Origin of the sequence: Escherichia sp. E4742 (assembly GCF_005843885.1) — a bacterium.
Lineage (GTDB): Bacteria > Pseudomonadota > Gammaproteobacteria > Enterobacterales > Enterobacteriaceae > Escherichia.
Genome location: NZ_CP040443.1, coordinates 2,300,261 through 2,357,931 on the forward strand (window position 1 = coordinate 2,300,261; position 57,671 = coordinate 2,357,931).

At 50.8% G+C, this 57,671-nt stretch carries 52 protein-coding genes (2 of these 52 running past the window's edge); 21 read left to right on the forward strand and 31 right to left on the reverse strand.

Annotation, left to right across the window (positions count from 1 at the left end; translation table 11 throughout):
- Together cpxA and cpxR are read right to left on the reverse strand one after the other, a co-directional pair.
- Positions 1–719: the 5' portion of an envelope stress sensor histidine kinase CpxA gene (gene cpxA / locus FEM44_RS11230; protein WP_000580414.1), read on the reverse strand. The gene continues 655 nt to the left of window position 1, outside the view; only the first 719 of its 1,374 coding nucleotides appear in the window; its start codon is at positions 717–719; its stop codon lies off the left edge, out of view.
- Positions 716–1,414, reverse strand: coding sequence for an envelope stress response regulator transcription factor CpxR (gene cpxR / locus FEM44_RS11235; protein ID WP_130206632.1), 699 nt, complete (start codon positions 1,412–1,414; stop codon positions 716–718). Before cpxR ends, cpxA begins: the two co-directional genes overlap by 4 nt.
- A 149-nt stretch (positions 1,415–1,563) precedes the next feature.
- Here cpxR and cpxP point away from each other — a divergent pair, with 149 nt between their 5' ends.
- The 5 genes from cpxP (at position 1,564) to cdh (ending at position 6,418) form a co-directional block, all read left to right on the forward strand.
- Positions 1,564–2,064, forward strand: coding sequence for a cell-envelope stress modulator CpxP (cpxP, locus tag FEM44_RS11240; RefSeq protein WP_135523475.1), 501 nt, complete (start codon positions 1,564–1,566; stop codon positions 2,062–2,064).
- A 148-nt stretch (positions 2,065–2,212) separates the two neighbouring features.
- Positions 2,213–3,115 carry a CDF family cation-efflux transporter FieF gene (fieF, locus tag FEM44_RS11245; protein ID WP_064530279.1) on the forward strand — a complete coding sequence of 301 codons (903 nt, stop codon included), beginning with the start codon at positions 2,213–2,215 and terminating at the stop codon, positions 3,113–3,115.
- A 180-nt stretch (positions 3,116–3,295) separates the two neighbouring features.
- Entirely contained in the window at positions 3,296–4,258 is a 963-nt protein-coding gene (pfkA, locus tag FEM44_RS11250) for a 6-phosphofructokinase (RefSeq protein WP_032185626.1), read from the forward strand.
- Between the two features lie 310 nt (positions 4,259–4,568).
- Positions 4,569–5,558, forward strand: coding sequence for a sulfate/thiosulfate ABC transporter substrate-binding protein Sbp (gene sbp / locus FEM44_RS11255; protein WP_130215254.1), 990 nt, complete (start codon positions 4,569–4,571; stop codon positions 5,556–5,558).
- Positions 5,559–5,662: 104 nt separating this feature from the next.
- Positions 5,663–6,418 carry a CDP-diacylglycerol diphosphatase gene (gene cdh / locus FEM44_RS11260; protein ID WP_130215256.1) on the forward strand — a complete coding sequence of 252 codons (756 nt, stop codon included), beginning with the start codon at positions 5,663–5,665 and terminating at the stop codon, positions 6,416–6,418.
- A gap of 58 nt (positions 6,419–6,476) precedes the next feature.
- On the opposite strand, the gene tpiA is transcribed toward cdh, so the two are convergent.
- A complete protein-coding gene (gene tpiA / locus FEM44_RS11265) occupies positions 6,477–7,244 on the reverse strand; it encodes a triose-phosphate isomerase (protein ID WP_130206626.1) in 768 nt (255 codons plus the stop codon).
- 107 nt (positions 7,245–7,351) lie between these two features.
- Positions 7,352–7,951 (reverse strand): YiiQ family protein, encoded by a 600-nt coding sequence (locus tag FEM44_RS11270; RefSeq protein WP_135523440.1) that lies wholly within the window; start codon positions 7,949–7,951, stop codon positions 7,352–7,354.
- 100 nt (positions 7,952–8,051) lie between these two features.
- Here FEM44_RS11270 and FEM44_RS11275 point away from each other — a divergent pair, with 100 nt between their 5' ends.
- From FEM44_RS11275 to uspD, 3 genes are all read left to right on the forward strand, one after another.
- Entirely contained in the window at positions 8,052–8,492 is a 441-nt protein-coding gene (locus FEM44_RS11275; protein ID WP_135523441.1) for a DUF805 domain-containing protein, read from the forward strand.
- Positions 8,493–8,703: 211 nt separating this feature from the next.
- Positions 8,704–9,003, forward strand: a complete 300-nt coding sequence (locus FEM44_RS11280; RefSeq protein ID WP_032204720.1) for a DUF406 domain-containing protein — start codon at positions 8,704–8,706, stop codon at positions 9,001–9,003.
- Between the two features lie 26 nt (positions 9,004–9,029).
- A complete protein-coding gene (gene uspD / locus FEM44_RS11285; RefSeq protein WP_130259284.1) occupies positions 9,030–9,458 on the forward strand; it encodes a universal stress protein UspD in 429 nt (142 codons plus the stop codon).
- Between the two features lie 4 nt (positions 9,459–9,462).
- On the opposite strand, the gene fpr is transcribed toward uspD, so the two are convergent.
- The 4 genes from fpr to glpF form a co-directional block, all read right to left on the reverse strand.
- Complete coding sequence (fpr, locus tag FEM44_RS11290) at positions 9,463–10,209, reverse strand: ferredoxin--NADP(+) reductase (RefSeq protein ID WP_130258344.1); 747 nt, start codon at positions 10,207–10,209, stop codon at positions 9,463–9,465.
- A 96-nt stretch (positions 10,210–10,305) separates the two neighbouring features.
- Positions 10,306–11,316 (reverse strand): class II fructose-bisphosphatase, encoded by a 1,011-nt coding sequence (gene glpX, locus FEM44_RS11295; protein WP_135523442.1) that lies wholly within the window; start codon positions 11,314–11,316, stop codon positions 10,306–10,308.
- A 198-nt stretch (positions 11,317–11,514) separates the two neighbouring features.
- A complete protein-coding gene (gene glpK, locus FEM44_RS11300) occupies positions 11,515–13,023 on the reverse strand; it encodes a glycerol kinase GlpK (RefSeq protein WP_135523443.1) in 1,509 nt (502 codons plus the stop codon).
- A gap of 22 nt (positions 13,024–13,045) precedes the next feature.
- Positions 13,046–13,891: a glycerol uptake facilitator protein GlpF gene (glpF, locus tag FEM44_RS11305; protein ID WP_130206614.1), complete on the reverse strand. Its 846-nt coding sequence runs from the start codon at positions 13,889–13,891 to the stop codon at positions 13,046–13,048.
- A 424-nt stretch (positions 13,892–14,315) separates the two neighbouring features.
- Between glpF and zapB the strand changes: the two genes are divergently transcribed.
- Positions 14,316–14,561: a septal ring assembly protein ZapB gene (gene zapB, locus FEM44_RS11310; protein ID WP_001296623.1), complete on the forward strand. Its 246-nt coding sequence runs from the start codon at positions 14,316–14,318 to the stop codon at positions 14,559–14,561.
- A 38-nt stretch (positions 14,562–14,599) separates the two neighbouring features.
- Here zapB and FEM44_RS11315 read toward each other — a convergent pair whose 3' ends face one another.
- The 8 genes from FEM44_RS11315 to priA all read right to left on the reverse strand — a co-directional run bounded on the left by FEM44_RS11315 (position 14,600) and on the right by priA (position 23,540).
- Positions 14,600–15,226 (reverse strand): hypothetical protein, encoded by a 627-nt coding sequence (locus tag FEM44_RS11315; RefSeq protein ID WP_138159245.1) that lies wholly within the window; start codon positions 15,224–15,226, stop codon positions 14,600–14,602.
- A 348-nt stretch (positions 15,227–15,574) separates the two neighbouring features.
- Positions 15,575–16,060, reverse strand: coding sequence for a ribonuclease E activity regulator RraA (gene rraA / locus FEM44_RS11320; RefSeq protein ID WP_000872908.1), 486 nt, complete (start codon positions 16,058–16,060; stop codon positions 15,575–15,577).
- 92 nt (positions 16,061–16,152) lie between these two features.
- A complete protein-coding gene (gene menA, locus FEM44_RS11325) occupies positions 16,153–17,079 on the reverse strand; it encodes a 1,4-dihydroxy-2-naphthoate polyprenyltransferase (RefSeq protein ID WP_135385237.1) in 927 nt (308 codons plus the stop codon).
- Positions 17,080–17,145: 66 nt separating this feature from the next.
- Positions 17,146–18,477, reverse strand: a complete 1,332-nt coding sequence (gene hslU / locus FEM44_RS11330) for an HslU--HslV peptidase ATPase subunit (RefSeq protein ID WP_001293348.1) — start codon at positions 18,475–18,477, stop codon at positions 17,146–17,148.
- A 9-nt stretch (positions 18,478–18,486) separates the two neighbouring features.
- The gene (hslV, locus tag FEM44_RS11335; RefSeq protein WP_000208242.1) at positions 18,487–19,017 is read right to left on the reverse strand and encodes an ATP-dependent protease subunit HslV; all 531 of its coding nucleotides are present in this window, start codon (positions 19,015–19,017) and stop codon (positions 18,487–18,489) included.
- A 92-nt stretch (positions 19,018–19,109) separates the two neighbouring features.
- Positions 19,110–20,069, reverse strand: coding sequence for a cell division protein FtsN (gene ftsN / locus FEM44_RS11340; protein ID WP_135523444.1), 960 nt, complete (start codon positions 20,067–20,069; stop codon positions 19,110–19,112).
- 91 nt (positions 20,070–20,160) lie between these two features.
- On the reverse strand, positions 20,161–21,186 hold the full coding sequence (gene cytR, locus FEM44_RS11345) for a DNA-binding transcriptional regulator CytR (RefSeq protein ID WP_135523445.1): 1,026 nt from the start codon (positions 21,184–21,186) through the stop codon (positions 20,161–20,163).
- Between the two features lie 155 nt (positions 21,187–21,341).
- On the reverse strand, positions 21,342–23,540 hold the full coding sequence (gene priA, locus FEM44_RS11350) for a primosomal protein N' (RefSeq protein WP_135523446.1): 2,199 nt from the start codon (positions 23,538–23,540) through the stop codon (positions 21,342–21,344).
- 203 nt (positions 23,541–23,743) lie between these two features.
- Between priA and rpmE the strand changes: the two genes are divergently transcribed.
- A complete protein-coding gene (gene rpmE / locus FEM44_RS11355) occupies positions 23,744–23,956 on the forward strand; it encodes a 50S ribosomal protein L31 (RefSeq protein WP_000710770.1) in 213 nt (70 codons plus the stop codon).
- Between the two features lie 81 nt (positions 23,957–24,037).
- On the opposite strand, the gene pgtA is transcribed toward rpmE, so the two are convergent.
- The 4 genes from pgtA to FEM44_RS11375 form a co-directional block, all read right to left on the reverse strand.
- Positions 24,038–25,300, reverse strand: coding sequence for a two-component system response regulator PgtA (gene pgtA / locus FEM44_RS11360; RefSeq protein ID WP_130215272.1), 1,263 nt, complete (start codon positions 25,298–25,300; stop codon positions 24,038–24,040).
- 2 nt (positions 25,301–25,302) lie between these two features.
- A complete protein-coding gene (gene pgtB / locus FEM44_RS11365; protein WP_138158998.1) occupies positions 25,303–27,270 on the reverse strand; it encodes a two-component system sensor histidine kinase PgtB in 1,968 nt (655 codons plus the stop codon).
- Positions 27,267–28,499, reverse strand: a complete 1,233-nt coding sequence (locus tag FEM44_RS11370) for an ABC transporter substrate-binding protein (RefSeq protein ID WP_135523447.1) — start codon at positions 28,497–28,499, stop codon at positions 27,267–27,269. Before FEM44_RS11370 ends, pgtB begins: the two co-directional genes overlap by 4 nt.
- Before the next feature lie 140 nt (positions 28,500–28,639).
- Entirely contained in the window at positions 28,640–28,981 is a 342-nt protein-coding gene (locus FEM44_RS11375; protein WP_135523448.1) for a hypothetical protein, read from the reverse strand.
- 389 nt (positions 28,982–29,370) lie between these two features.
- Here FEM44_RS11375 and pgtP point away from each other — a divergent pair, with 389 nt between their 5' ends.
- Positions 29,371–30,756, forward strand: coding sequence for a phosphoglycerate transporter PgtP (gene pgtP, locus FEM44_RS11380; protein ID WP_135523449.1), 1,386 nt, complete (start codon positions 29,371–29,373; stop codon positions 30,754–30,756).
- A 164-nt stretch (positions 30,757–30,920) separates the two neighbouring features.
- On the opposite strand, the gene FEM44_RS11385 is transcribed toward pgtP, so the two are convergent.
- Together FEM44_RS11385 and metJ are read right to left on the reverse strand one after the other, a co-directional pair.
- Positions 30,921–31,529 (reverse strand): YiiX family permuted papain-like enzyme, encoded by a 609-nt coding sequence (locus FEM44_RS11385; protein WP_135523450.1) that lies wholly within the window; start codon positions 31,527–31,529, stop codon positions 30,921–30,923.
- Between the two features lie 59 nt (positions 31,530–31,588).
- Entirely contained in the window at positions 31,589–31,906 is a 318-nt protein-coding gene (gene metJ / locus FEM44_RS11390) for a met regulon transcriptional regulator MetJ (protein WP_000852812.1), read from the reverse strand.
- 276 nt (positions 31,907–32,182) lie between these two features.
- Between metJ and metB the strand changes: the two genes are divergently transcribed.
- Entirely contained in the window at positions 32,183–33,343 is a 1,161-nt protein-coding gene (gene metB, locus FEM44_RS11395) for a cystathionine gamma-synthase (RefSeq protein WP_135403675.1), read from the forward strand.
- Positions 33,344–33,345: 2 nt separating this feature from the next.
- Positions 33,346–35,778: a bifunctional aspartate kinase/homoserine dehydrogenase II gene (gene metL / locus FEM44_RS11400; RefSeq protein ID WP_053884368.1), complete on the forward strand. Its 2,433-nt coding sequence runs from the start codon at positions 33,346–33,348 to the stop codon at positions 35,776–35,778.
- Between the two features lie 65 nt (positions 35,779–35,843).
- On the opposite strand, the gene malI is transcribed toward metL, so the two are convergent.
- Both malI and FEM44_RS11410 read right to left on the reverse strand, forming a co-directional pair.
- Positions 35,844–36,860 carry a Mal regulon transcriptional regulator MalI gene (malI, locus tag FEM44_RS11405; protein WP_135523452.1) on the reverse strand — a complete coding sequence of 339 codons (1,017 nt, stop codon included), beginning with the start codon at positions 36,858–36,860 and terminating at the stop codon, positions 35,844–35,846.
- Between the two features lie 87 nt (positions 36,861–36,947).
- The gene (locus FEM44_RS11410) at positions 36,948–38,447 is read right to left on the reverse strand and encodes a PTS transporter subunit EIIC (protein ID WP_135523453.1); all 1,500 of its coding nucleotides are present in this window, start codon (positions 38,445–38,447) and stop codon (positions 36,948–36,950) included.
- Between the two features lie 498 nt (positions 38,448–38,945).
- On the opposite strand from FEM44_RS11410, the gene metF reads away from it, so the two are divergent.
- The 3 genes from metF (at position 38,946) to yijE (ending at position 43,344) form a co-directional block, all read left to right on the forward strand.
- Complete coding sequence (metF, locus tag FEM44_RS11415) at positions 38,946–39,836, forward strand: methylenetetrahydrofolate reductase (protein WP_000007523.1); 891 nt, start codon at positions 38,946–38,948, stop codon at positions 39,834–39,836.
- Positions 39,837–40,164: 328 nt separating this feature from the next.
- Complete coding sequence (katG, locus tag FEM44_RS11420) at positions 40,165–42,345, forward strand: catalase/peroxidase HPI (RefSeq protein ID WP_135523454.1); 2,181 nt, start codon at positions 40,165–40,167, stop codon at positions 42,343–42,345.
- A gap of 93 nt (positions 42,346–42,438) precedes the next feature.
- Complete coding sequence (gene yijE, locus FEM44_RS11425; protein WP_001271242.1) at positions 42,439–43,344, forward strand: cystine transporter YijE; 906 nt, start codon at positions 42,439–42,441, stop codon at positions 43,342–43,344.
- Positions 43,345–43,370: 26 nt separating this feature from the next.
- Here yijE and FEM44_RS11430 read toward each other — a convergent pair whose 3' ends face one another.
- From FEM44_RS11430 to ptsP, 4 genes are all read right to left on the reverse strand, one after another.
- A complete protein-coding gene (locus tag FEM44_RS11430) occupies positions 43,371–43,988 on the reverse strand; it encodes a DUF1287 domain-containing protein (protein WP_135523455.1) in 618 nt (205 codons plus the stop codon).
- Positions 43,989–44,262: 274 nt separating this feature from the next.
- On the reverse strand, positions 44,263–45,366 hold the full coding sequence (gene gldA, locus FEM44_RS11435; RefSeq protein WP_135523456.1) for a bifunctional L-1,2-propanediol dehydrogenase/glycerol dehydrogenase: 1,104 nt from the start codon (positions 45,364–45,366) through the stop codon (positions 44,263–44,265).
- Between the two features lie 10 nt (positions 45,367–45,376).
- Complete coding sequence (gene fsa, locus FEM44_RS11440; protein ID WP_000424833.1) at positions 45,377–46,039, reverse strand: fructose-6-phosphate aldolase; 663 nt, start codon at positions 46,037–46,039, stop codon at positions 45,377–45,379.
- An 11-nt stretch (positions 46,040–46,050) separates the two neighbouring features.
- The gene (ptsP, locus tag FEM44_RS11445) at positions 46,051–48,552 is read right to left on the reverse strand and encodes a phosphoenolpyruvate--protein phosphotransferase (protein WP_135523457.1); all 2,502 of its coding nucleotides are present in this window, start codon (positions 48,550–48,552) and stop codon (positions 46,051–46,053) included.
- Between the two features lie 309 nt (positions 48,553–48,861).
- Here ptsP and FEM44_RS11450 point away from each other — a divergent pair, with 309 nt between their 5' ends.
- Genes FEM44_RS11450 through FEM44_RS11470 form a run of 5 tightly spaced genes read left to right on the forward strand, consistent with a single transcriptional unit; the run spans position 48,862 to position 53,811 of the window.
- Positions 48,862–49,941, forward strand: coding sequence for a PTS fructose transporter subunit EIIC (locus FEM44_RS11450; RefSeq protein ID WP_135523458.1), 1,080 nt, complete (start codon positions 48,862–48,864; stop codon positions 49,939–49,941).
- A 14-nt stretch (positions 49,942–49,955) separates the two neighbouring features.
- A complete protein-coding gene (locus FEM44_RS11455; RefSeq protein ID WP_135523459.1) occupies positions 49,956–50,276 on the forward strand; it encodes a PTS fructose-like transporter subunit IIB in 321 nt (106 codons plus the stop codon).
- A 50-nt stretch (positions 50,277–50,326) separates the two neighbouring features.
- Positions 50,327–52,624, forward strand: a complete 2,298-nt coding sequence (locus tag FEM44_RS11460) for a formate C-acetyltransferase (RefSeq protein WP_135523460.1) — start codon at positions 50,327–50,329, stop codon at positions 52,622–52,624.
- On the forward strand, positions 52,590–53,468 hold the full coding sequence (locus FEM44_RS11465) for a [formate-C-acetyltransferase]-activating enzyme (RefSeq protein WP_135523461.1): 879 nt from the start codon (positions 52,590–52,592) through the stop codon (positions 53,466–53,468). The genes FEM44_RS11460 and FEM44_RS11465 overlap by 35 nt, the downstream gene beginning before the upstream one ends.
- 1 nt (position 53,469) lies before the next feature.
- Positions 53,470–53,811: a PTS fructose-like transporter subunit IIB gene (locus tag FEM44_RS11470; protein WP_135523462.1), complete on the forward strand. Its 342-nt coding sequence runs from the start codon at positions 53,470–53,472 to the stop codon at positions 53,809–53,811.
- On the opposite strand, the gene FEM44_RS11475 is transcribed toward FEM44_RS11470, so the two are convergent.
- The 3 genes from FEM44_RS11475 to ppc all read right to left on the reverse strand — a co-directional run.
- A complete protein-coding gene (locus tag FEM44_RS11475) occupies positions 53,798–54,649 on the reverse strand; it encodes an AraC family transcriptional regulator (protein WP_135523463.1) in 852 nt (283 codons plus the stop codon). The two genes, FEM44_RS11470 and FEM44_RS11475, sit on opposite strands and share 14 nt — an antisense overlap.
- Positions 54,650–54,861: 212 nt before the next feature.
- On the reverse strand, positions 54,862–56,595 hold the full coding sequence (locus tag FEM44_RS11480) for a phosphoethanolamine transferase CptA (protein ID WP_135523464.1): 1,734 nt from the start codon (positions 56,593–56,595) through the stop codon (positions 54,862–54,864).
- A gap of 181 nt (positions 56,596–56,776) precedes the next feature.
- Positions 56,777–57,671 carry the final stretch of a phosphoenolpyruvate carboxylase gene (gene ppc / locus FEM44_RS11485; RefSeq protein ID WP_138159000.1) on the reverse strand. Its footprint extends 1,757 nt past the window's final position, so the window shows 895 of its 2,652 coding nt (coding positions 1,758–2,652); its start codon lies off the right edge, out of view; the stop codon is at positions 56,777–56,779.

The window sequence follows — 57,671 nt, forward strand, 5'->3', positions numbered from 1 at the left end:
TGCTGGGAGGTCATCATGCGCTCCAGCGCGGTTACCATCTGGTTAAAACTGGCACCGGCAGCGAGAAATTCCTGTGGCCCCGCTTCCAGTTCCGGGTGCTGGCGTAAGTTCCCCTGGGCAACTTCATCGGCAGCGTTTTTCAGCTTACGCGCCGGTTTTGCCAGACTCCAGGCCAACCACAACAGCAGCGGCGTACTGACCAACATGGTGACAATCAGCAGTAATAGCGGACGGTCAAACAGTAAGTTGATGAAATCGGATTGAGAACTGCTGGCCGGACGAATCAGATAAAGTTGATAATTATCTTCGCCATCACGCACAGAGAACGGGCCGACCAGTTCCACGCGACCATACTTTTTCTTTTGCGGGTGATCGGCGTTATCGGCCTGACCAATAAAGTTGCGAATGATCTGCATTTCGCTGCGTTCAGCGCCGATCACGCGGCCTTCAGTGGTCACCAGTAATAAACGCTGGCCTGGTGGCGCCCACTTATCAATGGCCCGGAACAGGCGACGCCACCACATTAAATCGTTGGGTGGATCGTTCGCCAGTTCCGCTTCGACATGCTGCTCAATCATCAGCCCCTGACGCTGTTCGCTATCCAGAAGCTCGGTCATCTGGCGAGAGTCGAGCTTGGGTAACATCAAAACCAGCATCAACACCAGCGCCAGCGTCAGCCAGAAGATGGCGAAGATGCGCGCGGTTAAGCTGCCTATCATGAAGCGGAAACCATCAGATAGCCGCGACCACGCAATGTTTTAAACCACGGATGACCGTCTTTACGATCCGGCAGCTTACGACGCAGGTTGGAAATATGCATATCGATAGCACGGTCGAAAGGCGTCAGGCGTTTGCCCAGTACTTCCTGGCTTAAATGCTCGCGAGAAACCACCTGACCCAGATGCTGCGCCAGTAGGTAGAGCAGGGTAAATTCAGTACCGGTTAACTCCAGTGTTTGCCCGTCGAAGCTGGCTTCCTGACGGCCTGGATTCAGCACTAAGGCGTCAACTTCCAGCGTCGGCGAACCGTTATCGCTGTTCTGCTGTTGCTCGCTCCAGTGCGAACGGCGCAGGATCGCGCGAATACGCGCAACCAGTTCACGGTCGTTAAACGGTTTCGGGAGATAGTCATCCGCACCCAGCTCAAGGCCGAGGACGCGATCAAGTTCACTGCCGCGAGCCGTCAACATAATGACTGGCGTCTGGTGTGTCTGGCGAAGTGCCTTCAATGTGTCGATACCATTTTTCTTCGGCATCATCACATCAAGCAAAAGTAAATCAATGCTGTCGTCCAGAAGAGCAAGCGCTTGTTCCCCGTCGTGGGCAACAATCACGTTGAAGCCTTCCATCTCGAGCAGCTCCTTTAACAGGGATGTCAGCTCTCGGTCATCATCAACTAACAGGATTTTATTCATTGTTTAAATACCTCCGAGGCAGAAATTACGTCATCAGACGTCGCTAATCCATGACTTTACGTTGTTTTACACCCCCTGACGCATGTTTGCAGCCTGAATCGTAAACTCTCTATCGTTGAATCGCGACAGAAAGATTTTGGGAGCAAATGATGCGCATAGTTACCGCTGCCGTCATGGCCTCAACGCTGGCAGTCAGTTCATTAAGCCACGCTGCTGAAGTCGGTTCAGGCGATAACTGGCATCCGGGCGAAGAACTTGCGCAGCGCAGTACGCAGAGCCATATGTTCGACGGCATAAGTTTAACTGAACATCAGCGTCAGCAGATGCGAGATCTTATGCAACAGGCCCGGCACGAACAGCCACCTGTTAATGTTAGCGAACTGGAGACAATGCATCGCCTTGTCACCGCAGAAAATTTTGATGAAAACGCTGTGCGCGCACAGGCAGAAAAAATGGCGAACGAGCAAATAGCTCGTCAGGTTGAGATGGCAAAAGTCCGCAACCAAATGTATCGCCTGTTAACGCCGGAGCAGCAAGCGGTTTTAAACAAGAAACATCAACAACGAATGGAACAGTTGCGCGACGTGACGCAATGGCAAAAAAGTTCATCGTTGAAGCTATTGAGTAGTAGCAACTCACGTTCCCAGTAGTAAACCCTGTTTTCCTTGCCATAGACACCATCCCTGTCTTCCCCCACATGAAGTGGGGGTTTTTTTTATCCGCAATTTGCCTGTTACTTGATGCATTGCAGATGATTTGCATCCGTTATACTACCGTCAGTTGATAGCGGGAGTATTTATGAATCAATCTTATGGGCAGCTGGTCAGTCGGGCAGCGATTGCTGCAACGGCGATGGCTTCGCTGTTATTACTGATTAAAATTTTTGCATGGTGGTATACCGGATCAGTGAGTATTCTCGCTGCGCTGGTGGATTCGCTGGTGGATATCGGCGCGTCATTGACTAACTTATTGGTCGTGCGTTACTCACTACAACCTGCCGACGATAATCACTCCTTTGGTCACGGTAAAGCTGAATCGCTCGCCGCGCTGGCGCAAAGTATGTTTATCTCCGGCTCCGCGCTGTTCCTGTTTTTGACCGGTATTCAGCATTTGGTTTCTCCGACACCGATGAAAGACCCGGGTGTTGGGGTTATCGTGACTATTGTGGCGCTAATTTGTACGATTATTCTTGTCTCGTTTCAGCGTTGGGTCGTTCGCCGGACGCAAAGCCAGGCAGTGCGGGCAGATATGCTACATTATCAGTCTGATGTTATGATGAACGGCGCGATTTTGCTGGCGCTGGGATTGTCCTGGTACGGCTGGCATCGTGCTGATGCCCTGTTTGCTTTGGGAATCGGCATCTATATTTTATATAGCGCGTTACGCATGGGGTATGAGGCGGTCCAGTCATTATTGGATCGCGCGCTGCCCGATGGCGAACGACAGGAAATTATTGATATCGTGACTTCCTGGCCGGGAGTTAGCGGCGCTCACGATCTTCGCACGCGGCAGTCAGGGCCGACCCGCTTTATTCAGATTCATTTGGAAATGGAAGACTCTCTGCCTTTGGTTCAGGCACATATGGTGGCGGATCAGGTAGAGCAGGCTATTTTACGGCGTTTTCCGGGTTCAGATGTGATTATCCATCAGGATCCTTGTTCTGTCGTACCCAGGGAGAGTAAACGGTCTACGCTTTCATAATCCGTACAAAAGAGAGCCAGACCCGCATTTTGTGTATAAAATACCGCCATTTGGCCTGACCTGAATCAATTCAGCAGGAAGTGATTGTTATACTATTTGCACATTCGTTGGATCACTTCGATGTGCAAGAAGACTTCCGGCAACAGATTTCATTTTGCATTCCAAAGTTCAGAGGTAGTCATGATTAAGAAAATCGGTGTGTTGACAAGCGGCGGTGATGCGCCAGGCATGAACGCCGCAATTCGCGGGGTTGTTCGTTCTGCGCTGACAGAAGGTCTGGAAGTAATGGGTATTTATGACGGCTATCTGGGTCTGTATGAAGACCGTATGGTACAGCTAGACCGTTACAGCGTGTCTGACATGATCAACCGTGGTGGTACATTCCTCGGTTCTGCGCGCTTCCCGGAATTCCGCGACGAGAACATCCGCGCCGTGGCTATCGAAAACCTGAAAAAACGTGGTATCGACGCGCTGGTGGTTATCGGCGGTGACGGTTCCTACATGGGTGCAATGCGTTTGACCGAAATGGGCTTCCCGTGCATCGGCCTGCCGGGCACCATCGACAACGACATCAAAGGTACTGACTACACCATTGGTTTCTTCACGGCATTGAGCACCGTTGTTGAAGCTATCGACCGTCTGCGTGACACCTCTTCTTCTCACCAGCGTATTTCCGTGGTGGAAGTGATGGGCCGCTACTGTGGCGATCTGACTCTGGCTGCGGCTATTGCTGGTGGCTGTGAATTCGTTGTGGTTCCGGAAGTTGAATTCAGCCGTGACGATCTGGTAAACGAAATCAAAGCCGGTATCGCGAAAGGTAAAAAACACGCGATTGTGGCGATCACTGAACATATGTGTGACGTCGACGAGCTGGCACACTTCATCGAAAAAGAAACTGGCCGTGAAACCCGCGCAACTGTGCTGGGCCACATCCAGCGTGGTGGTTCCCCGGTACCTTACGACCGTATTCTGGCTTCCCGTATGGGCGCTTACGCTATCGATCTGCTGCTGGCAGGCTACGGTGGTCGTTGCGTAGGTATTCAGAACGAACAACTGGTTCACCATGACATCATCGATGCTATCGAAAACATGAAGCGTCCGTTCAAAGGTGACTGGCTGGACTGCGCGAAAAAACTGTATTAATGATTTCGGGAAAAGGCAGATTTCTTTAGCCTGAAACCGATGACAGAGGCAAAAATGCCTGATGCGCTTCGCTTATCAGGCCTACATGAATTCTGCAATCTATTGAGTTTGCAAGCTTTTGTAGGCCGGATAAGCTGCATCCGGCATGAACAAAACGCACTTTGTCAGCAATATGAGGCGGATTTCTTCCGCCTTTTTAACTCCCCCATATATACCCGCAAGTTATAGCCAATCTTTTTTTATTCTTTAATGTTTGAATCCCTTTCTGGCACGCTTTGTTCATCACAACACAACATAAGAGAGCCGGGCGATGAACAAGTGGGGCGTAGGGTTAACTTTATTACTGGCAGCGACCAGCGTTATGGCAAAGGATATTCAGCTTCTTAACGTTTCGTATGATCCAACGCGCGAACTGTACGAGCAGTACAACAAAGCCTTCAGCGCCCACTGGAAACAGCAAACCGGCGATAACGTGGTGATTCGCCAGTCGCACGGCGGTTCGGGTAAACAGGCGACGTCGGTAATCAATGGCATAGAAGCTGATGTCGTCACGCTGGCACTAGCCTATGACGTGGATGCCATTGCTGAACGTGGTCGTATCGATAAAGAGTGGATCAAGCGTCTGCCGGATAACTCCGCACCTTATACTTCTACCATTGTCTTCCTGGTGCGTAAGGGCAATCCGAAACAGATTCACGACTGGAACGATTTGATTAAGCCAGGTGTTTCGGTGATCACCCCGAATCCGAAAAGTTCTGGTGGTGCACGCTGGAACTACCTGGCAGCCTGGGGATACGCCCTGCATCACAACAACAACGATCAGGCAAAAGCGCAGGAATTCGTGCAGTCGTTGTATAAAAACGTCGAAGTACTGGATTCCGGCGCGCGCGGTTCAACGAATACCTTTGTTGAGCGGGGTATTGGCGACGTGCTGATTGCCTGGGAAAACGAAGCTCTGCTGGCGGCGAATGAACTGGGGAAAGATAAATTCGAAATCGTCACGCCGAGCGAGTCTATTCTCGCAGAGCCTACGGTGTCAGTTGTCGATAAAGTGGTGGAGAAAAAAGGCACTAAAGAGGTGGCGGAAGCTTACCTGAACTATCTCTACTCGCCAGAAGGCCAGGAGATTGCGGCTAAAAACTACTATCGTCCGCGCGATCCTCAGGTAGCGAAAAAATATGAAAATGCCTTTCCGAAGCTGAAGTTATTCACCATTGATGAAGAGTTCGGTGGCTGGACGAAAGCGCAAAAAGAGCATTTCTCTAACGGCGGAACGTTTGACCAAATCAGCAAACGTTAATTTTGTTGAAGGCAATCAGACCCGGTGGCATCTCGCGACCGGGTTTTTTATTTGTCACGATTTTGCGTTACCCTTGCATCTCTTTGAGGTACAGGGAAAAAAAGATGAAAAAAGCAGGTCTTCTTTTTTTAGCGATGATGGTTATCGCTGTTGCTGCTGCAGGCATTGGTTACTGGAAATTGACCGGTGAAGAGTCGGACACGTTGCGCCAGATTGCCCTTGAGCAATGTTTACCCAACCAGCAGCAAAACCAAAACCCTTCGCCATGTGCGGAAGTCAAACCCAATGCCGGATATGTGGTTTTAAAAGACCTCAACGGTCCTCTGCAATATTTGTTGATGCCAACGTATCGTATTAACGGCACTGAAAGTCCATTGTTAACCGATCCTTCAACGCCTAATTTCTTCTGGTTAGCCTGGCAGGCGCGTGATTTTATGAGCAAAAAATACGGCCAGCCAGTCCCCGATCGCGCGGTATCTCTGGCGATTAACTCCCGTACCGGGCGCACGCAAAACCATTTTCATATCCATATCTCTTGTATTCGTCCTGATGTGCGCGAACAACTGGATAATAATCTGGCGAATATCAGCACCCGTTGGTTACCGCTGCCCGGTGGGCTGCGTGGGCATGAATACCTGGCACGTAGGGTAACTGAAAGCGAGTTGGTGAAACGTAGTCCGTTTATGATGCTGGCAGAAGAAGTACCAGAGGCACGGGAGCATATGGGTAGTTACGCGCTGGCGATGGTGCGACAGAGTGATAACTCGTTTGTATTGCTGGCGACGCAGCGCAATCTGCTGACGCTGAATCGTGCTTCAGCCGAGGAACTTCAGGATCATCAGTGTGAGATTTTGCGTTAAAGCGAGGAGTTGTTGAGGAAAGCTAAGTGCCGGATGCGATATCCGGCACCTGTCAGGCTTAAGCCTGTTTAGCCGCTTCTGCAGCTTTAACGATCACTGCGAAGGCGTCAGCTTTCAGAGAAGCACCGCCAACCAGCGCGCCGTCGATGTCCGGCTGAGCGAACAGTTCTGCGGCGTTAGATGCGTTTACAGAACCGCCGTACTGGATGATCACTTGTTCAGCGATGTTAGCGTCAACTTTAGCGATGTGGTCACGGATAAATTTGTGAACAGCCTGTGCCTGCGCCGGAGTTGCAGATTTGCCAGTGCCGATTGCCCATACTGGTTCGTAAGCGATTACCGCACCTTCGAATGCCGCAGCACCCTGAGTTTTCAGTACCGCGTCGATCTGACGTGCGCAAACTTCTTCAGTTTTGCCCGCTTCGTTTTCAGCTTCGGTTTCACCGATGCACAGAACCGGAGTCAGACCCTGCTCTTTCAACACCGCGAATTTTTTCGCGATCAGTTCGTCAGACTCTTTGTGGTAAGTACGACGTTCAGAGTGACCGATGATGATGTACTGTGCGCCGATGTCTTTCAGCATAGCAGCAGAGGTTTCACCAGTGAATGCGCCGGACAGGTTCAGGTCCACGTTCTGCGCACCCAGCATGATGTGGCTGCCTTCAGCTTCACGCTTCGCCATATCGATGTACATTTCTGGTGGCGCGATTGCAACGCCACAGCCATCAACGCCTGCCAGCTCTTTACGCAGGTTAGAAACCAGCTCGTGAACCATGTGGCGGCTGCCGTTCAGTTTCCAGTTACCCATCACTAAAGGATGTCGCATTTTAATTCTCCACGCTTATAAGCGAATAAAGGAAGATGGCCGCCCCGCGGGGCAGCAGGTCTGTGAAACAGTATAGAGATTCATCACTGGAAAGGCTTTGCTTTTTGTCATTTATTCAACCCTTCAAGCGATTCAGATAGCGCCAGCTTAATCGGTTCAACAGCGAAGGTCAGTCCCTTTTCGCCGTTGTCCGCGACAACATAGCGCAGTGCACCTTCTGTCTCGGTGTAATAACGTTTGTTTTTCCCCGCAGTAAGGAGCGACAGCAGCTTTTTCTGACTTTGTGTTTTGGTCATCAGCGGGGTGAGTGTGCGGATCACCGCCGCCATGTATTCATGAGCTTTCGCTTTGGCGGCTTTTTGCTCTGGTCCCTGGATTGGTAGCCACGTAATTTGAATGCTTTTGATTTTTAAAGTGCCACGCTCCAGCGCCGTAGAGGCATACAAGTTCTCGTTAATTTTACTGGCGGCGCGAGTCAGATTGGCTTTGTCGGGGCTGCTATCGATGGCGCGAAACTCGTTCAGTGGCAGGTTGGGGTTCTGGCTGTTAAAGTTTTCTCGAAACTGGCTGATGGAGAGATCGAAGGTAGGGGCGCCAGCAAGCAGATAGGGCGCAGTGGTCGCCGTACCTGGTGTTTGTGCATGCACCGTTGTGCTAACGGCTGATGCAGAACATAAGAGAAAAAACAGCGTAAACCCTGGCTTCATCGACAGTACCTTTTGTTATGACTGGCTCCGATTAAAACGATATCTGTCTCCCTTGTCAAAAGGGTAGAATCCTGGAAAAGACAACCATCAAGGAACTTACATGACCATACAGCAATGGTTATTCTCGTTTAAAGGGCGTATTGGGCGCCGTGATTTCTGGATTTGGATTGGCCTCTGGTTCGCGGCCATGCTGGTGCTTTTCTCACTGGCAGGTAAAAACTTAGTCGATATCCAGACCGCCGCGTTTTGCCTGGTGTGCTTACTTTGGCCGACAGCGGCAGTAACGGTCAAACGACTGCACGATCGCGGGCGTTCCGGCGCATGGGCATTTTTAATGATTGTAGCGTGGATGCTGCTGGCGGGTAATTGGGCGATTTTACCGGGCGTCTGGCAATGGACGGTGGGGCGTTTTGTCCCGACGTTGATTCTGGTGATGATGCTTATTGATCTTGGCGCATTTGTCGGTACGCAGGGCGAAAATAAATTTGGCAAAGATACTCTGGATGTGAAGTATAAAGCCGACAATAAATCAAGTAATTAACCTTTAATATATCTCTTATTGCTATTTTTTTCCGGGATCGTTATTTCCACGCTGGAAATAACAATGCCCGGAAAATCCTCCTCATTTCCTCACCTTAAGCAATATCAAAAAAAATGGTAATCCATAAGATCATTACTTGTTTGTTCTTCTCTTAACGGCGCATTATTCTTAAGTCGTAATCGACAGAGAGGCGAATATACAGAGGTGCCCTATGAAAGATGTCGTAGATAAATGCAGTACTAAAGGATGTGCGATTGATATCGGTACGGTGATTGATAACGACAACTGTACCAGTAAGTTTTCGCGCTTTTTTGCCACCCGCGAAGAAGCAGAGTCCTTTATGACCAAACTGAAAGAGCTTGCCGCCACTGCATCCTCTGCGGATGAAGGGGCCAGTGTGGCCTATAAGATTAAGGATCTGGAGGGGCAAGTTGAGCTTGATGCGGCCTTCACCTTCTCATGCCAGGCCGAGATGATTATTTTTGAGTTATCCCTGCGTTCGTTAGCTTGATGGAGTCGCTTTAGAAGGAGTTAAACATGGCTTATAAACACATTGGCGTGGCAATTTCCGGAAATGAAGAAGATGCCTTACTGGTGAACAAAGCCCTGGATCTCGCCAGACATAATGACGCTCACCTGACATTGATTCATATTGATGATGGCTTAAGCGAGTTGTATCCGGGCATTTACTTCCCTGCAACAGAAGATATTCTTCAACTGTTGAAAGATAAGTCAGATAACAAGCTGTATAAACTGACGAAAAATATTCAGTGGCCGAAGACCAAACTGCGTATTGAGCGCGGAGAAATGCCGGAAACACTGCTGGAAATTATGCAACAAGAGCAGTGCGACCTCCTTGTCTGTGGTCATCACCACTCATTTATCAACCGTTTGATGCCGGCATACCGCGGGATGATCAATAAGTTGAATGCGGACCTGCTCATCGTGCCGTTTATCGATAAGTAACCGCTTACCAGTAATGCTCCGCTGTCATGTGGCCCGGTCGACGACGTAAATGTTTCGTCATCTGCCGGGTTTCTTTTAGCAGCTGTTGCGTATCGCGCACCATTTGCGGATTACCACAGAGCATCACATGACTGGTTTCTTTATCCATTGCCAGGCCAACCGCGTTTTCCAGTTCACCGCTTTCAATTAACGCCGGTATTCGCCCGGTGAGCGAACCCGCAGCCGTTTCCCGACTGACCACCGTTTGAATGCGCAGTTTCCCTTCGTAGCGTTTTTCCAGTTCTTGCATCAGCGGCAGATAGCTTAAGTCGGCGGCATATCGTGCGGCGTGAACCAGCACCAGGTTTTTGAAGCGATCTAAATCTTTGCCCAATTGCAGAATCGATAAATAAGGGCCAATCGCCGTGCCAGTCGCCAGCATCCATAGCGTTTCGCAGTCCGGTACTTCATCCAGCACAAAGAAGCCTGCCGCCTCACTAACCACTTGCACTTCATCACCCGGTTTTAGCGCCGCCAGTCGTGGGCTTAATTTGCCATCGGGGACGGTGACCAGGTAAAACTCCAGATCGGGATTATCGGGCGAGTTAACGTAGGAGTAAGCGCGCTGGACGCGTTCGCCGTCAATTTCAAGGCCAAGTTTAGTGAATTGCCCGGCGGTAAACGGAAGCACGGGAGCGTGAACGGTGAGACTAAACAGGGCGTCGGTCCAGTTCTGCACTTTAGTGACTTTGCCTGTTACCCAATCAGCCATGTTTCTCTCCTGTTTTGATTGACTTGCCTTATCTTCGTTCTCCGGGCAAAAAAATTCCAGTCCCGAAGGACTGGAAGGCTCAATCGATCAAATGACTCAGAGAATGTGCTCCTGCATATCCGGGTCTTTACGATCCAGATAGTGAATCGACTGAATGCGACGAATAGTGCGGGATTTGCCACGGATCAGCAGCGTTTCGGTGGTGGCGATATTGCCTTTGCGGCTAATACCTTCCAGTAGATCGCCCTTGGTGATACCGGTTGCGGAAAAGATGACATTATCGCTGCGCGCCATATCGCCCAGACGCAACACTTTACCCGCTTCGATGCCCATTGCTTTGCAGCGTGCCAGTTCCTGTTCACCAATGCGGCGATTTTCTGCGTTGTCGCCTTTGACATCATGACGCACCAGCAGACGGCCATTCATATCGCCATCTAACGCCCGAATCACCGCCGCAGAAACCACGCCTTCCGGCGCGCCGCCAATGCCGTACAGCACGTCAACTTCGCTGTCTGGCATACAGGTGAGAATTGAGGCTGCAACGTCACCATCCGGAATGGCAAACACGCGCACGCCGAGTTGTTGCATTTCTGCGATAACCGCGTCGTGGCGCGGTTTCGCCAGAATAGTGACCGTCAGTTCGCTTAACGGTTTGCCGAGTGCTGCCGCAACATTGCGCAGGTTATCCGCCAGCGGCAGGTTCAGGTCAATGGCGCCCTTAGCTTCCGGTCCGACGATCAGCTTTTCCATATACATATCTGGCGCGTTGAGGAAGCAGCCTTTATCGCCTACTGCCAGCACCGCCAGCGCGTTAGCCTGGCCCATCGCCGTCATGCGCGTGCCTTCAATCGGATCAACAGCAATATCCACTGCATCACCGCGACCAGTACCGACTTTTTCACCAATGTAGAGCATCGGTGCTTCGTCGATTTCACCTTCACCAATGACGATGGTGCCGTCAATGTTGACCTGGTTGAGCATAATGCGCATGGCGTTAACCGCCGCGCCGTCAGCGGTGTTTTTATCGCCGCGTCCTAACCATTTGTAGCCAGCCAGCGCCGCAGATTCGGTGACGCGGGAAAATTCGATGGCAAGTTCTCGTCTCATAGCAAACTCTAAGCAGTAAGGAATGGCGCGAAGTGTAGCACAGGGGAGGGAGCGGATTATTGATGTGTGCGGGGGTTGCCCCCGCACGATTTCAGAGTCTGTGTGATGCCGGATATGTATCCGACTCGTAGGCCTGATAAGACGCGTAAGCGTCGCATCAGGCGATCAGCATCAGGCAATCGGTTCAGGTGCCTGACATTACTCGTCGTGTTCTTCCCACGCCATCGCGCGTTTGACCGCTTTTTTCCAGCCAGCGTAACGGTAATTACGCTCAGTGGTTTCGATGCCAGGACGGAACTCGCGTTCAATCACTGCTTTCTCTTGCAGTTCGTCGAGATTTTGCCAGAAGCCAACCGCCAGACCAGCAAGATAGGCCGCACCCAACGCAGTCACTTCGCGAACTTCCGGGCGCTCAACGCGCGTGCCGAGAATATCGGACTGGAACTGCATCAGGAAGTTATTTGCCACCGCGCCACCGTCCACGCGCAGGGCGTGCAGACGAATGCCTGAGTCGGCCTGCATTGCTTCCAGCACGTCACGCGTCTGATAAGCGATAGACTCCAGCGTCGCGCGGATGATGTGGTTGGCGTTCACCCCACGAGTCAGACCGAAAATCGCCCCGCGCGCATACGGGTCCCAGTACGGCGCGCCCAGACCGGTAAAGGCCGGAACGACATATACGCCGTTGGTGTTTTGCACTTTGGTGGCAAAGTATTCGGAATCGTCGGCGTCGCTAATCAGCTTCATTTCATCGCGCAGCCACTGAATCGAGGCGCCCGCCATAAACACCGCACCTTCCAGCGCGTAGTTTACTTCTCCGCTCGGGCCACAGGCGATGGTGGTCAGCAGACCGTTTTCTGATTTCACCGCTTTCTCGCCTGTGTTCATCAGCATAAAGCAACCGGTACCGTAGGTATTCTTCGCCATCCCTTCTTTTACGCACAACTGGCCGAAGAGTGCCGCCTGCTGGTCGCCCGCAATCCCGGCGATCGGAATACGCGTGCCGCCTTTGCCGCCAATGTTGGTCTGACCGTATACTTCCGAAGAGCGACGCACTTCTGGCAGCATCTCGCGTGGGATATCCAGCGCGTCGAGCATTTTGTCGTCCCAGTCCAGAGTATGGATGTTGAACAACATGGTACGAGACGCATTAGTGTAATCAGTGACGTGAACGCGGCCCTGAGTCATTTTCCAGATAAGCCAGGTATCAACCGTACCAAACAGCAGTTCACCACGGCGTGCACGCTCGCGGGAGCCTTCCACATGGTCAAGGATCCACTTCACTTTGGTGCCAGAGAAGTACGGGTCAATCACCAGACCGGTGTTGTTACGAATGTACTCTTCCATGCCGTCACGCTTGAGATGCTCGCAAATCTCGGCGGTACGACGGCACTGCCAGACAATAGCGTTATAGATAGGCTTGCCGGTTTCTTTTTCCCAGACGATGGTGGTTTCACGCTGGTTCGTAATACCGATAGCTGCGATTTGATCGGAATTAATATCTGCTTTCGCCAGCACTTCTACCAGTGTGGAGCTTTGGGTGGCCCAGATTTCCATTGGGTCGTGTTCTACCCAGCCTGGTTTTGGGTAAATTTGCTCAAATTCGCGCTGTGACACGCTAATGATATTGGCATCGTGATCCATCACGACCGCGCGGGAGCTGGTGGTGCCCTGGTCGAGCGCAACGATATATTTTTTTTCAGTCATGTTTAATTGTCCCGTAGTCACATTACAGCGAAGCTTTTTGTTCTGAAGGAGTTGTGATCTCCTTTTCTTCCACAACACAGATATCGCAAGGCAAATGGCGGCCAATCAGTTTGCGGTAGGCGAATGCACCTACAATCGCGCCAACGATAGGGCCAAAAAGCGGCACCAGGAAGTAAGGAATGTCTCTGCCGCCGGTAAAGGCGACATTGCCCCAGCCCGCCAGCCAGGCAAAGGCTTTCGGACCGATATCACGTGCTGGGTTCATGGCAAAGCCCGTTAATGGACCCATAGATGCGCCAATGACCGCAATCAGTAGACCAATCAGCAAGGGAGCCAAAGGGCCGCGCGGTACGCCGTTACCATCGTCCGTTAACGCCAGGATCAGCCCCATCAGAATAGCGGTAATCACCATCTCAACTGCGAAGGCCTGCACAAAATTGATATGAGGATTAGGATAAGTAGAGAAAGTACCCGCCAGATCAACACTTTCAACGCTTCCGCGAACAATATGATGGGTCTGCTCGAAGTCGAAGAATAAATTGTAGTAAAGCCCGTAAACTAATGCCGCAGCGCAGAAAGCTCCGGCGACTTGTGAAACGATATAAGGAATAACCTTGCGTTTGTCGAAACAGGCAAACAGCCACAGCGCAATGGTGACAGCTGGATTAAGATGTGCACCGGAAACCCCTGCGGTTAGATAGATGGCCATCGCCACCCCCAGCCCCCAAATAACACTGATTTCCCACTGACCAAAAGACGCGCCAGCGACTTTAAGTGCAGCAACGCAACCGACACCGAAAAAAATCAACAACCCGGTACCGAGGAATTCAGCAATGCACTGGCCTTTCAAGGTTGATGTTTGACTCATAATCGGATCCTGAAGAGTTAATGTTTGTTGTATGCGTGAAAGTCACGGACCTCCACGATGCTTGTAGGCATGCTGTAAACTTATCGTTAACGAGCGAAAGCGAGAAATATCGAACTTAAAATGTGTGTGCTTCGTCATAAAATGAGCGTTATCGCGCTATTTATTTCATCTGTTTATACATGATGCATGTTTGTTAGATCATTCGCGCAACAATTTTGTTAACATTTTCGATTGGTGTGGATTATGTCACCAGGAGAAGGATGAAAAGTGTGGCAAACCGTAATCTACAAGGCGTGCCGCTGGACAGCGATGGCGCGGCTTCATACAATCGGAGCTAACTAAAATGCGCTCGTATTTATTAAGGCGTCACCGATAATCGGGACGAGGATTTTTATCCATCAACGCCTTGCAATTCAGGAGAGGTATGACAATGTCATTAGAAGTGTTTGAGAAACTGGAAGCAAAAGTACAGCAGGCGATTGATACCATCACTCTGTTGCAGATGGAAATCGAAGAGCTGAAAGAAAAAAACAACTCACTGTCGCAGGAAGTTCAAAATGCCCAGCATCAGCGCGAAGAGCTGGAGCGTGAGAACAACCATCTGAAAGAACAGCAGAACGGCTGGCAGGAACGTCTGCAGGCACTGCTGGGTCGCATGGAAGAGGTTTAATCTTTTCCACTCAGAGGCGCCGCAAGGCGCCTTATTTTTTACTTCTGTGCATTTTTAGCAGAAAGCATAATCTCCATCGCCTGTTGGCGATATTTATCTGCCGTATCTGGCTCCATCAATGCAATGATCCCCACAGCCCTGGGGGTGTCTTCAAGATAAACACTGATGGTTCTCTTCTGCTGACCATCGAAATTTATCAACACATCCTGATACTTACAGGTGAAATGTTTGGCATTACAGTCATGAAACTGGAAAGTTTCTTCATTGTATTGATCCTTGAGATTGTCTCGCTGCATATTCTTTAACTCTTCCAGCGAGTCATCGGCGCTACGCCCTGCGGGCAGGCGGAAAGCAGAAATAAAGACGCTATTATCTTCACTTCTTATATCAATGGTTTTATCAGTACTAATGGAAACCGTATTCCAGTGTCTGTTCGGGACAGTCACGGAAATAGCGGCATTCTCAAACGTATATTGCCACGGGGTGAACATACGAAACGTATTGCCGACGTTGGATAAAAGTAGTACTCCCAATACCCAGCAGCACCCGCGGGTAAAACTGGCGAAGTTACGCGTTTTTTTAGCGAATGTGCACAGAATACCCGACACAAGCACGGGAAGTAATAACGGCCCCAGAAGTACTGAACCGAAATACTCGCCAACCATGCCAGGATCTCCAGCAAGCAAGTTACTGTGCTGAAGATGACTAAGAAAAGCAGTTATTATCCATAGTATTAATAAGATAACGTATCTCATATCAATCCCTTATTATATAATACGTTCGCTACTAACGATGATTCATATCACTATTTCCGGAATGGTTAATTTACCATATAGCATTAATCTTTAATGCTGCATATTTTTATGAAATGATTTATCGATAATTAATTTATATTGTCAGATGTGAAATATTGATATTTAAAATGAATTAAACAAAAACAAACGACAGTCTTTATGAATATTTGGCATATAAAAAAGGGGAATTTAATTCCCCTTTTAACGCATGGCAGAGAGTTATTCAATATCCAGCGGATCTTCAGAAAGAATAATCCCGGTATTGTCGGCATAGAGATGGTCGCCGGAGAAGAAGGTGACGCCGCCAAAATTGACGCGGACATCGCTTTCGCCAATGCCTTCGCCAGCAGCACCAACCGGAATTGCCGCCATCGCCTGGATGCCGATGTCCAGTTCTTCCAGATCATCTACCTGACGCACCGCGCCGTAAATGACCAGGCCTTCCCATTCATTTTGAACTGCCAGACGCGCCAGTTCAGCATCGACCAGTGCGCGACGAACAGAACCACCGCCATCGACGACAAGGACACGACCACGGCCATTCTGTTCGAGCAGATCGTACAGCAACCCGTTGTCCTCGAAACATTTTACCGTGATGATTTGTCCGCCAAACGACGCCCGTCCACCAAAGTTGGAGAACAGCGGTTCCACGACGTTGACATCTTCTTGATAGATGTCACAAAGCTCGGAAGTATCGTATTTCATAGGCTTAACATTCAGTTGCTGCGAGAATTTTCAGTATATCGCGCTATGTGGGTTGTTGGCAAAATCATCAATTGTTAATTGATATTTGTCAGTTATGTAGCCCACTGGCTTAAGAATATTCCCAAAACAAACAGCAGGTTAGTTAGTAATGCTCCTTTGACGGTGCGTTCCAGCATCGGACGCATCGCCACCGGGTCCATTTCACGCATCACATAACGGGCTTGCTTCACCAGCAACGGTGCTGCCAGCAGGAACAGCCAACCCCACAGGCTATGCAGTGAAAAGAGATTAAACAGCGCCAGACACACCAGCGAGCCCATCAGCAGGCAAGCATGGTAACGACGGGCGTTCACTTCACCTAAGCGCACTACCAGTGTGTTTTTGCCATTCTCGCGGTCGCTATTGATATCGCGCAGATTGTTAATGTTGAGCACCGCCGTTGCCAGCAGACCACAGGCCGTTGCCGGAAGGATCAGCGCCGGAATCAGCGTATGAGCCTGCAAATACCAGCTGCCCATCACACTCAACCAGCCAAAGAACACCAGTACGGAAATATCACCCAGGCCGATATAACCATAAGGACGATTGCCCACGGTATAGGTGATAGCGGCGATAATTGATAACCCACCAAGAATCAGGAAGCCGACAAAATCAGCCAGGTTATGACACGCCACCGCGACCAGCGCCAGTCCAGAGAGGCAAATGAGCACGACGGTAATAATGAGCGCCCGTTTCATCTCTTGCTGGGTAATGACCCCTTTTTGCATGCCGCGCAGCGGTCCAATACGGTCAGGTTTGTCGCTACCTTTGACGGCGTCACCGTAGTCATTGGCGAGGTTAGAGAGGATCTGTAATAGCCCGGCGGTAATGAGTGCCAGCAGAGCGACCAGCGGATCGAAGTGACCTTGCCACCATGCCAGCGCCGTCCCGACGATAATTGCAGCAAAGGCGAGGGGGAGGGTTTTAGGTCGTAAACTTTCCAGCCACGCCTGAGTTCGGCTAATTTGTTGTTCAGTCATAATACGCGCCAATAAAAATGGGGCCTTTCAGCCCCATCAAACAATGATGAAAATGATTGAACGCGATTATAGGATAAAACGGCTCAGATCTTCATCTGCCACCAACGCATCCAGATGTTTGCTCACATAATCTGCGTCAATAGTGATGGTCTGACCGCTTAAATCGCTGGCGTCGTAGGAAATCTCTTCCATCAAACGCTCCAGAACGGTATGTAAACGACGCGCACCGATGTTTTCGGTAGATTCGTTTACCTGCCATGCCGCTTCTGCAATGCGTTTGATACCGGAGTCGGTGAACTCAATATTCACGCCTTCGGTCGCCATCAGTGCTTTGTACTGCACGGTGATAGAGGCATTCGGCTCGGTCAGAATACGCTCGAAGTCGCTGGTGGTCAGCGCCTGGAGTTCAACGCGGATCGGCAGACGACCTTGCAGTTCCGGGATCAGGTCAGACGGTTTCGCTACCTGGAATGCACCAGAAGCGATAAACAGAATGTGGTCGGTTTTGACCATCCCGTGTTTGGTAGAAACGGTGCAACCTTCTACCAGCGGCAGCAGGTCACGCTGAACACCTTCACGAGAAACATCCGGGCCGGAAGATTCGCCGCGCTTACAGATTTTGTCGATTTCGTCGATAAACACGATCCCGTGCTGTTCAACGGCGTCAATAGCGTCTTGCTTCAGTTCTTCCGGGTTAACCAGTTTCGCCGCTTCTTCTTCAATCAGCAGCTTCATGGCGTCTTTGATTTTCAGCTTACGCGCTTTTTGCTTCTGACCGCCCAGGTTCTGGAACATGGACTGCAACTGGCTGGTCATCTCTTCCATTCCCGGAGGCGCCATAATTTCAACGCCCATCGGTGCTGCGGCAAGATCGATCTCGATTTCTTTGTCATCGAGTTGGCCTTCACGCAGTTTTTTGCGGAATGCCTGACGGGCAGCGGAAGGTTCCTGCTGCTGTTCGGTCTGTCCCCAGTTGTTTTTAGCCGGTGGGATCAGCACGTCGAGAATACGTTCTTCTGCCAGTTCTTCAGCGCGATAACGGTTTTTCTCGATAGCTTGTACACGCACCATTTTCACTGCGGCATCGGTCAGGTCGCGGATAATAGAATCGACTTCTTTACCTACATAACCGACTTCGGTGAATTTGGTCGCTTCAACTTTGATGAACGGCGCGTTCGCCAGTTTAGCCAGACGACGGGCGATTTCAGTTTTACCGACGCCGGTCGGGCCGATCATCAGAATGTTTTTCGGGGTCACTTCATGGCGCAACTCTTCGTTGAGCTGCATGCGGCGCCAGCGGTTACGCAGTGCAATCGCCACGGAACGCTTAGCGTTATCCTGGCCGATGATGTGCTTATCAAGTTCGCTGACGATTTCGCGTGGGGTCATTTCAGACATGGGAGATCCTTACGCTTTGTAGCTTAATTCTTCGATGGTATGGAAATGGTTGGTATAGATGCAAATATCGCCTGCAATATCCAACGCCTTTTCAGCAATTTCACGGGCGCTAAGTTCTGTGTTTTCTAACAGAGCGCGTGCCGCAGCCTGGGCGTAAGGGCCGCCGGAGCCGATAGCAATAAGATCGTTTTCTGGCTGCACCACGTCACCGTTACCGGTGATGATAAGCGATGCAGTTTCGTCCGCGACCGCCAGCAGTGCTTCAAGTTTGCGCAACATGCGATCGGTACGCCAGTCTTTTGCCAGCTCAACTGCCGCTTTAACCAGATGGCCCTGATGCATTTCCAGTTTACGTTCAAACAGTTCGAACAGCGTAAAAGCATCCGCCGTGCCGCCGGCAAAGCCTGCGATCACTTTATCGTTATACAGGCGGCGAACTTTTTTAACGTTGCCTTTCATTACGGTGTTACCCAGTGTGGCCTGACCATCACCGGCGATTACTACGTGGCCATTACGGCGTACGCTTACTATAGTTGTCACGAGCAGACCCCTTGGTTAGGAATACAGAATTCAAGCCCCGCACAATTGTGCGGGGCATAATGCAAGTATAGATGGGGGAGATTTTGAGGGTTTCAACCCCCGGTGGCGAGCCGAATGCAGTTTGTATGGCCTGCCATCTTCAAACGATTGAGGGTGTTGTCAGCGTTCTCTTTGCCTTTCACCGGCCCGATGACCACACGATTCCAGCCATTGTTGGTGGTAATTTTCGAGTCAAAGCCTTCGAAAGCCAACTGCGCACGTACAGTCTCAGCCTGTTCAGCACCTTTAAATGAACCGCACTGAACCATCCAGCGACGTTCATCTTTTTTCTCCGCTGTTGGTTTCGGCGCTTCAGCCGCGCGTGCTACTGGTGCGGCCTGCTGTGGCTTCGGCTGCGAGGTTGTATGCGCAGGCGTTTGCAGCAGATCCTGGTACGGTTGCTGGGTAGAAGCCGGTTTAGACTGGCGCGGTTGCGCCTGTACAGGCGCGGCTTGCGACGTACGCGTCTGTTGCTTCCAGCTTTGCTCGGTCGTACGCGACTGCTGAGCCAGACGTTGCTGTTCCGCTAACTGCTGCGCCTGACGCTGGCGTTGCAGCGTTTGCTGGCGCTGTTCCGGCGTCTGCTCATTCCACGGGACTTCGGCAAGCTGCGTTGGTTGCTGACGCATATCAGCCTGCATTTGTTCAAGAAGCTGGCGCTGCTCCGGAGTCAACTGATCCGGCGTTTTCACTTCGCCGCCAGCAGACGGTTCTGTTGGCGCACGCACGCCCGGCTGGCGACTTTCCAGCTCTTTAATGTAGCGCCAACGTTCTTCCGGTTTCGGAGGTAGTCCGTTTCCGGTCACTTTCTGGCTTTGCAGCGTCTCAGACTCTTCTTTCTTGTGGTGCGTAATGAAGTACAGACCCCCGATAAAGGTCACAAGAACGGCTGCAGCAATAGCGACCATTGCGGGAGAAACCGCAGGCATATTTCGTTGCTTTTTCCGTGAGGTGCTCTTTTTTCGCCGCGAAGGTGCCGGTTGGCTGCGGCGTACATAATCTCGTTGTGCCACTATCGTTTCGCTGTATTTATTCGTTCGTCAGCCCGCCATGTTACTTAAGCGGCGGGCCTTTGACCAGTCACGGAAGCCTTAAAGGTTTACTTTAAGATAACGTGCGCGTCGATCCCCGGATAATAAGCTCGCAGTCCATTAAACGTGAGCCGCTTCCGACCGTTTGCCCCTGCATTTGATCAAGCAGTAACAGCATAGCTTCCCGACCAATTTCGTAGCGCGGCTGTGCAATGGTTGTCAGCGGCGGATCGCAAAATTGTGTCAGGTCGATGTTGTCAAAACCGATTATGGAAAGGTCGTCAGGGACTTTCAGCCCCTGGCGTTTCGCCTGAGAAAGTGCGCCGAGAGCCATTACATCGCTATGACAGAAGACGGCAGTTGGCGGTTGCGGAAGGTCGAGCAGCTGTTGCATGGCTTTACTTCCGGCTTCGAAGGTGAAGTCGCCCCGGGCGATATATTGCGGATCAACCATAATGCCGCAGCGACGCAGTGCCTGGACGTAGCCTTGTAGACGGTAGTGACACAATGGCATCTCTTCGGGGCCGGCAATACAGCCAATCAGTTTATGCCCTTGTTCATACAGATAATTTACGGCATCAAAGGCAGCGGTCAGGTTGTCGATATGAACCGTAGGCAGTTCCAGCTCTGGTGCAAATTCGTTCGCCATCACCATCGGCGGCAGATTACGCTGTTCCTCTATGCTTGCATCAAACGGCAGCCTTGAACCCAGCAGCAACATGCCATCAATTTGTTTGGTGATGATCAAGTCGATAAAGGTCTTTTCCTGCTGATTTTGGTGTGCGCAGTCGCCAATCAGTACCAGATATCCATGACTTGCCGCCGTGACTTCGATACCGCGAATAATTTCGCTAAAGAAGGGGTCGCAGATATCCGGGACAATCACCAGAATCGTTCGGGATTCATTACGCTTAGCGTTACGCCCCAGTGGCTGCGGAAAATAACCCACTTCCCGGGCCGCTTTTTCAACCCGATTACGGGTGGCCTGGGAGACTTTATCTGGATTCATTAATGCTCGGGAGACGGTCGCTGTAGAGACTTTTGCCTTCAGGGCAACGTCTTTCATGGTTGCGGCAGTTTCCTGCTTCTTCGCTTTCACACTCACTCCTCGCCTGGCACGTCAGGCGTACTACATCCGTGTTTACTTCATATCGGCAACATTTTTAGCAGATAGCGCGTGAAAACGGTTACAGAATTTTCATGAAAAGTGTGATGAATATTTAATTTTTCGATCCGCCTCGCATCGTTAGCGGTTTAACCCTCAATAGGATCGACATCCAGCACCCATTTCACTTTTCGTGAATCTGGTATTGTATTAATAAGCGCCAGCGTACCGTTAATGATGTGCTGTAAACGCACGCGGGAAGGGTGTTGTAGCAGGATCTGCCAGCGCCAGCGACCGCCACGTTTGGGTGCCAGTGCCGGAACCGGGCCGAGAACCCACAGTTTGTCATCCGCCAGCGGACTGGAGAGGATGAGATTTCGCAACTGTTGCAGGAACAGCGGCGCGTGCTGATTGTTATGATCTTCCGCGCGCACAATCACGTGGCTGGTCCACGGTGGTAGTTGCATCATTCGCCGCTCGGCCAACGCCTGTTCCGCAAAAGCGTCATAACCTTTATACAGCAAGGTTTGTAAGAGAGGATGTTCCGGATGGTGCGTTTGCAGCACCACTTCGCCTTGTTTACCTGCGCGTCCGGCACGGCCTGCCACCTGGGTGTATAGCTGGGCAAAACGCTCCGCCGAGCGAAAATCGGCAGAAAACAGCGCGCCGTCCACGTCCAGTAACGCCACAAGTGTGACATCCGGAAAGTGGTGGCCTTTCGCCAGCATTTGCGTGCCAATCAAAATCCGCGCGCCGCCGCGATGCACTTCTGCCAGTTGTTGCTCCAACGCGCCTTTACGGCTGGTTGTATCGCGGTCGATACGTGAAATGGCTACACCAGGGAAAAGCGGCGCTAACGTCTGTTCAAGTTGTTCTGTTCCCAGACCCACCGGCACCAGATGGGTAGAGCCGCAGGACGGACACTGGCGCGGCACTGGGCGCTGGCTGTCGCAGTGGTGGCAGCGCAGATGCTGCTGCGCCTGATGCAACGTGTAGTAGTGATCGCAACGTGGACATTCGGCAATCCAGCCGCAGTCGTGGCACAGCAGTGCAGGCGCAAAACCACGACGGTTCAGAAAGAGGATGACCTGGTTATCGGCCTGTAAATGCTGGCGCATACGGGTGATTAACGCCGGAGCCAGCCCTGCCTGCACCTTCTGACCTTTTAAATCCAGCACGTGTTGAATTGCCGGACGCGCATTACCCGCCCGACGTGTCAGGCGCAGCAGGCGGTATTTTTTCTGCTGCACGTTGCATAGCGTTTCGAGTGCGGGCGTTGCCGAACCGAGAATTATCGGGATTTGCTCGCTGTGCGCGCGATACACCGCCAGGTCGCGGGCATGGTAGCGCCAGCCTTCTTGTTGCTTGTAAGAACTGTCATGCTCTTCATCGATGACAATCACACCGAGATTTTTAAACGGCGTAAACAGCGCGGAGCGAGTGCCAATCACAATCGCCGCCTCGCCATTTTTCGCTTTCAGCCACGCCGAAAGGCGTTCGCTGTCATTCAGGCCGGAATGCAGAACTTCCACTGGCGCATTAAACCGTTCACGAAAACGGGCGATCGTCTGGGGAGTCAGGCCGATTTCCGGCACCATCACCAGCGCCTGCTTGCCCTGAGCAAGCACGTTTTCCAGTACGCTTAGATAAACTTCTGTTTTACCGGAGCCGGTAACGCCCGCCAGCAGCCATGCGGAAAAGGTATCCGCTGCGCTATGAATTGCGCCAACGGCGGTGGCTTGTTCGGTATTCAGCCGTAGACGTTCGCCAGTAACAGCATAGTTCGTTCGCCAGTCGCTAAACTCCGGCGTTTCGCTTGCCAGCTCGCAAAGACCTTTTTTGCGCAGCGCCTGTAGTGCGGCATCGTTGAATTCAAGTTCCGCTACCTGGTCACGCCAGATTTTCCCTTGTCGCAACGCCGCCAGCGCCTGTTGTTGCTTTGGCGAACGTTTCAGGCTGTTGATATCCATCGCCTGGCCTTGCTCGGTAGCAAACCAGTACCACCTGGGCGCGTTCGCCGCAGGCCGCCCCTGGCGCAATAAAATCGGCAAGGCATGAAACAATACATCGCCAATTGGATGATGATAGTAATCCGCCGCCCAAAGCAGTAAGCGCCAGACGGAACTGGAAAAAACGGGTTCACTGTCCAGCACTTCTACTACGGTTTTCAGTTCGTTGAGCGGCAACTCGCTGACGTCGCTAACTGACACGACAATCCCGATGCGCTCCTGCTGTTTGCCAAACGGCACGCGCACGCGACACCCGGCTTTAACCGTCATGCCTTCTGGCAGGAGATAGTCAAAGGTGCGGGGAAGCGGAACGGGCAAGGCAACGTGGGCAACGGGCATAGCATCATCCTGACTTGAAATTCGGTGGAACAGTATACACATTGCGGTAGAGGAGTGCGGATCAGTTTGCATACGCTGGTTAATTTCTGTATGATTCGGCGCCTTTGATACGAAATGATCGTATTGAAACTATACTTTAAACATCGCGTGGTGTCTGGCGTTAGGGCTGGAAGAGCGACGCGGCCTTAAACCGAGGTTTTCCCATGAAAAAAGATATTCACCCGAAATACGAAGAAATTACTGCTAGCTGCTCTTGCGGTAACGTAATGAAAATCCGCTCCACCGTTGGTCATGACCTGAACCTCGACGTGTGCAGCAAGTGCCACCCGTTCTTCACTGGCAAACAGCGTGATGTTGCTACCGGTGGCCGTGTTGACCGCTTCAACAAGCGTTTCAGCATCCCGGGCAGCAAATAAGACCGGATTTCCGAAAAAAGCGCCGAACGGCGCTTTTTTTGTGCCTGAAAACTTTCATTAGCAGGGTAACGGATTGGATCTCTATCTTTCCTTTACATCGCGAAAATCCATTTTATCAATACCGTATTTTTTCATGCGCAAATACAGCTTTTTTCTGGGGATCTGAAAGTAATCGGCAACGTCGTTGATACGTCCCTGGAAGAAGTTGAGTGCATCAATAATTATTTGTCTTTCATAGCTTTCTACACGTTCATCAAGTGGTGTTGGATCAGCATCCATCATCTGCAAACTGACTGAATCGTCCAGCATTAAAACACCCACAGCCACCAATTCTGCTGCATTTATTAATTCAATGATATTACCGGGCCAGGTTCGCGCCATCAGTCGCTTATAAAACGTTTTCCCCAGCAGCGGTTGTTGGCGATTTAATCGTTTACAGGTGAGAGTCAGATAATGGTGAAAAATAGGCTCAATATCCCCCGGGCGTTGACTTAGCGGTGGGCATTCGATGTGGGTAAGTGAAAAAAGAAAATACAATGCGGGAATAATTTTTTGTGTGGCGGCAAGTGCAGCCAGAGGGCTTTGATTAACAACAATCAGACGAAACGATCGATCCTGTGGGCGTTCCTGGAGTTGAATCAAGAGACGCTGATTTTCTTGCGTTAAATATTCAAGTTCTTTTAATAACAGCGTGCCACCTTTTGCTTCTTCCACCCATTCTTCCAGTGGTTGCTGACTATTAGCGCTGAGTGTGCGTTCAATTAAAGGCCTTTCCTTGCGAGAACTAAATTGGTGAAGATAATGGGCGGCTAATGTTCTGCCGGTTCCAGGTTCGCCGTAAAAACAGACGGGAAGATCGGTTTCTGCCAGAGTTTCAAGCTGCTGACGAGTCTGACGAACCCAGCCACTGTTACCAATTAAGTGCCGATTAAATTGCGCTCGTCGCCATTTTTTTTGTTCCAGATAATCTTCACGCTCTGCCAGCGCTTTTTCGATAAGCGATAAAAATTGTTCCGGATTAATCGGTTTTTGCAGGAAATCCCACGCTCCTTTTTTTACCGCTTCAACGGCCATTGGGACATCTCCGTGGCCGGTGATCATCAGAATGGGAAGATTAGGATCGATCAGCATTATTTTTTCCAGCAGCATAATGCCTGAAATATCCGGCATGCAAACGTCGCATACCACGATTCCTTCCCAGGTATCTTGCAGCAATTGCAGCGCTTCTGAAGGGTTGCTACAGGTACATACTGCATAGCCCTCTTGCTGTAAGAGAGAACTGTAGGCTTGCAGAACATCATTGTCGTCATCAATTAACAGAATTGTTGGGGTGGTATCTGTCATGCTTAAAGTTTCCTGAAACGTAGAATAACCAGCGCATGGCGGTCGAGAGTTGACGCGATATATAACTCTCCCTGGCACTGGCGCATAATAGAATGACTAATCGAAAGACCAATACCCAAACCTACAGCTTTGTCAGTCGTAAACGGTGTTAATAGTCGATCAGCCAGAAGCACTGGCCAGCCTTTTCCATTATCAGCAATATAGAGCGTTAACGTGGTGTCTTCTTCTTCAAAGTTAATGGTTATTATGGGCGGTTTTTCCTGACTGGCTTCCAGGGCATTCGTAAATAAATTAACTAAAACTTGTTGAATCAAAACATCGTCGCCATAAACGGCAGGAAAATTATCCGGGTAGTGAAGAGATGCTTTCAGTGGTCGATGTTTTAATGCCAGAAGCTCCCAGGATGAATAAATTACCTGCTGTAAATTAATTGCTCCACCTACGAGTTCACTATCGCGTCGGCGGGCGAAGTTTCGCAGTCGTTTAACGATATTATCCATGCGCTCAACCAGCGATCGCATCGTAACGATATAGTTTTTCGCCAAACCAGTGTCTTGTTGCTCTATAGCGCGATTGGCGCTGAACAGGTACATAGATAATGCATTAAGCGGTTGATTGATTTCATGTGCCAGTGTTGTCATTGTCTGCCCAACCACGGCCAGTTTGGCGGTTTGGATCAATTCACTTTGTGCTGTTCGCAGATTTTTTTCTGTCGCGATTCGATCACAGATTTCCTGCCCCAGTTGACGTTGCTGCTGATTAATTTGCTCTATCGTTTGGCGGAGTAGGTTGGCAATTCTGCCAAGCTCATCATTGCCGGAGACTGGAATATCTGCATCGAGTTCACCGTTACTTAATTTGACGACGGCATCATTCAGTAAGCGAAAACGGCGGATCATCCTTGGCCGAATGTAGAAGTAATTTACCAGAATAACGAACAGTAAGGCCGTCACCATAGCGGCAAAAATCAGTAGTCCACTGATTTGCATTATTTTTTCTAATCGCAGATTGAAAGTTTGTAGCTGTTGATGGCTATTACCCAGTTGCGTTTCTAATTGGCCGCGTATTTGCGTAAATACACGCTCTTTATCCCTGATAGTATTCATAAGGGTCTGTTGAGCCTGCTGCCAGGCGGCCAGAGTTCCGGGTAGATAATTTTGCTGTGTACCCAGTTCCCACAGGGAATAAACTGTCTGGTGTAATGTAATAGTGCTGGAATAAGAAGCTAACGACCGCACATTTTCGTCAATGCTATGCTTCAAAAAATCCAGGTATTGAATATGTTGTTTTAACGACTCGGTATCATTGTTATGCGTGTTAAGCATCTCCTTTAAGGTACTGACGATTTCAGTTTCTATATGTGAGAGTTCGAAAACGAGCTGTAACTCGTTTTGAATAGATTGCAGTGCATTTTGCAACCCCTGGTTTTCGTGAAGATCTTTCCGTTGGCTGAGTTGATTGAGCAATGATGATTGTTGCCAACTTAAATCCTGAGTCAGGGAGTTGAGTTCATTATTGAAATCGTCATGCAACCAGTTAACTCTTGACGATATAACGTCGAGTTTTCCGTTTTCCTTATTATGTTCATTCAATGCCTTATCGAGATTGCCAAGCAATTTGCGACTACTGGCGACCTGTTGGTTAAGCGCACTTTGATGTACTGAATCAAGATGGGGATTAATTGACTGAATTTTTTGTAGCCGTTGTTCAATTTGCTCTCTTACCTGAAGGCGGCTATCGGTGTTGGTTGTCTGTTGTAGCTCATTGAATTCATTTACCAATGCCGTAAGGTTTTCTTCAAAAAGAAATGAAGCCTGAATTCGTGGGAAATAATCGTCAAGTGCGTAGCGAACCTGGGAATTTTGTTCATGCCAGGAATAAAGGCTAACTACACTAACGAATAGCGTAAGAACGGCACTAAAAACAAAGGCGAGACGCAAGCTCGTCCCGATAGTATGTAGTTGTTTCACTTTAATGACTCAAGTTGTGAATTCACTAATTGCTGCTGCTGCAGGAAAAACTGCTGCCATGCCATAATCTGGGCTTCACGAAAACCTGATTGCAGCTCGAATTGCTGTAGATATGTAGGATTAACAGACTGTTGCGGGGTAATGGGAACCGCGGTTAATAGTGCGCGCACCTCTGGCAATGTCCGCTTAAGCCGATGTTCTGCGGCATATAATGCTTTCCAACTTTTCTGAAGCTCGGTAAGGCGAAAAGTAATCGCATAATCAAATAACAATTGCACGAGCTTTTGGCGTTGCATGATCAACGGGTAATCAAGCGAAGGAGATGCAAATAACCGCATTTGTTGGTCAGCGAGTGGAGTGCCGGAGGGCAGAGGATATACCGGATACTTTCCTGAATCAGAATCGCTCAGTGCTTGTTGGCCTTCCGGACTCAACAAGAAATCAATAAAACGTCCCGCCTCTTGTGGATGATTACTGCCTTCTGTAATGGCAATAAACATAGGCGCTGCGCGCGAGTTGGGGAAATAGCTGAAACGTAAAGTTGAATTATTAAGTAGTACATTAGCGTAATTGTCGATTACCGGACCAGCGTCCCCCAGTCCTGTACTGATCTTATTTGCTACACCGAAGCTACGTGATGAAATGGTGGCGAGATTGCCGCCTATTTTCAGTAGTGTACTCCAACCGCTACTCCATCCTTGTTGTTGCAGGAGATCTTCAATCATCAGATGAGTAGTATCCGAACGAGAAGGACTGCTCATTAATAGCGTTCCTTGATAACGCGACTTACTTAATTCCTGCCATGACGTTGGCACAGGCTCTTTTTTGTCTTCCAGATGCGCCACATTGATAAGAATGCCGTAGCCCGATATGGCAACAGCAACGGTGGTTGAGCGAATGGATTCCGGTACTAACTTTCTACTTGTTTCTATTTGATTATTAAATGGCTGAAGCAGATTTTTACTTTGTAACCGCTGTAGCAACATAGGGGATGAACTCAGTACCAGATCAATATTTTCACCCAATGGATTTTCCAGCAGGCGCTCAATAGATGCACTGGTTCGGTTGAGCGTACGGATTTTGGTTGCCTGTGGTTGCTTTTGCCATTGACTGATAATGTGTTCTGTCGCTTCCGAAGAAAGCGTTGTAGCAATCACTAATTCATGCGCTGAGGCAACGCTGCTATATAAAATCCAACAGATTAGCGCTCTTTGTATAATGCGAATCATGTCAAAAATCCCATTAATAAGAGATAAATTCCTGGGCTGTAATCCATGTTGTTATCCATTAGTTAACATAAGCAACGAACTTCAAGCCATGTGTTTTTGTATTTGTAAATTATCATTAATTCGGCGAGCAACCAGCATTACTATATCCGCAAGTGACTGTTACGGAAATGCTCATTAATTAATTTCCACATTTTCGCTCTCAGATTCAGGTTCTGACTGTATAGCAGTAAAAAATGAAATTTGTTATTGGCGGCTTCAGCCCATTTTTTTACCCGTTGAGGATGGTAATAACAAGCACTATCGTGAATAGGGTCATCTGCGGTGGCCTGATGCAAACTTAGCGCCTCAGTAATCATGACGGAGTTCCAGTCTTCAGAAACCATAAAAAAGGCTTTAATTCGATTACAAATCCGCGTGTTACGACGGGTATCCTGAAGGTGTTCAGACTCTGCTTTTTGTTGTGCGGTGATGAAGGTTTTCATGTTGTGCAGCATGGTTCTCTGGCATAACAAGAACAAGCATCTTCAATGATCCCGATTATAGAGGAAAAATATGTGATTGAACTCAAAAAATGAAAATTTTAATAAAACTAATTTTTTTTAAATTGGGCCTGTTGTAACACGTTAAGGTTTAAATAATAGCCATGTTGCATTTTCCAAAATCAAATATGGGAAAGAAATGGAACATGGAATTTGTTTTTTTGAGTCAGTTTTGACTCATTTGCCCTGTATTGTAACTTAAACTCTCTTGCTTCACTATCTTCAAAACTCACTAAGCAAAGGCTTTTTAAATACTCTTCAGAGAGTAGTAATGAGCATTGCTATGAATATTATTATTTGTTTAAACAACACTATGAACTGGAAGGTGATATATGCTTTCTTTATTGAAACCTAAAGTGGCAACACATAAGGTTCCTGAAAGTGAAGTGAAAAGTACCTATAATCGTTACCGTATGCAGGCGTTATTCAGCGTATTTATCGGTTATCTTTCGTATTACATTGTCAGGAATAACTTTGTTCTCTCTACACCGTATTTAAAACAAGAGCTTAATCTTTCTGCGACGCAAATAGGGCTGTTAAGCAGTTGTATGCTGATCGCCTACGGTATTAGTAAAGGGATAATGAGTAGTCTGGCCGATAAAGCTAATCCCAAAGTATATATGGCAGTGGGTTTAATACTTTGTGCTCTCGTTAACGTGGCACTTGGTTTTAGTTTCGCATTCTGGATGTTTGCAGGACTTGTCATTCTGAATGGTTTCTTTCAGGGAATGGGTGTTGGCCCGTCATTTATTACGATCGCCAACTGGTTTCCTCGTAAAGAACGGGGCATCGTCGGTGCGGTCTGGAATATTTCGCACAACGTGGGTGGCGGTATTGTTGCTCCGATTGTTGGTGGTGCATTTGCTGTGCTGGGGACTGAACACTGGAAAATAGCAACATATGTTATTCCAGCGATTGTCTCTGTTTTCATTGCTATCGTGGTACTGATGTCAGGTAAAGGTTCACCGGTAAGTGAAGGTTTGCCGTCATTAAACGAAATCGTTCCGGACGACGTCAGCATTAAAGCAAAAGATGATCGTGCGCCGGAAGATATGACTGCCTGGCAAATTTTTTGTACCTATGTGCTTAAAAATAAGAATGCCTGGTTTGTCTCTTTCGTTGATGTTTTTGTCTATATGGTGCGTTTTGGAATTATCAGCTGGTTACCTATTTATCTGTTAAGCGTGAAGCATTTTACGAAGACCGAAATGAGTACGGCATTTTTAATCTTCGAATGGGCGGCTATTCCAACGACATTATTTGCTGGCTGGTTGAGTGATAAATTATTCCATGGTCGCCGTATGCCGCCAGCGATTATCAGTATGGTATTGATTTTCTTCTGCCTGTTGGGCTACTGGAAAAGCGATTCTCTACTCTCTATTACTATCTTCGCTGCTTGCGTGGGCTGCCTTATCTATGTTCCGCAGTTCCTGGCCTCTGTTCAGACAATGGAAATTGTTCCCAGTTTTGCCGTGGGCTCCGCTGTCGGTTTGCGTGGTTTCATGAGCTATATTCTTGGAGCGACGCTTGGTACAAGTCTGTTTGGTATTATGGTCGATGAGGTTGGTTGGGATGGTGGTTTTTATCTTCTGCTTGCTGGTGTTATCTGTTGCATCATTTTCTGTACGTTAACGCACTTTGGTGCGATCGCTATGGAAAAACAACGTCAAAATGATGCTGAGACGTATCAACCAGAGCTTCAGACCCAAAAAAGCTAGGTTTTAGGGCCAGTCACGATGTGATTGGCCCACTCGCTTACTTTCATCACCGATTTTGTACCCGTTTGGTTGCGTAAAGCGCATGTCGAGTTATGGCAAAACGCGATTAACGTTTGCGGCGGGAACGACAATCCCGCTATGCCAGCCGTGTTCACAGTAATCCATTACCACGAAAACAGTGGCCACTCTTTGGCGACGGTAGTGAGTTGTGGCGCATCGAAAAGGGCTTGTGGCGAAACCACCGTTTCCTCAAGCGGGATATTTTTACCGTACCGTTCTTTAAGCTTTCCCTGGACCAGCGGGTTGCTAAGATCGAATTCTTTCAGCTTTTGCTGTTCACCCATGCGCATTTCCAGCGCGTTCTGATAAACCTTCCAAACGACTTCCGAGCAGTACTGACGATCATCGCTCCACGAGAAGCTAAAGTCATACGGTTTGCCGAGATAACGTTTTGCCGTTTGCGCCAGTTTTTGCTGTTGTTCGGGATTCAGTCCGCCTTCAACGCGGCGAACAATGTATTTGCGATCTTCACCGTGGGCGATCCACTGCTTGAGCGGGGTGTATTTTACCGGGCCGACCGCTTCAAAAACGTAGGGCTTTTTGTTGCGTATCACCAGCATACCGGTGTGGCTGTAATCGGAATGAGTTGCCAGTTGGATCGCTTTACTTTGCGATGAGCGAGAGATCTGAAAGATGATGTCGCCGGTTTGCGGTTGCCAGGCAAAGGCAGGCACAGAAACCAGCAGGCTGAGGATCAGCAGCCTGTTTTTCATAGTTAAACGTCCATGTATAAAAAAAGCGGCTGGTTAACGCCAGGCCGCTTTTTTCAGCATTAGTATTCCCACGTCTCCGGGTTAATCCCCATCTCACGCATGATCTCTTTTGCCGCTTCCGGAATTTCGTCGCTGCGCTCTTTACGCAGGTCAGCATCATCCGGCAGAGGTTGCCCGGTAAAGGCATGCAGAAACGCTTCGCACAGCAGTTCGCTGTTGGTAGCGTGACGCAGGTTGTTCACCTGACGACGCGTGCGTTCATCGGTGAGGATTTTTAACACCTTAAGAGGAATGGAAACCGTAATCTTTTTGACTTGCTCACTCTTCTTGCCGTGCTCAGCGTATGGGCTGATATATTCGCCGCTCCATTCAGCCATGAGATACTTAATCCTCTTCGTCAATAAATTGAAACCAGACCACACAATTAATGTGGGTAATGGCCATAAACCCGCATAGTTTACCGTACAGGCGCTACCGTGACATCGTGTAATGCACCTGTCGGCGTGATAATGCATGTAATTTTAACGGTTATTGGGGAATTGCTCAATCTATACGCAAAGAAGTTTAGATGTCCAGATGTATTGACGTCCATTAACACAATGTTTACTCTGGTGCCTGACATTTCACCGACAAAGCCTAGGGAACTTCATCACATGACGCGTAAACAGGCCACCATCGCAGTGCGTAGCGGGTTAAATGACGACGAACAGTATGGTTGCGTTGTCCCACCGATCCATCTTTCCAGCACCTATAACTTTACCGGATTTAACGAGCCGCGCGCGCATGATTACTCGCGTCGCGGCAACCCAACGCGCGATGTGGTTCAGCGGGCGCTGGCAGAACTGGAAGGTGGTGCTGGTGCAGTGCTTACTAATACCGGCATGTCCGCGATCCACCTGGTGACTACCGTCTTTTTGAAACCCGGCGATCTGCTGGTTGCGCCGCACGACTGCTACGGCGGCAGCTATCGCCTGTTCGACAGCCTGGCAAAACGCGGCTGTTATCGCGTGCTGTTTGTTGATCAAGGCGATGAACAGGCATTGCAGGCGGCACTGGCAGAAAAACCTAAACTGGTGCTGGTAGAAAGCCCAAGTAATCCATTGTTACGCGTCGTGGATATTGCGAAAATCTGCCATTTGGCAAGGGAAGTCGGGGCGGTGAGCGTGGTGGATAACACCTTCTTAAGCCCGGCATTGCAAAATCCGCTGGCATTGGGTGCCGATCTGGTGTTGCATTCATGCACGAAATATCTGAACGGTCACTCAGATGTGGTGGCTGGCGTGGTGATTGCTAAAGACCCGGACGTTGTCACCGAACTGGCCTGGTGGGCAAACAATATTGGCGTGACGGGCGGCGCGTTTGACAGCTATCTGCTGCTGCGCGGTTTGCGTACTCTGGTGCCGCGTATGGAGTTGGCGCAGCGCAACGCGCAGGTGATTGTGAAATATCTGCAAACCCAGCCATTGGTGAAAAAACTGTATCACCCGTCGCTGCCGGAAAATCAGGGGCATGAAATTGCCGCGCGCCAGCAAAAAGGCTTTGGCGCAATGTTGAGTTTTGAACTGGATGGCGATGAGCAGACGCTGCGTCGTTTCCTGGGCGGGCTGTCGTTGTTTACGCTGGCGGAATCATTAGGGGGAGTGGAAAGTTTAATCTCTCACGCCGCAACCATGACACATGCAGGCATGGCGCCAGAAGCGCGTGCTGCCGCCGGGATCTCCGAGACGCTGCTGCGTATCTCCACCGGTATTGAAGATGGCGAAGATTTAATTGCCGACCTGGAAAATGGCTTCCGGGCTGCAAACAAGGGGTAAAAATGAGTGTGATTGCGCAGGCAGGGGCGAAAGGTCGTCAACTGCATAAATTTGGTGGCAGTAGTCTGGCTGATGTGAAGTGTTATTTGCGTGTCGCGGGCATTATGGCTGAGTACTCCCAGCCCGATGATATGATGGTGGTTTCCGCCGCTGGTAGCACCACTAACCAGTTGATTAACTGGTTGAAACTAAGCCAGACCGATCGTCTCTCTGCGCATCAGGTTCAACAAACATTACGTCGTTATCAGTGCGATCTGATTAGCGGCCTGTTACCCGCCGAAGAAGCCGATAGCCTCATTAGCGCCTTTGTCAGCGATCTTGAACGCCTGGCCGCGCTGCTCGACAGCGGTATTAACGACGCGGTGTATGCAGAAGTGGTGGGCCACGGGGAAGTATGGTCGGCGCGCCTGATGTCTGCGGTGCTTAATCAACAAGGGCTGCCAGCGGCCTGGCTTGATGCCCGCGAGTTTTTACGCGCTGAACGCGCCGCACAACCGCAGGTTGATGAAGGGCTTTCTTACCCGCTGCTGCAACAGTTGCTGGTACAACATCCGGGCAAGCGTCTGGTGGTGACCGGGTTTATCAGCCGCAATAACGTTGGTGAAACGGTGCTGCTGGGGCGTAACGGTTCCGACTATTCCGCGACACAAATCGGTGCGCTGGCGGGTGTTTCTCGCGTAACCATCTGGAGCGACGTCGCCGGGGTATATAGCGCCGACCCGCGTAAAGTGAAAGATGCCTGTCTGCTGCCATTGCTGCGTCTGGATGAAGCCAGCGAACTGGCGCGTCTGGCGGCTCCCGTTCTTCATGCCCGTACTTTACAGCCTGTATCCGGTAGTGAAATCGATCTGCAACTGCGCTGTAGCTACACGCCGGATCAAGGCTCCACACGCATTGAACGCGTGTTGGCTTCCGGTACTGGCGCGCGTATTGTCACCAGCCACGATGATGTCTGTTTGATTGAGTTTCAGGTGCCTACCAGTCAGGATTTCAAACTGGCACATAAAGAGATCGACCAGATCCTGAAACGCGCGCAGGTGCGCCCACTGGCGGTTGGTGTGCATAACGATCGCCAGTTGCTGCAATTTTGCTACACCTCTGAAGTGGCTGACAGCGCCCTGAAAATCCTCGACGAAGCGGGATTACCTGGCGAACTGCGCCTGCGTCAGGGGCTGGCACTGGTGGCGATGGTCGGGGCAGGCGTCACCCGTAACCCGCTGCATTGCCACCGCTTCTGGCAGCAACTGAAAGGCCAGCCGGTCGAATTTACCTGGCAGTCCGATGACGGCATCAGTCTGGTGGCAGTACTGCGCACCGGCCCGACCGAAAGCCTGATTCAGGGCCTGCATCAGTCCGTCTTCCGCGCAGAAAAACGCATCGGCCTGGTATTGTTCGGTAAGGGCAATATCGGTTCCCGCTGGCTGGAACTGTTCGCCCGTGAGCAGAGCACGCTCTCGGCGCGTACCGGCTTTGAATTTGTGCTGGCAGGCGTGGTGGACAGCCGCCGCAGCCTGTTGAGCTATGACGGACTGGACGCCAGCCGCGCGTTAGCCTTCTTTAATGATGAAGCGGTCGAGCAGGATGAAGAGTCGCTGTTCCTGTGGATGCGCGCCCATCCGTATGATGATTTAGTGGTGCTGGACGTTACTGCCAGCCAGCAGCTTGCCGATCAATATCTCGATTTCGCCAGCCACGGTTTCCACGTTATCAGCGCCAACAAACTGGCGGGAGCGAGCGACAGCAATAAATATCGCCAGATCCACGACGCCTTCGAAAAAACCGGGCGTCACTGGCTGTATAACGCCACCGTCGGTGCGGGGTTGCCGATCAACCATACCGTGCGCGATCTGATCGACAGCGGCGACACCATTTTGTCGATCAGCGGGATCTTCTCCGGCACGCTCTCCTGGCTGTTCCTGCAATTCGACGGCAGCGTGCCATTTACCGAGCTGGTGGATCAAGCGTGGCAGCAGGGCTTAACCGAACCTGACCCGCGTGACGACCTCTCCGGCAAAGACGTGATGCGCAAGCTGGTGATTCTGGCGCGTGAAGCAGGTTACAACATCGAACCGGATCAGGTACGTGTGGAATCACTGGTGCCAGCCCATTGTGAAGGTGGCAGCATCGACCATTTCTTTGAAAACGGCGATGAACTTAACGAGCAGATGGTGCAACGGCTGGAAGCGGCCCGCGAAATGGGGCTGGTGCTGCGCTATGTAGCGCGTTTCGACGCCAACGGCAAAGCGCGTGTGGGCGTGGAAGCGGTGCGTGAAGACCATCCGCTGGCATCACTGCTGCCATGCGATAACGTCTTTGCCATCGAAAGCCGCTGGTATCGCGACAATCCTCTGGTGATCCGTGGACCAGGCGCAGGGCGCGATGTCACCGCTGGGGCGATTCAGTCGGATATTAACCGACTGGCGCAGTTGTTGTAATTGCTTTTACCCTGGCTTGTAAAAGAAGGATGCTTTCGGCAAAGAATTATTTGAAAGCATCTCTTTTACGCCGATTCTCGCACCACCAGTTGCCCGGAAAGCGCAATTCTTTGGGTTTGCAAATCCGGGTCTTTTAATTTGCGAATCATCAGGGTCGCTGCCTGGCGTCCGGTTTCTTCACTGGCGGAAGAGACCCAGGTGAAAACAGGAGAGGTCAGGTTGATGTGCAGCATATCTTCAAAACCAATTAGCGCTACCTGCTGGGTCAGAAAGACGTCTTTCCCGACGGTGCGCCCCACTTGATGTATGCCGTTGATACCGCCAATCATGGCATCAGGGGAATGGCAGAGCAGGGCGGTAATGGCGTTGTTATTCTCCAGCAACTGGCGCGTAGCTATGCTGGCGGCGTTGGTATTATCGTCACAGGCTGGCGTGAACTCGTCACGACAAGCAATGCCAAATTTTGCCAGGGTCTGGCGAAAACCAACCAGTCGCTGCTGACGGATAAGATCGCTTTCTCTGCCACCGAGATAGGCAATGTAACGATGGCCGCGCTCAATTAAATAACGAGTGGCAAGACTTGCTGCCTGCTGGTTGTCACGCAACACCAGGTTGCACTCATCTTTGATAGGCGTTTGTGACGCGACAACAAGGGGAAGCGAACACTGGCGGATTAGTGTGGGGAGGGTTTCACGATGCGCATCGGAAGCCAGATAAATCACTCCGGCAACACCTTGTTGCTTGAAGGAAAGTAAACAACGTTCAAGATGTTCATGCTCGTTCTGTGGTTGCCCGAGGAAAACCATATATCCCTGAGCTTCCAGTTCCTGAACAATGCTGGCCATCACTTTGATGGAAAAGCTATCGCTAAAATCACGTAAAATCAGTCCAATAAGATTTGAAGTGTGGGAACGTAAATTGGCGGCGGCAACATTATGCACGTAGCCCAGTTCGTCAATAGCAGCATGAACTTTCCCGATGGTCGTCTCCGAGATTTTCCCTTTCTGGCGCAACACTAGCGACACAGTAGAGACGGAAACTCCAGCTCTTTTGGCAACATCAATTATGCTGACTTTCTTCAAACTCACTCCCTGAACAACGTTGATTCTTTAAATAGCGAGAAGGTTCTGGTCAGGGACCAGAACCTCTGACATCGAGTAATCTTAAGGCTATTTACCGATCATCGTCGACATGGTTTGCGCGATAAATTGCGCTCGCGCGCCAAAAATTACCTGAATGCCGTTATCGCCAACAAAAACCACGCCACGGGCGCCAATATTATTCAGACCATCCTGATCCACCGCTTCTTTATCAGAGACTTCCAGACGTAAACGCGTGATGCAGGAGCCTACCGATTTAATGTTTTGCTGACCGCCAAGCAGCGTGATGATTTCTGTTGCCAGCTCGTCATCGGTTTTATCATTAGCACTAACCGTAGTTTCGGTGCGACCAGGCGTTTTCACATCAAAACGACGAATAACAAAGCGGAAGGTGAAGTAGTAGATCACCGCCATTGGCACGCCGACGAAAATGGCGCTCAGGAAATTGGTTTCGTAGCCATTAAAGGATGGCAGGATGCCAAACGAAATATAGTCAATAAGCCCCGCAGAGAAAGATTTGGCAATATGTGCATGCAGCAGATACATCGCCATATAGGAAAGACCCGCCATAATGGCATTGAAGACATACAGCACAGGGGCGACAAAGATAAATGTAAATTCAACGGGTTCTGTAATACCGGTCAGAAAACAGGTTAATGCGGCAGAGAACAGAATACCGGCGGCAATTTTCTTATTCTTTGTGTACGCTTCATGGTACATCGCCAGGCACGCCGCAGGCAGGGCAAACAGCATCAGGGGGAATTCGCCTTGCATAAATTTACCGGCGTTATGATAACTGTCGCTGCTAAATGATTTCACCCCTTCTTCCAACATCTTGAACCAAATCGTCTGATCGCCGTGAATCATTTGCCCGGTATGGGTAGTGTAATCCCCAAAAGAGTACCAAAACGACGGATACCAGATGTGGTGCAAGCCAAGGGGAATGAGCGCCCGTTCAGTTACACCAAAAATAAAGGTCGATGCCGCCTGGTTGTTACCATTAACGATAACCGATAATGCATCGATTCCCGACTGAATATGTTGCCAGACATAGGGCAGTAACAGGCCAAGAATGAAGGAGAGAAAAGCCGTCGCGATAGCGACAAAGCGTTTTCCGGAGAAAAAACCAAGGAATTCTGGTAATTGCATGGTATGAAAACGGTTGTAACACCACGCTGCCAGAATCCCGCATATCAGGCCGCCAAAAACGCCCATTTGCAATGTGGGGATACCCACCACCATCGCGTATTTGCCGCCTTGCCCGGCCATTTCTGGCGTGATGCTAAGTACGGTGCTGATGGTGATATTGGTGACAAAAACGGAAACGGCTGCGGATAACGCCGCAATTCCTGATTCAGAAGCCAGCCCTACGGCGGAACCGATAGCAAAAAGCATCGGCAAGTTATCAAAAATAATGCCGCCTGCATTCATCATCAACGGCAAATGGAATTTATCGCCGAACGCCAGTAACAACCCAGCGGCAGGCAGAAGCGAAATTGGTAGCATTAGGGCGCGACCAATCATCGACAATTTAGAAAGTGACTTCACGAAACTCGACATCAGATTCATTCTGATTTCCCCCGAATAGCGCATAAATCTGCGCGAATTAGTCTTTTTTTGTATAAGTAGAACGTTCTAGTAGAACGTTCTACTTATCGTGGGGGATGCATAATTGCTCTGCAACATAATTTTGGAGAAATTGTTAATAGTTTGAAGTAGTTCAAATAATAAACATGCAGTATTGAATGCAAATTATGGTATCTATTTGTTTTATTTAAATAAGTGTCCAGATAACATTGACGAGCATATTAATTAACTCTTATTTAAATAAATTTGAAGCCGATGGCTTATCCGTTTATTCATTACTTCGCGCGCGATAATGCGAGAGAACCCATTTACTCCCACATTCAAATGAAGAAAATTCATCTTCACTGATTATTCCTCACCATCATGGGGCATTTTTCGGTTGACGCCCCTCAGCTTTTCCTTCATCTTTACATCTGGACGTCTAAATGGATAGATGTTCACAACACAACATATAACTACAAGCGATTGATGAGGTAAGGTATGAGCTTTTTTCACGCCAGCCAGCGGGATGCCCTGAATCAGAGCCTGGCCGAAGTCCAGGGGCAGATTAATGTTTCGTTCGAATTTTTCCCGCCGCGTACCAGTGAAATGGAGCAGACCCTATGGAACTCCATCGATCGTCTTAGCAGCCTGAAACCGAAATTTGTTTCAGTGACCTATGGCGCAAACTCCGGCGAGCGCGACCGCACGCACAGTATTATTAAAGGCATTAAAGACCGTACGGGTCTGGAGGCTGCGCCGCATCTCACCTGCATTGATGCGACGCCTGACGAGCTGCGGACCATCGCCCGCGACTACTGGAATAACGGTATTCGCCATATCGTGGCGCTGCGTGGCGACCTGCCGCCGGGAAGCGGTAAACCGGAAATGTATGCCTCTGACCTGGTGACGCTGTTAAAAGAAGTCGCGGATTTCGATATCTCCGTGGCGGCGTATCCGGAGGTTCACCCGGAAGCAAAAAGCGCTCAGGCGGATTTGCTCAACCTGAAACGCAAAGTCGATGCCGGAGCCAATCGCGCGATTACTCAGTTCTTCTTCGATGTCGAAAGCTACCTGCGTTTTCGTGATCGTTGTGTTTCGGCGGGTATTGATGTGGAAATCATTCCGGGCATTTTGCCAGTATCTAACTTTAAACAGGCGAAGAAATTTGCCGACATGACCAACGTGCGTATTCCGGCGTGGATGGCGCAAATGTTTGACGGCCTGGATGACGACGCTGAAACCCGTAAACTGGTGGGGGCGAATATCGCGATGGATATGGTGAAGATTTTAAGCCGAGAAGGAGTGAAAGATTTCCACTTCTATACGCTTAACCGCGCTGAAATGAGTTACGCGATTTGCCATACGCTGGGGGTTAGACCTGGTTTATAAATATTGTGGCTTTTGTAAAAATCACACAGTGATCACAAATTTTAAACAGAGCACAAAATGCTGCCTCGAAATGAGGGCGGGAAAATAAGGTTGTTAGCCTTGTTTTTCTCCCTCATACCTTGAAGTTTTCTGAGTGAAAAACCTTTTTTATAAAGTATTTGTCCGAAATCAGACATACTCATAAAGGCTTAATTACGATCAATTTGATCTACATCTCTTTAACTAATGATATGTAAGATCCCAACTATCGCATCCGTGGATTAATTCAATTATAACTTCTCTCTAACGATGTGTATCTTAAGGGTAACACTGTAGAGGGAGCATATTGATGAGCACGTCAGACGATATCCATAACACAACAGCTAGCGGAAAATGCCCATTCCATCAGGGGGGGCATGACCAGAGCGCGGGTGCGGGAACAACCACTCATGACTGGTGGCCAAAACAACTCCGTGTTGACCTGTTAAACCAACATTCTAACCGTTCTAACCCACTGGGTGAGGACTTCGACTACCGCAAAGAATTCAGCAAGTTAGATTACTACGGCCTGAAAAAAGATCTGAAAGAATTGCTGACAGAGTCTCAACCGTGGTGGCCAGCAGACTGGGGCAGCTACGCGGGTCTGTTTATTCGTATGGCCTGGCATGGCGCGGGGACTTACCGTTCAATCGATGGTCGCGGTGGTGCTGGTCGTGGTCAGCAACGCTTTGCACCGCTCAACTCCTGGCCGGATAACGTCAGCCTGGATAAAGCGCGTCGCTTGTTATGGCCAATCAAACAAAAATACGGTCAGAAAATCTCCTGGGCCGACCTGTTTATCCTTGCAGGTAACGTGGCGCTGGAAAACTCAGGCTTCCGTACTTTCGGTTTTGGTGCCGGACGTGAAGACGTCTGGGAACCGGATCTCGACGTGAACTGGGGTGACGAAAAAACCTGGCTTGCTCACCGTAACCCGGAAGAACTGGCAAAACGCCCATTAGCAGCAACCGAAATGGGGCTGATTTATGTTAACCCGGAAGGGCCAAACGCCAGCGGCGAACCGCTTTCAGCGGCAGCAGCTATCCGCGCGACATTTGGCAATATGGGAATGAACGACGAAGAAACGGTTGCGCTGATCGCTGGTGGTCATACGTTAGGTAAAACTCACGGCGCAGGTCCTGCAACGCACGTAGGCCCAGATCCGGAAGCGGCTCCGATCGAAAACCAGGGCTTAGGCTGGAAGAGTGATTTCGGCTCCGGTGTAGGTGCCGATGCCATCACCTCTGGTCTGGAAGTGGTCTGGACCCAGACTCCGACTCAGTGGAGCAACTATTTCTTCGAAAACCTGTTCAAATATGAGTGGGTACAGACTCGCAGCCCGGCAGGTGCTATCCAGTTTGAAGCTGTAGACGCACCGGAAATTATCCCGGACCCGTTCGATCCATCGAAGAAACGTAAGCCGACGATGTTGGTCACCGACCTGACGCTGCGTTTTGATCCAGAGTTTGAGAAGATTTCACGTCGTTTCCTCGATGATCCACAAGCGTTCAACGAAGCCTTTGCCCGCGCGTGGTTCAAACTGACGCATCGGGATATGGGGCCGAAATCACGTTACATTGGGCCGGAAGTACCGAAAGAAGATCTGATCTGGCAAGATCCGCTGCCACATGCATTCTTCAATCCGAGCGAGGAAGATATTCTCAACCTGAAGTCTGCTATTGCTGATTCTGGCCTTACGGTAAGCGAACTGATTTCTGTTGCCTGGGCGTCAGCGTCTACTTTCCGTGGTGGTGATAAACGTGGCGGTGCCAACGGTGCGCGTCTGGCGTTAGCACCGCAGCGTGACTGGGAAGTTAATGCCGCAGCGGCACGTGCTTTGCCGGTTCTGGAAGGGATCTACAAATCCTCCCATACCGCTTCGCTTGCTGACATTATTGTTCTTGCAGGTGTCGTTGGTGTTGAAAAAGCGGCGAGTGCAGCGGGTATCAGTGTCAATGTTCCGTTTACACCGGGCCGTGTAGATGCGCGTCAGGATCAGACTGACATTGAGATGTTTGAGCTGCTCAAACCTGTTGCCGATGGTTTCCGTAACTATCGTGCTGCGGCGGGTGAGGCTACAACTGAATCACTGTTGATTGATAAAGCACAGCAACTGACGCTGACTGCACCGGAAATGACTGCGCTAGTGGGCGGGATGCGTGTACTGGGTGCCAACTTCGATGGCAGCAAAAACGGTGTCTTCACTGACCGCGTGGGTGTATTGAGCAATGACTTCTTCGTGAACTTGCTGGATATGCGTTACGAGTGGAAAGCGACCGACGAATCGAAAGAGCTGTTCGAAGGCCGTGACCGTGAAACGGGTGAAGTGAAATACACTGCCAGCCGTGCGGATCTGGTATTTGGTTCTAACTCCGTCCTGCGTGCGCTGGCAGAAGTTTACGCCAGCAGCGATGCCCACGAGAAGTTTGTCAAAGACTTCGTGGCGGCATGGGTGAAAGTGATGAACCTCGACCGTTTCGACCTGCTGTAATCTGACCTTCTTCAGCGACTGCCTTTCAGGCAGTCGCTGAAGTTTCTTTACCGGCGTATAGTGTCCACAGGAAAACTACACACTGGATCTCTCATGTCTGCCGCAGGAAAGAGCAACCCACTGGCAATCAGTGGCCTGGTTGTGCTCACACTTATCTGGAGTTATAGCTGGATTTTCATGAAGCAAGTCACCAGTTATATCGGTGCCTTCGACTTTACCGCCTTACGCTGCATTTTCGGCGCCCTCGTTTTATTCATCGTCCTTTTATTACGTGGTCGCGGAATGCGCCCGACGCCGTTTAAATACACCTTAGCCATTGCCCTGTTACAAACCTGCGGGATGGTTGGTCTGGCGCAGTGGGCGCTGGTCAGCGGCGGAGCGGGGAAAGTGGCGATCCTGAGCTATACCATGCCGTTCTGGGTGGTGATTTTCGCCGCGTTGTTTCTCGGTGAACGCCTGCGACGCGGGCAATATTTCGCGATTCTGATTGCCGCTTTCGGTTTATTTTTGGTGTTGCAGCCGTGGCAACTCGATTTCTCTTCGATGAAAAGCGCCATGCTGGCGATCCTCTCAGGCGTCAGTTGGGGGGCGAGCGCCATTGTCGCTAAACGCCTTTACGCCCGTCATCCGCGCGTAGATTTATTGTCGTTAACATCCTGGCAGATGCTGTATGCGGCGCTGGTGATGAGTGTGGTCGCTTTACTGGTGCCGCAACGTGAAATTGACTGGCAACCTACCGTGTTCTGGGCGCTGGCCTACAGTGCGATTCTGGCGACGGCGCTGGCGTGGAGCTTATGGTTGTTTGTATTGAAAAACTTGCCTGCCAGTATTGCCAGCTTAAGCACACTGGCCGTTCCCGTTTGCGGCGTACTCTTTTCCTGGTGGCTGCTCGGTGAGAATCCGGGGGCCGTTGAAGGTAGCGGTATTGTGCTGATTGTGCTGGCACTGGCGCTGGTGAGCCGTAAGAAAAAAGAAGCCGTCAGTGTAAAAAGGATCTGAATTTTTTCTTCATGTGGGGCGATCGCTTATTTAACAAAATACCGATAGTGCCCCACCATCCGCCAGCTAAACAGCACGTCTTCTTCCTGCGCGCCTGCTCCAATGTTATGTATCACCAGCGGCGTACCGTCACGGGCGAAGCCATCTGAAACCACCCCAATATGTGCCAGCCCGTTGTCCAGTCGCCAGGAGACAATATCGCCCGGTTGATAATCACTGGCGTTTTTGCTGGTGGGGCGTGTTTTATCGTGGCGGGTAAACCAGGTTTCCAGGTTCGGCACCCGCCGGTGATCGATGTTGCTGTCCGGGCGCTTTAACTGCCACTTTTGTGGATAATCGGCAAAATTCTTCGCCATATCTTCGTGAACCAGTTTCTGCAAATCGACTTTCTGGCTGCGCAAGGCGCGGATCACCACATCGGAACATACGCCGCGTTCTTGCGGGACATCACCGCCAGGATAAGTAAGCTGCACATACGCCGGATCGTAAAATAGCGTGCTACCAATTTGCTGTCTGGCACCGTCTGCGATGGCAAGGTTGGTGTTGGTCTGGATTTGTACCACGGTTGGTGGAACGGCTGGAGATTTTAAGGAGTGGCTGGTAAATCCCGCCAGAAGACTGACCAACGCCAGTGAAGCTTTCATCTGTTTCATCCGTGAAAATAAGAGTCACAGATTCGACCTTCCGGGCTAACGATTGTTCTGTGGAGAAAATGTCCAGAAGCGGATGAAAAACTCCCAATCAACGTGGGAGTTTCAGATTACTGGCACAGAGTGCCGGATGCGGCGTGAACGCCTTATTCGGCCTACAAAAGCACGCAAATTCAATATATTGTAGAGATTAAGTAGGCCTGATAAGCGTAGCGCATCAGGCTATTTTGCGTTCAAACTCCCGGACAAGCCGGGAGTTTGGCATAGGTTATTCCCACTCTTGCAGGAAACGCTGACCGTACTGGTCGGCTACCAGCAGTGCGGCGTAAACCTGATCTGGCGTAGCGCCGCCAGGCATGTTGTGAATGGTTTCACCTTCTGCACATGCCGCTTCTGCCACAATTCGCATTTTCGCCGGGACATCTTCTTTAATATCCAGTTGAGCGAGAGTTATTGGCAAACCTACCGCATGACACAGCGCCGCGACGGTTTCGATTTCCTCAACCGGCGCGTTTTCCAGCACCAGTTGTGTCAGCGTACCAAACGCCACTTTTTCGCCGTGATAATAGTGATGCGCATCCGGGATAGCGGTCAGGCCGTTATGCACCGCGTGTGCCGCCGCCAGACCACCGCTTTCAAAACCAACGCCGCTCAAATAAGTGTTCGCTTCAATCACGCGCTCCAGCGCCGGAGTCACTACATGCTGTTCGGCGGCAAGCATCGCTTTTTCGCTTTCTTCCTGCAGTGTGTTGTAGCACAGTTCAGCCAGCGCCAGCGCCGCCTGAGTACACTTACCGCCCGCCATAGTGGTCGCGCCGCTACGAGAGCATGCACGCGCTTCAAACCAGGTCGCCAGCGCATCACCGATACCCGCTGCTAACAGACGCGCAGGTGCGCCCGCGACGATTTTAGTATCGACAATGACCATATTCGGGTTATTTGGCAGCAGCAGATAGCGGTCAAATTCACCATCATCGGTGTAAATAACAGACAACGCGCTGCACGGTGCGTCGGTTGAGGCGATGGTCGGCGCGATTGCTACCGGAACACCCATGAAATGCGCCAGTGCTTTGGCAGTATCAAGGGTTTTACCGCCGCCAATACCGAGAATCGCGCCACACTGAGCTGTTTCCGCAATGCCGCGCAGACGGTCGATCTCATTTTGCGAACATTCACCGCCAAACGGCGCAATTTCTACTACCAGTCCAGCATCTTTAAAGCTTTTCTCGACAGTGGATTGAGCAAAACCTAAAACAAATTTGTCACCCACCACTAACCAGCGTTCTGCCAGCGGCTTCAGGTATTCGCCCAGACGATTAATGACATCTGCGCCCTGGATGTATTTACCCGGTGATTGAATAATGCGGTCCATAATTGCTCCTTTAGAGATGAGTAGTGCCAAATGCGGCATTCCAGTCGTGTTCGAACTTCTCTATAGCTGACTCTACCGCAGGCGTGTTGAGCATTTGTTGCGCTACATCTAAGGGCAGGGTGATGGATTCACATCCTGCCAGCAAACAATCCAGCGCCTGACGTGGTGTTTTAAAGCTGGCAGCCAGCACCATGCTTTCTGGCGCGTGCATTTCCAGCAATGCTTGTAGCTCCTGAACCGTACGAATGCCGTCACCGCCCTGGGCGTCTACGCGGTTGACATACGGAGCAACATATTTGGCGCCTGCCAGCGCGGCTAATAACCCTTGTGCGGCGCTGTACACAGCGGTGCCAAGCGTAGTAATACCTTCTTTTTTCAGTATTTTAATTGCTGCCAGACCTTCGGCGGTCACCGGGATTTTCACCACAATGCCCGGAATGGCGTCGCGCAGGCGCTTCGCTTCTTCCACCATCCCCTGCGCGTCGCGGCTCATGGTCTGAGCAAACAGAATGCCTTCATCACCAATCGCTTTTTGCAAACGCGGCAGCACTTCCCAGATGGACTCCTTGCTGGCAGCGATGATGCTCGGGTTAGTTGTTACCCCGGCAATGGGGAATATGCGTGCCAGACGTTCGACTTCTGCGACGTTAGCGGTGTCCAGATACAGTTCCATGATGTTTCCTTTTACAGTTCCAGTTCATGTTGCAGCAGGCTGGCGATAGCGTCGGCAGAGGCGGCGTTAACCAGCGCGTTACGGAATTCTTCGTGCATGATGCGGCGAGCGAGGCGCGAGAAAATACGCATATGTTGATCGCCTGCGGCGTGTTTGTTCAGCGTTAACATGATGATGAATTGCGCTTCATCATCGCCCCAGCGTACCGGCGTTTGCAGACGCGCTACGCTGATGGTGGACTGCTCAATGTGTTCCGATTTGCTGTGGGGAATAGCGAAACTAAAGCCCAGACCGGTAGAGAAAACGGCCTCGCGCGCCCACAAGTCGGCTTCCAGTTTACGCGGATAGCGACAGCGACCTGCCAGCAGTAGGTTATCGGTCATGCCTTTGAGCACTTCTTCTTTGCTGCGCCAGTCGCTTTCCAGCGTGATGCACTCGGCGGTGACCAACGGTGCGTCCTGTTGTGTCATGCGGAATTGTGCCAGCAGATGTTCCACTTCCAGCGAAGTACGGCAGCCCATCGCCTGGTTGAGCAACTGGCGGCATTCGCGGCTATCAAGTTGCGCCATCCGCGCTTTCGCCGCCGGAATTGACGGTGCGCTCATGCTCAGTTCATCCAGCCCTAAACCGACCAGCAACGGCAGCACGGAACCTTTCGCCCCCAGTTCACCGCATAGACCAATCCACTTACCCTGGCGATGCACCGCCTGCACGGCGTAATCGAGCGCCCGCAAGAATGCCGGATTCAGGCTGTTGTAGTGACGAGTAACCTTAGCGTTATCGCGATCCACAGCCAGCAGATATTGCGTCAGGTCATTACTACCAATACTAAAGAAATCAATCTCTTCGCAGCATTGATCGATGATGAACATCACCGACGGCACTTCCAGCATAATGCCGAGCTGGATCTTCTCATCAAACGGAATATGTTCGTTACGCAGTTGCTGTTTGGCTTCCGCCAGTTTTTCTTTCACCCATAAGATCTCTTCCATTGAAGAGATCATCGGGATCATTATTTTCAGGCTGCCGTGAGCAGAGGCGCGCAGGATTGACCGTAGCTGCGTGGTAAACAGCGAGGAATATTCTTCATAAATACGCACCGCGCGATAACCGAGGAACGGGTTAGCTTCTGCGGGAATATTCAGATAATCAACGGGTTTATCGCCGCCAATGTCCATAGTGCGCACAATGATGCTGCGCCCGTTGGCGGATTCCAGCGCCTGACAAAAGATGTTGTACAGCTCGCTTTCGCCCGGTGCGCTGGTGCGGTCCATATAGAGCATTTCAGTGCGGAACAAACCAACGCCTTCCGCGCCATTGCCGAATGCGGCCTGCGCTTCCACGGAGTGGGCGATGTTAGCGGCAATTTCAATGCGGATGCCGTCAGCGGTGCGGGCTTGCTGGGTCAGCCAGACTCGTTGCTGCTCACGCAGGGCGTCCTGTACGCGGGCTTCTTGCTGATAATAACGGGCTACGGCTTCCCCTGGCTCAACCACAATCGCCCCGGCGTTGCCGTCGATATAAATCGTTTGTTGCTGCCACGGGGTAAGGGCATCGATATCCACACCAACCAGCGTCGGAATGTTGAACGAGCGGGCGAGGATCACCGTATGTGAGGTAGTACCGCCGCTTTTGAGCAACAAACCTTTTAGGTGATTTTTATCCAGTTCGAGGAACTGGCTGGGGGTCAGTTCATCCGCCATACAAATGGCGGGCTGCGTCAGTTTGCCTGGTGCCGGGAAGCGTTGTTCACCGTAGATTTGCTGGAGTAACTGGAAGCAGACGTCGCGTACGTCCAGGGCACGTTCTTGCAGGTAACTGCTGCTGGAACGGGCGAACTCTTCGCAAAAGTGATTCGCACTGGCGACAATCGCTTCGGCGCAGCTTAATCCCTCGCTGACGCCTGCCAGTAGGTGTTGGCGCAGCGAAGTGTCACCTGCCAGTGAGCGGTGTGCCTCCAGAATTGCGCTGGTGGCGCCGTCGCTATCCAGCAGACGAAACTCAATGTTTTTCATCACCAGCGTCAGGCCGTTTTCCAGTGCGGATTGTTCGGCGTCAGCATTTTCAGCGGCAGGAAGATTACCCAGCGCATTGAGATCTAAAGAGGAAATCGGCGTGAGGATGCCGCCTGCGCTACCACTGCATACGGTGCGGGCGCGAATAATGCGCGGATTCAAATTAGTGAGTGAAACCGGCAGCGGCTCCAGCTCGTCAGATTTAACTTCTGCCAGCGGCGCGTCGCAGTGGGGGAATTCATCACGTAGCCACTGGCTTAAACGCTGGTGCGCTTCCTGTTCGTCTGCCCCGGAAATCAGTAACTGGCAGTTATCACCCACCAGTGTATCGGTGCCAATTAGCGCCAGCGCACTTTTGGCGTTGCCTTTGCGATCGGTGCGCAGATTATGCCACTCAATTTGTGATGAAAAAGTATTACACAGCGTTTCAACGTGGCTTGCCGGACGTGCATGTACGCCATTAGGTAGCTCACAAATAAATTCCACAATCAGGGCCATTGCCTCTCTCCCGGTAAGGTTTTCTGTTTACAGGATAAGAGCGCACGGCAACGGCCTGCCATGTGACAAATCTGCCAAAAGCTGGACAAATGTAATGTAACTGCCAATTTGCGACGCGTCTCACAAGATGTGCTACTTCGGCATGACTCCGAGTCACTGCAAGTTATGAGGCGGATCGCATTTTTGTACAGACATTACAAAAGTCCAGTAAATGGCCTTTTTATCCACTGTTTGACCTGCCTGTGATTGCCTATTGTTTCTCCCATCTAAAAATATGGACATGGGCTTTACTAAGCCTGGGAGCGACTTATGAATGAGTTGGTGCAGATCCTGAAAAACACCCGTCAGCACTTAATGACGGGTGTTTCACACATGATTCCCTTCGTAGTATCGGGCGGTATTTTGCTGGCGGTTTCCGTCATGTTGTATGGAAAAGGCGCAGTGCCGGATGCCGTAGCCGATCCGAATCTGAAAAAACTGTTTGATATCGGCGTCGCGGGTTTGACGCTGATGGTGCCTTTCCTCGCGGCGTACATCGGTTATTCCATTGCAGAACGCTCTGCGCTGGCTCCGTGTGCTATCGGTGCCTGGGTCGGTAACAGTTTTGGCGCGGGCTTCTTTGGTGCGCTGATCGCCGGGATTATCGGCGGTATCGTGGTGCATTACCTGAAGAAAATTCCGGTGCATAAAGTTCTGCGTTCTGTCATGCCCATCTTCATCATCCCGATCGTCGGCACACTGATTACCGCTGGCGTCATGATGTGGGGGCTGGGCGAGCCGGTGGGTGCGTTGACTAACAGCCTGACCCAGTGGCTTCAGGGGATGCAGCAAGGCAGCATCATCATGCTGGCGGTGATCATGGGACTGATGCTGGCGTTCGATATGGGCGGTCCGGTTAACAAAGTGGCCTACGCCTTTATGCTGATTTGCGTTGCTCAGGGTGTTTATACCGTGGTGGCGATTGCGGCAGTAGGGATCTGTGTCCCGCCGCTGGGTATGGGGCTGGCGACGTTGATTGGTCGTAAAAATTTCTCCGCTGAAGAGCGCGAAACGGGTAAAGCGGCGCTGGTGATGGGGTGTGTTGGCGTCACCGAAGGGGCGATTCCTTTCGCCGCCGCCGATCCGTTACGTGTGATCCCTTCCATCATGGTGGGTACCGTCTGTGGCACGGTCACTGCGGCAATGGTTGGTGCGCAGTGCTATGCAGGCTGGGGTGGTCTGATTGTGCTGCCTGTGGTTGAAGGTAAGTTGGGTTATATCGCGGCAGTAGCTGTTGGGGCTGTAGCGACGGCTGTTTGTGTGAACGTGCTGAAAAGTCTGGCGCGTAAAAATGGGTCTTCGACTGATGAGAAGGAAGACGACCTGGATCTGGATTTTGAAATTAATTAATTGAGGAACGAGCCATGACGAAAATTATTGCAGTAACCGCATGTCCTTCTGGCGTTGCACATACCTATATGGCGGCAGAGGCGCTGGAAAGTGCCGCAAAAGCGAAAGGCTGGGAAGTGAAAGTGGAAACCCAGGGCTCGATCGGTCTGGAAAATGAACTGACCGCTGAAGACGTGGAAAGCGCCGATATGGTGATTCTGACCAAAGATATCGGCATCAAGTTTGAAGAGCGTTTTGCCGGAAAAACCATCGTACGTGTCAACATCAGCGACGCGGTAAAACGCGCTGAAGCCATCATGAACAAAATTGAAGCCCATCTGGTACAGACCGCTTAAGCCCTTAGCCCGCCTGCAAAGGCGGGTTTGTTTTCCCACAGGAGTTCCTCATGACGAATCGTATCTCACACCTTAAAACTGCTCTGTTTGCCAAAAATCGCGAAATCTCGCTGGAACGGGCACTACTTTACACTGCCAGTCATCGGCAAACCGAAGGTGAACCGGTGATTATGCGTCGGGCGAAAGCCACTGCGTATATCCTTGAACACGTTGAAATATCGATTCGTGATGAAGAACTGATTGCCGGTAATCGCACTGTAAAACCGCGTGCCGGGATTATGTCACCGGAAATGGACCCTTACTGGCTGCTTAAAGAGCTGGATCAGTTCCCGACGCGCCCGCAAGACCGCTTCGCCATTAGCGAAGAAGATAAACGTATCTACCGCGAAGAGTTATTCCCGTACTGGGAAAAACGCTCGATGAAAGATTTCATTAACGGGCAGATGACGGATGAAGTTAAAGCGGCGACCAGCACGCAAATTTTCAGCATCAACCAGACGGATAAAGGCCAGGGTCACATCATTATTGATTACCCGCGCCTGCTGAATCACGGGCTGGGTGAACTGGTGGCGCAGATGCAGCAACATTGCCAGCAACAGCCGGATAATCACTTTTATCAGGCCGCGCTGTTACTGCTGGAGGCTTCACAAAAACACATTCTGCGTTATGCAGAACTGGCAGAATTGATGGCGGCAAACTGCACCGATGCTCAGCGTCGCGAAGAGTTACTGACCATTGCGGAAATTTCCCGCCATAACGCCGAACATAAGCCGCAGACGTTCTGGCAGGCGTGCCAGTTGTTCTGGTACATGAACATCATTCTGCAATACGAATCCAACGCCAGTTCTCTGTCGCTGGGACGCTTCGACCAGTATATGTTGCCGTTTTATCAGGCATCATTAACCCAGGGCGAAGATCCGGCGTTCCTGAAAGAACTGCTCGAATCTTTATGGGTGAAGTGCAACGACATCGTGCTGTTACGCTCCACCAGCAGCGCGCGCTATTTTGCGGGGTTCCCGACCGGCTATACCGCGCTGCTCGGCGGTTTAACGGAAAACGGACGTAGTGCGGTGAACGTGCTTTCGTTCCTCTGCCTCGACGCCTATCAAAGTGTACAGTTGCCGCAGCCGAACCTGGGCGTGCGCACTAACGCCTTGATCGACACGCCGTTCCTGATGAAAACCGCAGAAACTATTCGTCTTGGCACCGGTATTCCGCAAATTTTCAACGATGAAGTGGTGGTGCCAGCGTTCCTCAACCGTGGCGTTTCGCTGGAAGATGCGCGTGACTATTCCGTGGTCGGTTGCGTGGAATTATCTATTCCGGGTAGAACCTATGGTCTGCACGACATCGCGATGTTTAACCTGCTGAAAGTGATGGAAATCTGCCTGCATGAGAATGAAGGTAATGCCGCGTTGAGTTATGACGGTTTGCTGGAGCAAATTCGCGCGAAGATCAGCCACTACATCACTCTGATGGTTGAAGGCAGCAATATTTGCGATATCGGTCACCGTGACTGGGCACCTGTACCGCTGCTCTCTTCGTTTATTAGCGATTGTCTGGAAAAAGGCAGCGATATTACTGACGGTGGTGCACGTTATAACTTCTCTGGCGTCCAGGGGATTGGTATCGCTAACCTGAGCGATTCTCTTCATGCGCTGAAAAGGATGGTTTTTGATCAACAACGTTTAAGTTTTGATGAGTTGTTGTCGGTATTAAAAGCAAACTTCGAAACGCCAGAAGGCGAAAAAATTCGTGCTCGCTTAATTAACCGCTTCGAGAAGTACGGTAACGACATCGACGAAGTAGATAACATCAGCGCCGAACTACTGCGTCATTTCTGCAAAGAAGTGGAAAAATACGAGAATCCGCGCGGCGGCTACTTTACGCCGGGATCGTATACCGTTTCGGCTCACGTCCCGTTGGGATCGGTGGTTGGCGCGACGCCTGATGGCCGTTTTGCCGGAGAGCAACTGGCAGACGGTGGATTGTCACCGATGCTGGGTCAGGACGGACAGGGACCGACAGCAGTACTGAAGTCAGTGAGTAAACTGGATAACATGCTGCTTTCTAACGGCACATTACTGAACGTGAAATTCACGCCAGCGACGCTGGAAGGTGAAGCCGGGTTACGCAAATTGGCCGACTTCCTGCGGGCATTTACTGAGCTTAAATTACAGCATGTTCAGTTTAACGTGGTGAATGCTGATACGTTGCGGGAAGCTCAGTTGCGCCCGCAGGATTACGCCGGGCTGGTAGTACGAGTTGCCGGATACAGCGCCTTCTTTGTCGAACTGTCGAAGGAAATTCAGGATGACATTATCCGCCGTACAGCGCATCAGTTGTAACGTTGTGGAAACGCGCCGCGATGACGTGGCGCGCATTTTCAACATTCAGCGTTATTCGCTGAATGACGGTGAGGGTATTCGCACGGTGGTCTTTTTTAAAGGCTGCCCGCATCTGTGCCCGTGGTGTGCCAATCCGGAGTCGATTTCCGGCAAAATCCAGACGGTACGCAGAGAGGCGAAATGCCTGCGCTGCTCGAAATGCTTACGTGATGCGGATGAATGTCCTTCTGGCGCATTTGAGCGGATTGGTCGTGACATCAGCCTGGATGCGCTGGAGCAGGAAGTGATGAAAGATGACGTCTTCTTTCGCAATTCTGGTGGCGGCGTCACGCTTTCTGGCGGGGAAGTGTTGATGCAGGCCGAGTTTGCTACCCGGTTTTTACAACGTTTGCGGCTGTGGGGCGTGTCATGCGCCATCGAAACTGCCGGAGATGCACCAGCAAACCGACTGCTACCGCTGGCAAAATTGTGTGATGAAGTGTTGTTTGATTTAAAAATTATGGACCCGACAAGAGCACGGGACGTAGTGAAAATGAATCTGCCGCGCGTGCTGGAGAATCTGCGTTTGCTGGTAAGTGAGGGGGTCAACGTCATCCCGCGTTTACCGCTGATCCCCGGCTATACGCTCAGCAGAGAGAATATGCAGCAGGCGCTGGATGTGCTGATTCCGTTGAATATCAGACAGATCCACCTGCTGCCGTTTCATCAGTACGGTGAACCGAAATACCGTCTGTTGGGGTACGAATGGTCGATGAAAGATGTACCGGCACCGTCGTCAGCCGATGTGGCATTAATGCGTGAAATGGCTGAGCAGGCTGGGTTTCAGGTTACGGTTGGGGGGTAGGATGGCATACCTGGTTGCAGTTACCGCCTGTGTTAGCGGTGTGGCACATACCTATATGGCGGCAGAACGGCTGGAAAAGTTGTGTCAGCAGGAAAAGTGGAGCGTCAGCATTGAAACTCAGGGGGCGCTGGGAACGGAGAATCGCTTATCGGACGAGAATATCCGCCGTGCGGATGTTGTGTTGCTGATTACAGATATCGAGCTTTCCGGTGCCGAGCGTTTTGAGCATTGTCGCTATGTACAATGCGGTATCTACGCTTTTCTGCGCGAACCACAGCGGGTGATGAGCGCCGTGCGTAAGGTGCTTTCTGCGCCGCAGCAAACGCACCTTATTCTGGAGTAGTTGGTTTTTCCGCCAGTTGGCTGTGGTACTGCCGACGATACTCCGACGGCGAGCGTTCGGTATTTTTACGAAACAAACGGCAAAAGTAGTTGCTGTCGACAAAGCCACAGGCGTGTGCCACTTCTTTGACCTTCAGGTCATACCCTTTCAATAACGTTCTGGCATGTTCCAGCCGTGTATGATTCAGGTATTCGTTAAAGCCAATCGCGCCCGTTTTTTGAAACAGGTGCGAGAGGTAGTTTGGTGAAATGTAGAACGCCTGCGCTACGGATTCGCGAGTCAGCGCGGTGGCATAACGTTCGTCGATATAATCGCGAATGGCTTCGAATAGAGCCTGGCTGCGTGAGGCGGTCTGTATTTGGCTACCGAGCAAATCGCGGCAGTGGCTAAGCAGGCTGGTGACGATAAGCCTTGCCGTTTGCTGCTCCTGCGGCTGCATTTGCATTTCATTGAGCGTTTGTAGCAGAAAAGAACCAATGCGCGGGCCGCGTCGGGCGACGTGCTGTTTCGCCAGATTTTGATACTGTTTGCCATCCCATTGCACGACGCTGAAGCCGAGTTGCTGTTTGCCAAACAGCACGCTAAAGGTGGTCGCGGGTGTTTTCCATTGTGGGAAATTCCAGCCGCCAGCGGGAACGTACAGCACATCGCCGGGAACTAACGTTGCTCCAGCGCCGGTATCAACAAACTCACCTTCCAGCACTATTTCCAGCCGTGGAAAATCGACCTGATATGCGAGATCGGGCGCCGGACCGTTGCTGCTGGCAAAGTAAATCTGGCGCAGCGACAGCGGGCCGTTTATCAGGCGGGAGAGCAGATAGCTGACGTCGTGATACATGTTATTCCCTTAGGTATGTAGACGGGAAAACAGTAACTGGCATTATGAAAAAAGGCCACCTGAAAAGTGTGGCCTGATGGGAGTTCGATGTAAACATTGCGGCAGTTTCAGTCGCCTTGTATTGCTGGATGCGGCGTAAACGCCTTATCTGATCTGTAGGCCGGATAAGACGCGTCAAGCGTCGCATCTGGCAAATAGCACCTGGCTGATAATTACTGATTACCCACCTGATCGCCATACGGCAGAGTGTCGTAATCGATCAGCGCATTTTTCTTATACGGGTTACCAATCCAGCGGGTAGTTTCTTTGAACTGCGGGTTCACCACCGAACGGGTTGGATCGTAACCGTCGTAAGATAAGCCAGCCAAATCTGACCAGGTGTGGATCAGTTCCGCAAGGCTGTATTTACGATCAACATCCTGCGAGAAATCACGCGGATGAGTCGCCTGCCATTTGTCTGACGTCCACAGCAGGAACGGAATGGTGTACATGTGGCGCGTCGGATTGTCTTCGTTACGCCCCTGAGTTTTGTGCGGCGGCGTGTCGTAAACCTCTTCACCATGATCAGAGAAGTAAACCAGGAATCCGTTCGGGTCTGCCGCTTTAAAGTCTTTAATCAGGCTGGCTACCACGTGGTCGTTGTACAGGTTAGCGTTGTCGTAATCGTTATACGACTCCAGCTCTTCCGCGCTTAATCCTGGTGGAACATGATCGGTATTGCCATCAAACTTGCCCTGATCTTCCGGGTAACGGTACTTGTACTTGATATGTGTACCCAGCAGATGAACGATGATCAGTTTCTTCGGCGCAGGGTCCTTCAGAACTTCCTGGAACGGCTTCAGCACGTTGGTGTCGTATTCACGCGCACTCTGCGTACGTTGCTGGTTCATGTAGTACTGCTTGTCGGTCTGGCGCGAAAATACCGTCAGCATGGTGTTGCGGGCAGTCATCGTCTGCTGGTTGGTTATCCAGAAGGTTTTATAACCTGCCTGTTTCATCATGTTCATCAGCGACGGCTGTGTCAGATACAGGTCCGGGTTCTTTTCGTTGGCAAAGGTCAGCGCCTGTTGCAGGATTTCAATGGTGTACGGACGCGATGTGACCACGTTATTAAACACGGTCAGATTCGGATCGGTTTTATGCAGCGCATCCAGTTCTGGCGTAGTCTCACGCGGATAGCCGTACAGGCTCATGCGTCCACGCTGGGTCGATTCGCCAATCACCAGCACTAAGGTGCGCGGTTCGTTACCCGATTCGTCTTTGAAATTAGCCAGTGGCGGTAATGCGTTATTTTCATTCAGCAGCTTCGTCAGTGAGTTCAGTTGTTGACGATACTGATAATAACCGGTCAGAAATTGCCACGGTGCGGCAGGTTCCATGCGAGATGCCAGATTATCCAACGTTTTCTCAAACGGCTTGTTTTTGATAAACGTATTCATGGCGATCGGGTGCAGAATCAAACCATAAAGCAGGGCAAAAGAGACAACATAACGCCACGGTTTTGGAATATAGACCGGGCGCAGGCGCGTCCACAGCAAAACTGCCACCGCCGTATAGGCCAGCGCGATAAGCACAATCTTCAGGCTGAAATACTGGCTTAAATACTCGCTGGCTTCGTTGGTGTTGGTTTCAAACATCACAAACAGAACGCTCTGCGAGAACTCCTGACCGTAGATGACGTAGTAGCACAATGCTGCCAGAGAAGCCGCCCACAGCATTACGCCGATTACCGCTGCGATAATCTTAATCCGCTTCGGAAAGAGGAATACCGGGATCAACCACAGCGAACTGAACAGCAGCGAGTCGCGAATGCCGTTGGTGCCGCTGTAGCCGCTGATGTAAATAATGGCCTGTAACAGGGTAGAGAAAAACCAAAAGTAGAGCAGTGCCCAACCCAGGGCTTTCCAGCTAAAAATGGGTTTAGTCTGGACTTCAGTGGAATGCATAGTAAGAACCCGTTTTGGATAATAGCGCCGAATGTAAGGACAAAACCTTAAGGATATCTGAAGGGATATCCAGAATCTGGGTGAAATGCAGACAGAAATATATTGAAAACGAAGGTGTTAGAACAGAAGTATTTCAGAAAACCCTCGCGCTATTGCACGAGGGTTGATAGAGGAAGTGGTGTTAGCCAGTATTACGCATACCAGCCGCAATTCCGGCAATAGTGACCATCAACGCTTGTTCGACGCGGGGATCTGGCTCCTGGCCTTCTTTTTCAGCCTGGCGCGAACGATGCAGCAACTCTGCCTGCAGTACGTTCAGCGGGTCAGTGTATATATTTCGTAGCTGAATAGACTCGGCAATCCACGGCAGATCCGCCATCAGATGGGAATCGTTGGCAATCGCCAGCACCACTTTGATGTCTTCTTCTTGCAGATTGCGTAGCTCTTTACCTAACGGCCACAGTGCTTTGTCGACCAGGCGTTGGTCATAGTATTCCGCCAGCCACAGATCTGCTTTGGCGAATACCATTTCCAGCATACCCAGACGCGTCGAGAAGAACGGCCAGTCGCGGCACATGGCTTCCAGTTCGCTCTGTTTGCCATCTTCCACCACTTTTTGCAGCGCCGTACCCGCGCCCAGCCAGGCGGGGAGCATCAGGCGGTTTTGTGTCCAGGCAAAAATCCACGGAATGGCGCGCAGAGACTCGACGCCGCCAGTTGGGCGACGTTTCGCCGGGCGTGAACCTAACGGCAGTTTACCCAGTTCCTGTTCCGGCGTGGCGGAGCGGAAGTATGGAACAAAGTCTTTGTTTTCACGAACGTAGCCACGGTAGAGATCGCAAGAGATGACCGACAGTTCATCCATAATGTGACGCCAGCTCTCTTTCGGCTCCGGCGGTGGCAGCAGGTTAGCTTCCAGAATCGCCCCGGTGTACAGCGACAGGCTGCTGACGGTGATTTCAGGCAGACCATACTTAAAGCGGATCATCTCGCCCTGTTCGGTCACGCGCAGGCCACCTTTCAGGCTTCCTGGTGGCTGCGAAAGTAGTGCCGCATGAGCAGGCGCACCGCCGCGA

Excerpts from the sequence above, each read along its gene's own strand:
- FEM44_RS11375 (WP_135523448.1), bottom strand. The coding sequence starts at position 28,981 with ATGAAAACCTTCATCACCGCACAACAAAAAGCAGAGTCTGAACACCTT.
- pfkA (WP_032185626.1), top strand. The coding sequence starts at position 3,296 with ATGATTAAGAAAATCGGTGTGTTGACAAGCGGCGGTGATGCGCCAGGC.
- yijE (WP_001271242.1), top strand. The coding sequence starts at position 42,439 with ATGTCTGCCGCAGGAAAGAGCAACCCACTGGCAATCAGTGGCCTGGTT.
- pgtP (WP_135523449.1), top strand. The coding sequence starts at position 29,371 with ATGCTTTCTTTATTGAAACCTAAAGTGGCAACACATAAGGTTCCTGAA.
- katG (WP_135523454.1), top strand. The coding sequence starts at position 40,165 with ATGAGCACGTCAGACGATATCCATAACACAACAGCTAGCGGAAAATGC.
- FEM44_RS11410 (WP_135523453.1), bottom strand. The coding sequence starts at position 38,447 with ATGAATCTGATGTCGAGTTTCGTGAAGTCACTTTCTAAATTGTCGATG.
- gldA (WP_135523456.1), bottom strand. The coding sequence starts at position 45,366 with ATGGACCGCATTATTCAATCACCGGGTAAATACATCCAGGGCGCAGAT.
- hslU (WP_001293348.1), bottom strand. The coding sequence starts at position 18,477 with ATGTCTGAAATGACCCCACGCGAAATCGTCAGCGAACTTGATAAGCAC.
- fieF (WP_064530279.1), top strand. The coding sequence starts at position 2,213 with ATGAATCAATCTTATGGGCAGCTGGTCAGTCGGGCAGCGATTGCTGCA.
- glpX (WP_135523442.1), bottom strand. The coding sequence starts at position 11,316 with ATGAGACGAGAACTTGCCATCGAATTTTCCCGCGTCACCGAATCTGCG.
- FEM44_RS11460 (WP_135523460.1), top strand. The coding sequence starts at position 50,327 with ATGACGAATCGTATCTCACACCTTAAAACTGCTCTGTTTGCCAAAAAT.
- FEM44_RS11385 (WP_135523450.1), bottom strand. The coding sequence starts at position 31,529 with ATGAAAAACAGGCTGCTGATCCTCAGCCTGCTGGTTTCTGTGCCTGCC.
- cpxP (WP_135523475.1), top strand. The coding sequence starts at position 1,564 with ATGCGCATAGTTACCGCTGCCGTCATGGCCTCAACGCTGGCAGTCAGT.
- FEM44_RS11470 (WP_135523462.1), top strand. The coding sequence starts at position 53,470 with ATGGCATACCTGGTTGCAGTTACCGCCTGTGTTAGCGGTGTGGCACAT.
- menA (WP_135385237.1), bottom strand. The coding sequence starts at position 17,079 with ATGACTGAACAACAAATTAGCCGAACTCAGGCGTGGCTGGAAAGTTTA.
- cdh (WP_130215256.1), top strand. The coding sequence starts at position 5,663 with ATGAAAAAAGCAGGTCTTCTTTTTTTAGCGATGATGGTTATCGCTGTT.
- glpK (WP_135523443.1), bottom strand. The coding sequence starts at position 13,023 with ATGACTGAAAAAAAATATATCGTTGCGCTCGACCAGGGCACCACCAGC.
- priA (WP_135523446.1), bottom strand. The coding sequence starts at position 23,540 with ATGCCCGTTGCCCACGTTGCCTTGCCCGTTCCGCTTCCCCGCACCTTT.
- FEM44_RS11450 (WP_135523458.1), top strand. The coding sequence starts at position 48,862 with ATGAATGAGTTGGTGCAGATCCTGAAAAACACCCGTCAGCACTTAATG.
- tpiA (WP_130206626.1), bottom strand. The coding sequence starts at position 7,244 with ATGCGACATCCTTTAGTGATGGGTAACTGGAAACTGAACGGCAGCCGC.
- fpr (WP_130258344.1), bottom strand. The coding sequence starts at position 10,209 with ATGGCTGATTGGGTAACAGGCAAAGTCACTAAAGTGCAGAACTGGACC.
- metB (WP_135403675.1), top strand. The coding sequence starts at position 32,183 with ATGACGCGTAAACAGGCCACCATCGCAGTGCGTAGCGGGTTAAATGAC.
- cpxR (WP_130206632.1), bottom strand. The coding sequence starts at position 1,414 with ATGAATAAAATCCTGTTAGTTGATGATGACCGAGAGCTGACATCCCTG.
- zapB (WP_001296623.1), top strand. The coding sequence starts at position 14,316 with ATGACAATGTCATTAGAAGTGTTTGAGAAACTGGAAGCAAAAGTACAG.
- sbp (WP_130215254.1), top strand. The coding sequence starts at position 4,569 with ATGAACAAGTGGGGCGTAGGGTTAACTTTATTACTGGCAGCGACCAGC.
- FEM44_RS11280 (WP_032204720.1), top strand. The coding sequence starts at position 8,704 with ATGAAAGATGTCGTAGATAAATGCAGTACTAAAGGATGTGCGATTGAT.
- FEM44_RS11315 (WP_138159245.1), bottom strand. The coding sequence starts at position 15,226 with ATGGTTGGCGAGTATTTCGGTTCAGTACTTCTGGGGCCGTTATTACTT.
- ptsP (WP_135523457.1), bottom strand. The coding sequence starts at position 48,552 with ATGGCCCTGATTGTGGAATTTATTTGTGAGCTACCTAATGGCGTACAT.
- FEM44_RS11480 (WP_135523464.1), bottom strand. The coding sequence starts at position 56,595 with ATGCATTCCACTGAAGTCCAGACTAAACCCATTTTTAGCTGGAAAGCC.
- FEM44_RS11275 (WP_135523441.1), top strand. The coding sequence starts at position 8,052 with ATGACCATACAGCAATGGTTATTCTCGTTTAAAGGGCGTATTGGGCGC.
- FEM44_RS11370 (WP_135523447.1), bottom strand. The coding sequence starts at position 28,499 with ATGATTCGCATTATACAAAGAGCGCTAATCTGTTGGATTTTATATAGC.
- rpmE (WP_000710770.1), top strand. The coding sequence starts at position 23,744 with ATGAAAAAAGATATTCACCCGAAATACGAAGAAATTACTGCTAGCTGC.
- uspD (WP_130259284.1), top strand. The coding sequence starts at position 9,030 with ATGGCTTATAAACACATTGGCGTGGCAATTTCCGGAAATGAAGAAGAT.
- pgtA (WP_130215272.1), bottom strand. The coding sequence starts at position 25,300 with ATGACAGATACCACCCCAACAATTCTGTTAATTGATGACGACAATGAT.
- rraA (WP_000872908.1), bottom strand. The coding sequence starts at position 16,060 with ATGAAATACGATACTTCCGAGCTTTGTGACATCTATCAAGAAGATGTC.
- fsa (WP_000424833.1), bottom strand. The coding sequence starts at position 46,039 with ATGGAACTGTATCTGGACACCGCTAACGTCGCAGAAGTCGAACGTCTG.
- FEM44_RS11475 (WP_135523463.1), bottom strand. The coding sequence starts at position 54,649 with ATGTATCACGACGTCAGCTATCTGCTCTCCCGCCTGATAAACGGCCCG.
- FEM44_RS11430 (WP_135523455.1), bottom strand. The coding sequence starts at position 43,988 with ATGAAAGCTTCACTGGCGTTGGTCAGTCTTCTGGCGGGATTTACCAGC.
- metJ (WP_000852812.1), bottom strand. The coding sequence starts at position 31,906 with ATGGCTGAATGGAGCGGCGAATATATCAGCCCATACGCTGAGCACGGC.
- metL (WP_053884368.1), top strand. The coding sequence starts at position 33,346 with ATGAGTGTGATTGCGCAGGCAGGGGCGAAAGGTCGTCAACTGCATAAA.
- metF (WP_000007523.1), top strand. The coding sequence starts at position 38,946 with ATGAGCTTTTTTCACGCCAGCCAGCGGGATGCCCTGAATCAGAGCCTG.
- glpF (WP_130206614.1), bottom strand. The coding sequence starts at position 13,891 with ATGAGTCAAACATCAACCTTGAAAGGCCAGTGCATTGCTGAATTCCTC.
- FEM44_RS11270 (WP_135523440.1), bottom strand. The coding sequence starts at position 7,951 with ATGAAGCCAGGGTTTACGCTGTTTTTTCTCTTATGTTCTGCATCAGCC.
- FEM44_RS11465 (WP_135523461.1), top strand. The coding sequence starts at position 52,590 with ATGACATTATCCGCCGTACAGCGCATCAGTTGTAACGTTGTGGAAACG.
- FEM44_RS11455 (WP_135523459.1), top strand. The coding sequence starts at position 49,956 with ATGACGAAAATTATTGCAGTAACCGCATGTCCTTCTGGCGTTGCACAT.